The organism is Aliivibrio sp. S2TY2 (assembly GCF_028765525.1).
Classification (GTDB): Bacteria; Pseudomonadota; Gammaproteobacteria; order Enterobacterales; family Vibrionaceae; genus Aliivibrio; species Aliivibrio finisterrensis_A.
Genome location: NZ_JARACS010000005.1, coordinates 57672 through 115342 on the forward strand (window position 1 = coordinate 57672; position 57671 = coordinate 115342).

Consider the following 57671-nt stretch of genomic DNA (forward strand, 5'->3'; position numbering starts at 1 on the left):
GCATCAATTGCCATTCTTACACTAATTGGAATTTGCCCATGAAAGGGATGAAGCGCATAGACATTCGACGCTTTCATTTCAAAAGTGGGTAATACTTCTTTTAACTCATCTTGATGTTGCAAATAGATAAACTCAGGAAGAAGCCCAATTCCGAACCCATTTTTTATTAAAGCTAAACTATTTTGAACCGTGTTGACTTGATGGGCAGCGATAAAGTTTATAACTCGGGTATTTTTTGTGGTCGTATTTATTAGCTGATGCGAAATTTGTTTTGATTGCCAGTGATTTGCAACATAAGGCAAGGCCTCAATGCTATCAATAGCAAACTCTGGATAGCCTTTGGCAATACATAATACGTCTTGTATGGTTCCAATGCGTTTCTGCTTTAGGTTACTTAATTTTGATTCGCCAACGCGGATAGCTAGGTCGATTTCTTCTTGCATCAAATCAAGCTGTCCATCATGCGCAATTAAGTTTAGTTCCACTTCTTTGTGCGTGTTAAATACGGAGCTAAGAGCCGGTATAACAATGCTGTTCATTAAGGCGTGCGGAGCGGTGACAGACAATCTCCCTTGAGGCGATTCTTGCTGATGTAAGATATCACTCCATGCCTTTTCTGCTAATTTGTGCATCTCACAACATTGTAGATAGAAATGCTCTCCAGAGGCGGTGAGTGATTGTTTTCTTGTCGTACGTTTGAGCAATGGAATAGCAAGTTCATGCTCTAGTTGTTTTAAGTGTTGGCTAATAACAGACTTAGACAGTTCTAATTTCTCAGCCGCTTTAGTGATTGATCCTGTTTCAACAATCGTCATAAAAAGGGTCATCTGTTTAAGTTTATTCATGCTCTTTTAAATCCTATTGTTCTATTTTATTAAACAGTGATTTCTTATTGGTTTGTTTTTCGGTTTTAATAATGCACGTATAGTTCATTTTATACAAACATTAGGAGAAACAATCATGGCTCAAGAACAAATTTTAGCAGCATGCAAAGCTGGCATTTCAGCATGGCAACAGGCTTTTAACTCTCAAGATGCAGCAGGTTGTGCAATACAATACGCTGAAGGTACGGTGATGGAAGCTCGTCCATTTGGTACATTTACAGGCCGCGAAGAGATCCAAGCATTTTGGCAAAACATTATGGATCAAGGTTTTGCTGATGTTGATTATACCGAAGTTAAATGGGAGCCAATCGGTGAAGATGGTTACCTATTAACGGCGAATTGGACGATGAACAAAGCATTTGGTGTTGTACATCGTGAACATTGGACAATTCAAGACGATGGTAAAGCACGTTTGATTTCTGATGACTTTGAAGTACAAGGCGAGCGTTAGAAAGCATTTTTTAGATTTTATTTTTGAAAGGTTTTAAAACAAAACACTGAACCAAAGGGATGATTCAGTGTTTATTTATTGGGGTTATTGTTACGATCTCGCGTTTACATCATCACCAAACTTGCTGTTCCTAAGAAAGCAAAGAAGCCGACCACATCAGTTACAGTAGTTAAAATAACAGAACCAGCAAGCGCAGGATCTAACTTAAACTTATCTAACGTGATAGGAATAAGAACCCCAAACAGAGCCGCCGTAATAATGTTTACAATAATCGCGAGTGAAATTGTGGCGCCTAAAGCGAATGATTGGAACCAAGCTCCAGCAATACCACCGATAATTAATGACCATAACAAACCATTGATTGAACCAATCCCTAATTCATTTTTTAATAACGCAAAGCGGTTACCAGGGGTGATTTGATTGAGAGCCATCGCACGAACCATTAAGGTTAATGTTTGGCTACCAGCGATACCGCCCATAGAGGCCACGATTGGCATTAATACTGCCAGTGCAACGACTTGAGTGATTACATCTTCAAATAACCCGATCGTTACAGAGGCTAAGATAGCGGTAAGTAAATTAATACCAAGCCAAACGCCACGTTTTTTAGAACTCTTAATGATAGGAGAGAAAAGATCGTCGCCCTCATCCATACCGGTACCGGCCATTAAGCGAGTTTCGTAAATTTCACGTTGAGTATTAATCGCAAATTGCCAATCAAGTTGTCCAATTAAAACATTATCGTCGTCGATAATCGCCACACTGGGTACGGCTGAGTGCTCAACGGCTTCAATACTTTCATTGAGAGGTTGGTGCACATTAAGCACTAAGCAATCTTCTAATTTCAATGTGTTGATTTTAACTGAATCATCAGCAGTCAAAATATCTGTGTATTGCACAATACCGTGAAATTTATGCGCTCGGTTAATCAAGTGCATATATTGATGCGATTGAAATAAATTAGTTTTTAATAGTTTTTTAGCTCGCCCAACACTGACATTAAAAGGTAATGTTGCAATTTTTCGGTCAGCCCAGTGACCCACTTCGTCATCTTCATACTGTTTTGCATCATCATATAAATCGAGTTCATCACGGCTGATCAGTTGTAAAGCAAGGCTGAATATTTCATCAGGCAGAGACTCCGCCCACTCAATTAATGATAAGTTATCCAGTTTAGCTAAAGTGAAGTTTAACTCTGCCTCTGACAGTTCTTCTAGAATTGCCACACGAGCATCAGCACGCATTTCAGTTAATACTTCAATGTGCATTTCTAATGGCAAGTGTCGCCATAATTGCACACGGTCATCAACGGGGAAAGACTCTAAAATACGCGCAATAGAACCTGTATCTAACCCATTTTCTACAAATTCACCCAGTAAGCTTATTTGTTGCTGTTGGTCGTCGGCATTGAATAGCGTTTCGAGTTGGAATGATAAATCTTGATGTTCGTTCAATGTCGTACTCCATAGATGGAAGCCTGTTTTCAAAAGGATATATGATTATAGTAATTAGATTTATTTTATTAAACCCTTTAATACAATGATTTATCTGAATGGCTGATAAAATTAAGGACTCCTTAGAGTCCCTAATTGTGTTGTTGTATTTTATAGCGAGAAATTAGACGCTTTTCGTTACCATATTAGGGTTAATTGCCGTGATTTGTTCAATAAGATCGGCTTTGTCGCTTTTTTCTTGCCACACTAAATATAGGGCTTGCTCCATAATTGGTGCGTTTTCAACCACATAAAGCTCACCATTTTCAACACTTTGATTAATCACAGGTGCAGGTAAATAGCCAACGCTTGGGTGGGCTATTAAATAATCTAGTGCCATTCTTGATGAATGAGTGTGCAGAATAGGTGTTTTCTGCAATTCATTTATTTTACTGTGTTGAATAGAAAAACGTGCTCCCCAATCTAAATAAACTAAAGGAAGAGGCTGAATACTGCTAATAGTACAATCGATTTGATTGGAGACTAATTGCAATTGATAATCACGAATTTTACATACACGGATACCATCAATTTTTGGTGGTTCACTGGTAATAAAAAGATCGACACTTTTATCAAGTAATGATTTAGCAAGTTCTTGTCGAGGTATGGATTCTAATCGAAGAGCCAATCCTTGAACGGCATCGTAAATACCGTTTATCCAATCAGAAATGCCATCAAATTCCCAAATGAGCGCACTTGCTCCAATAGTGATCTGAGAGTTGTATTCTTCGGTTAATGCAACATCCTGCTTTGCTCGGCCCCATGTTTGTAAAATAGCTTCAGCATAAGGAAGAAGACGCTCACCCGCAGCCGTTAATTGAACATTATGGCGCTGGCGAGTAAATAAAGGATTCCCTAGCTGTGATTCTAATTGACGCACACGGAAGCTCACGGCAGATTGTGTAAGAAATAAATGCTCTGCAGCACGTCCAAAATGACGCGTTTTTGTGACTTCTAAGAAGGTTTTAAGCAGATCAGTATCCAATGTTTTCATCTCTTTGATGGTGGTATTGGCCACAATAAAATATTTTAATTGAAAGCGCTAATATTTTTTGTTTTACAAGAGCCTCACTCTGATTTACATATACGTTTTTTGTGGTCACGAAGAAGCATCAATGAGAATAACAGCGAAATTTTATGATGATAAAAACTTCAAGAGAGGTTTTAGCCGTAGTGGTTTTACAATCCGTGAAGCAACGATTCTAGAAACGTATGGTCGAACCATGCAATCTTTGCTAAACGGTGTGTTTACGCCTGAATCAGACGCTGAGCACCGCTTTGTTGAACAGGTAAAGGATCAACCTACGGAGATCTCTGAATTTGCTCAGTGTTGGTTAAAGTATCAAAACAAGATTAACTTTAAACCGAAATTCTATACATTATGTGGTACACAGCGTTCGTCAGGAGATAATTCTGATGATAGTTCTGATGATTCACCATCAGATGATCTTGATTAAGTAACGCTTCAAAGCCCAATAAAAAAACCGGATATGTTGTATCCGGTTTTTTTGTAACTGAATTTATCCTATTTCAAGTAAGGCAATAACTCTTTCGCCATAAACGTTGCAATCCATGGTTGTGCTTCAGGTTTTGGATGCAGCCCATCCTTCATCATCCATTCTGGTTTTATGATCACTTCTTCTAAGAAAAACGGCAGAAGAGGAATGTCATGTTTCTCACTTAATGCGGGATATAGTGATCCAAATGCTTGGCTATAGCGTTTTCCATAGTTAGGTGGCACTTGAATTTGCATGAGTAACGGTTTTGCATTGGCTGCGTTAATTTGAGTAAACATACTCTCTAAATTTGCAGTAATTCTTTGTGGTGGAAAACCTCTCAAGCCATCATTAGCGCCTAATTCGATTAGGACGTAGTTAGGCTGATGCTGCTTCAGAAGGGTAGGTAATCGATCTAACCCATTTCCTGTTGTATCACCTGAAATACTGCCATTAACAACCTTGGTGATTTTACCTAGTTCTTCTAGTTGTAGAGGCAGCAGTGAAGGCCAACTTTGCTCAATTGGCATGTTATAGCCAGCACTCAAGCTATCACCAAGGATAAGTAAGGTTTCGCTATAGGCTTGCTTAACAATAAATAATTGACTGCTCAGTAGAGCAATGAAAAGAGTGAGGATTTTACGCATGTTCAACCTTTAATTAATCGAGTCACAATAGAATAACAGAGTTCACGATTTTGACGTATAAGGATTAGTTAAAGAAGTGTAAAGGAAATTGATGATCGCGAGTCTATTGGGTATACAATACGCGTAATAGCATAAGAACTTAGATAGTAAGAACAACTTCAAAAGGAAAGGATAATGACCACAGCCATAAAAGTGAGTTCAGTAGGAAAATCAGTGATTTCAAATGATGCAGAACTCATCATTTTAAAAAATATCTCTTTTGACGTTCAGTCAGGTCAAAGTGTGGCGATTGTTGGTACATCTGGTGCCGGAAAATCAACCTTAATGACTTTGCTTGCAGGGCTAGATGTTCCGAGCTCTGGTGATATTGAGCTACTAGGACAAAGCTTATCTCAATTGGATGATGAGGCCCGCGCTCAAATTCGCAGTGAATCGATTGGTTTTGTTTTCCAAAGTTTCTTACTTATCCCTTCTTTAACTGCTCTTGAAAATGTCACCTTACCCGCAATTTTGCGTGGTGAAGGTGAGGACATTAACAAAGCAAAACAGTTACTTGCTTCTGTTGGACTTTCTGGACGAGAAACGCATTTGCCATCTCAACTTTCAGGCGGAGAGCAACAACGTGTGGCACTAGCGAGAGCGTTCATGACTCAGCCTCGTATTCTTTTTGCAGATGAACCAACAGGTAACTTAGATCAATCCACTGCGGAACATATTATTGAACTCTTATTTGAGATGAACCAAAAACATGGCACCACATTGGTTCTTATCACTCATGATCCCAAATTGGCAGAGCGATGTGAGCGAACGCTTACCATCAATGCAGGGCAGCTCCACGAAGAGGTGAAGTGAAATGAAGGAAAAATCATTAGCGCCAAGCTCTTCTCGAAATAGAAAGTCTTCGGGGAAAAATCGAGCGTCTGGCAACAAAATGATATTACGTTGGAGTTGGCGTGAGATCTGGCAAGGACAGCTGTGGCCTGTAATGGCAGCATTAACCTTGATCGTTGCTTGTGTTGTCGCCTTATCTGCATTGGCGATTCGAGTAGAAAAAGTCATGACAGACCAAGGTCGCTCCATGATGGCGGCTGATCTGGTGTTTAGTTCAGCTAATCCAACCCCTGAGCTGATCTTACAACAAGCGCAAGAGCAGGATGTGACGTTATCCTCTCAAGTGCGTTTTCAAACCATGGCATTCAGTGATTCAGGAATGCAGTTAGTGAGTGTGAAATCGGTAGAAAGTAATTACCCACTTCGCGGTGAACTCTTATTAAACGGGGCTGATAACCAAATCCATAGCCAAGTTAAACCGGGAGAAGTGTGGATAGCTGATCGCCTTTTATCATTACTTGAACTCAATATTGGTGATGTTATTGCCATTGGTGATGCTGAACTGCCAATAAGTGGCGTGATTGAATCAGAACCAGAGTTAGCGTTTAACCCATTTAGAACCATGCCAAGTGTGTTTATTCATCAGGCAGATTTAGATAAAACAGGCGCTATTCAACTGGGCAGTCGAGTTCAATATCGCACTTTATTTAAAGGTAATGATAGTGCGATATCGTTATTACAAAGTGATTATGAATTGCAAGCAGGAGAGCGTTGGATAAGTGAAGAGACTCAAGGTCGAACTGCTGATCTAATGCAAAAAGCCAAACAGTATTTATCACTGACTATCTTGATGGTGATATTAATGGCTGCCGTCACCTTGGTATTAACGTGTCAGCATTATGCGACCAGTCGTGCCAATACGGTAGCAATGTTAAAAAGCATGGGCGCAAGCAAGCAGTGGCTGAAACATTGGTTATTAAGCCAAGTGGGTTTGATGTTCTTCACAGGTGTAGTCGCTGGGTCATTAATTGGCCTTGGTTTAGAATTGCTATTACGCATCCCTCTTACGGGCATTTTACCAGAAGATCTACCAAGTTACGGTTGGCAGCCATTTGCGTTTGGTTCTGTCGTTGCGCTGCTTATCGGTTTACCTGCTTTAGGCATCCCACTACTGCGCTTATTAGACACTCCTGCGATAGCTGTACTTCAATCTCAAATAACCGCATCTTCTAAAAAAGGCTTATGGCTAATTGCGGTGCCAGTAGTCGCTTTCTTATTTATGTACGGAAATAACAGCCTAGTCTGGATGGTATCAGTTGGTTTAGTCGTACTGTTTGTCTTACTTGCTGGTATTAGCTATGGTTTAGTACACCTGTTTGGACGCTTTAAATGGGGTGCAGCGATGACCTTAGCGCTTAGTCGCATTAAACGTTCTCCAAAAAACAGCATGATGCAATTAGCCGCATTGTCGGGTTCATTGATGTTAGTTGCCGTGATCTGGCTAGTAAGAACCGATTTATTGGGCGATTGGCAACAAACGCTTCCGCCTGATGCACCGAATGTATTTGCGATGAACATTGCGCCTTATGAGCAACAAGAATACTTACAAGCATTAGATAATGAAAAGCTAGATAGGTCGGATGGTTATCCAATTATTCGTGGGCGTTTAACTGAAATTAACGGTGAAAGTACTAAAGAGAAAATGAAAGGCGAAGGCCAAGGCTCAGATGCATTACGTCGTGAAATAAACTTTACTTGGCGTAATGAATTACCGGTTCATAATCAAGTCACAGCAGGTACATGGACGAAAGAAAATGGAGTATCTGTTGAGCAAGACGTTGCTAATGATTTAGATATTAAAATTGGCGATACGTTGAGTTTTTCAGTAAACAGCCAACTCTTTTCTGCTGAGGTGAACTCTATTCGTGTTGTGGATTGGCAGAGCATGAAACCGAACTTCTATTTTATCTTTACGCCTGATGTGATTGCTGATTTACCTGCCACTTGGTTAGTGAGCTTTAAAGTCGATGACAACGAAAATACACTATTGAATCAATTAGCCCGTGATTATCCAACCGTGAGTTTGTTGGATTTTAGAACCATGGGTGGAAAAATCCAAGCGATGCTTGCTCAAATCACGTGGTCATTGAGCGTTTTAGCTGGTTTAGGTGTGGTTAGTGGCGTGTTGTTAATATTCACTTTACTGCGTTTGAGTTTGTATCAGCGTCAACGTGAAATTACCCTTTATCGAACCCTTGGAGCAAGCCGTCAGCGTATTAGCCAGACATTATGGAGTGAATATGGGGTCATGGCATTAGCCGCAGGCTTTGTTGCGGTAATGGGCGCAGAGGCAATCGTATTTAGCTTAGTGAAATGGGGCTTTAAACTTGAGCCTACATTGCACATAGGTATGTGGATTGTGTTGCCATTACTCGCCATGATGATTGTATTTATGAGTTTGGTCAGTGTGATAAAACAGTTACTAAAACCGTTAAAGTGAGTATTTATTTCAAGTTATCATATTCAGGTTTTAATTTATATTAAAGCCTGAATTTATTCTTTTATTATGTTTAATTTTTTAAGTGAATCTTTAAATTAATATATACGTAATACCCATCATGTTAATTAAGGAGTTAATGGTTGCGTATTTATTGGTTGCAGTAATGTTTTTTGTGATAAATTAAAAATAAATCTAGGGGTTGATATAACTAAAAACTAGGCGTAATCTCTAAATGGAAGTTTATTAAACCTACTATATATTTATAACTTTTTTTGAAGTTAGTAATAAAATAAAGTTACAAATATTAATGTAGTTTAAATTTCCATTGGTCTAATTACATTAAAGGTATTTAATTATGAAAAAGAGACATTTTCTATTTACACTAATATTAGCTTGTTCATCAACTCTTGCATTGGCTAACGATCAAACCGCGAATTATCAGGATCAATTCTCAAAGCCTGTTGATGGGATAAATACGGTAGAGTCAGTATTGAATGCCAGTACTGTTCTTGATGATACGCCAATCTTACTTACAGGGTATTTAGTGGAGCCTTTAGGAAAAGAAGTCTATGTATTTAAAGATGATACTGGAACATTAAATGTCAAAATTGATGGTGATAAAATGCCAACCTTACAAGTGAAACCAAACGACAAAGTGACGCTTAAAGGCGAGATAAATAAAGAACAGAATTACATTATTTATGTAGATAGCATTGCTGTTGATTAATAAAAATATGGGCTATTATGGTATTGAAACATATTAGTCCTGTGAGTATGAGAGGCAATACATTACACTGCCTCTCTTGCTTATTTAAAGGATTATTATGAAAACTTTATTTTTAACACTAGCCCTGACTTTTTCTGCGGGCGTTGCTGCCAATACAACGACTGAACCAACGAATATGATTGATGACCAATCAACGGTTGTAAGCACACCTGTAGATATGAAAGCCGTCATGAAAGAGATGAGATTAGAGTATAAGTTAGGTGAGCGAGCGACCTCTATTGAGGAGATGGCTAAAGCCGTTTCTAAATTAGAAGCGTTGATCAAACAGTTAAAGCAAGGCGAATATACCCCAGAAAAACAAGCGATGTACCAAGAAGGGTTTAATAAGTTATCGGCTTCTGTTGCGTTAGTTAAAACAGAGTTAGATGCGGGTGATTTAGAGAAAGCACAAGCGGCACTTGAGCAAGTTGATGAGCTGCGAGTTGAGTATCACAAAAAGCGTAACCCAAGTATTTGGAGTAAGATATTTGGGTAGAAAAGCACTCTTGTGAGTAAAAAAATGGAGCTAATCAGCTCCATTTTTGTTATTTACTATTCTGCGAGATAGAGCGACTAACTATTATACATCTTATCGAAATTCTTCTGATTCCAACCAACCATCACTTGATCACCAATCTTAAGAACAGGGATAGAACGAGCACCCATAGCTTGTAATTCCTTGCGTCCTCGTTGCATTTTTGCATTGGTCAATCTATATGCAATTTTTTTAGAATCAAGGTAACGCTGCGCATCTTTGCAATGCGGGCATTTGTCAGCGACATATAAAACAATGCGTTTCATTATAATCTCTCAGTTAAATCTAGTGATATAAATAGCGTAGCTTACACAAATAGGTATGGGAAGAGTTTACGTCGCTCTTCTGCTGTTAACGCTTCTACTCGTGCAATGTTTGTATCTGGAATAGCTTCAGGGTTAGGGTAGTGTTTTAATACCTTTTCCATGCTCTCTTCACGAATAAGGTGAAGAACTGGATATGGAGAGCGATTTGTTAAATTCTCATCATCTTCAGGTTCAGCACCGCCAAAGCAGTAATCAGGGTGGAAAGTGGCGATTTGGTAAATACCTTCCCATTCTTGTTGTTTGATAAGCGCATCAACCCAATCTAAGAAGAAGTTATAATCCATAAAATCTTGCAGCATATTAGGGATAGCAACTAGGGTTGTTTCTAATTCTTCAGCAGTTTTAGAATCTAAGTTCATCAGTTCTTGTAGAATATCTTCAAGCAAGACCTCTTCTGTTGTGGCCTCAGATACAAAAATTTTGATTTGTTTATTACGGTTTGGTTTTGCGGCAAAAGGACAAAGGTTAAGGCCGATAACCACATCTTCCAACCATTGTTGAACGTCTTGCTCGATTTTTTGAATACTCATATCTGACTTATTACTACTCTTGTTATTTTCAGCAAGAATAACAGATTATTCATTTATTTTCTGTAATTAGAAAGACTAAAATTTATCTACATAAATCGAAAATAAGGAGTTCCAATTGAGGTTTGATTGAATAAACCTTCCTCAAATTTATCTGCAGTGATTGGTTTTGAATATAGGTAACCTTGAATTGAGTCGACACCTTCAAGCGTCACAAATCGTTCTTGATTATGATTTTCAATACCTTCAACAACCACTTTTAGCTTCAGTTTTTTAGCAATATTAATCATCGCACACACAATATTTTGATCGTTAGGGCAATACTCAACATTTTCAATAAAACTCTTGTCAATCTTGAGTGTATCAAAAGGGTATTTTTTAAGGTATTGAAATGAGGCATAACCTGTCCCAAAATCATCAAGTGCGATAGATACACCCATATTATGAAGTTGAGTTAATGTCTCAATAGCCAAAGCTTCGTCGGCAATTAATCCGCTTTCCGTGACTTCTAATTCAAGATTTTTAGGTGGTAATTTATAAAGGTTTAATAATTGTTTAACGTGCTGTACAAAATGGGGATCTTTTAGTTGAACGGCAGAAATGTTCACTGCGGTTACTAAATTTGGAGAATGCAAAACCCATTCTGAAGTTTGTTGAATCGCGTTTCTTAATGCAAAGTTACCGAGCTCATAAATAAGGCCATTTCGTTCAGCAAGTTGAATTAATACTTCATTAGAAATGGCCCCTAATTGAGGATGATTCCAACGTAATAAGGCCTCACTACCTACCCAACGTTTTGTATAGGGACACACTTTTGGCTGGTAGCTTAAAAAGAGATCATTATTACGTACTGCTTCTAGCAGATAGGTTTCAATTTTATGCTCAGATAAACTTGATTTAATAGGCAAAGAACGGTCTGAAATAGTAAATGTTTTACCTAAACTTTGGCATTCAATAACCGTATTGTAGGCACATTTAAGCAAGTCGTTTCTAGACGCATTCTCTTTAGAGTGAACCGCACCGATATAGCTTTGTAAATGTATTTTAGCTTCATTATTTGAAAAGCAAGCTTTACCAATTTCGGACAGATGTTGACAAAGTTTCGGTAACTTTTTTTTATCTGCATGGATAATTAACAGAATGTCTGAAGAGTCCAAACGGCCAGTGACTGAGGTGTCTGTTATCTTGGTTAATTTAGAACGATATTCTGTCAATAAGTGATCAAATGTAGAGTGCCCATGCTCTTGTTGTATCGTTCTGCTGTTAGCAAAGTGGATATGTAATAAAACAAATTTTTGATTACTGTTAATGAGTTTATCTATATGGCGGTATAAAGCGAAAGCATTAAGAAAGCCAGTCCCAACATCATGATTTTTATGGTATTTAACTTTTTGCTCAGCCGCTCGTCGGCAATCAATTTCATTCGCAAGTTGGCTATTTATTTCATTGATGCGTTTATTGTTCTCTGTAATTTCTAGTTGCAGTTTCTTATGGTTATGCAGAAGCTCAGTATGTTGGAATAAAATATTGAGCTGAGCTTCAATGGATTTTTGATAGGTTTCTAATAAATGTTGATGCGTAGGTGCAAATGTATTTTCTTTGCTATCAAGGATGCAGATGGTGCCAAAAGGGGTATTGTCAGGCCAAAAAAGCGGCAAACCGCAATACGCAATCATATTTAATGCTAAATCAGGGTTATTATCCCAATTAGGGTCGTTAAGTGCATTAGGAACGATCAGTTTTTGTCTGTGTTCCAAAACATGTTTGCAGTATAAGTTTTGATGTAATGCTTCTTTATCACCGACTGAATATGGGTTCTCTAACGACGCATTGGCTGCGAATACTTCAATTTCCTGTTCATGAATACGCATAACAAGAGCAACAGGTACCTGAGCAAGTTCAGCAAGAACATTTAGCATGGTTTGCCAATCTTGCTGAATTTTTTCAGGAATAATAATCGAAGACGTTAAAGGCTTCTGCATTGTCTAAGGTACCTAGCAACCAGTAAATAATATAGTGTTCATATTATCAGCTAACGATAGGCTCTGTAGGTCTCATTTTTAATACTGTGATCTCTTACATTTATTGTCATTCTTAATTGATGTGATTATTCAGCCAACTTAACATCATTGACCACGAGCAAAAAACATCACTTTTACAGTCATTAGTAGGATATACATGTCTGATTTTATCCAACTGGAAATTGAGCTAAGAGAAAGTGCATAGCTATGATCAAATCCCACTTTAGATCGTACATCTTCTATGCATGTATCATAACCCTGGTTTACTTGGGCAAGCCCTGTAATTCCAGGTAAAACGCCATAGGTACGTTCACTAAAATAAGGGATTTCTTGCTCAAGTTTATTATAAAATGTCGGTCTTTCTGGCCTTGGCCCAACAAGAGACATATCACCATTTAATACATTAAAAAACTGTGGTAATTCATCTAACCGTGTTTTTCTTAAAAATTTACCAACGAGAGTTACTCTTGCGTCCCCTTTAGTTGCTAATGTTGCTCCTGTTACTACTTCGGCATCCTGGATCATGCTTCTGAATTTAATCATTTCAAACACATCCACTTGGTCTGGCATTGCTTTGCCAACTCGTAATTGGCGGTAAAATACGGGGCCTTTTGAATTTAGTTTGATAGCCAAGGCAATAAAAGGAAATAAAGGAAGAGTAAGTAATAATCCAATCAGCGATAAACTCACATCAAAAATGCGTTTAGCGCGAATAATCGGTTGGTTAACTGTGTAATAAGAATCCATCATGATCAGCTCCTTTTATTATTTGCGTACACGAGTCCAAGAAGATTTTGGTTTATTGAACAGATAGTTAAGACCGCCAAGCAAATTAGCAGTATGGCCAATGACAAAATAAGTTAAGGTTTGGCAATATTTATTGGAGAAAATACGAGGGAATATAAAGCCCATAAGAGCGATACCATACCCAAGAGTTTGCCCAATAAATGCGATAAAAAATAGTGGATTAGATAATAGCAAGACTGAACCAATATAGGCTGATGCCATAAAGTAGGGCATGGTAAATCGAAGCCCTTTGCCTGAGAAAAAGGTAAAGGCAGTTCCCTTATATTTTGGGCTAAGTAAAGGAAATAAACGCAATAGTTGTTGAAAATTGCCTGCTGATATTCTTAGTCGTCGCGCAAAGTCTTCTTCTTGCATTACATGTTCAAGCTCTAATGCTCGAATACTCGGTTCGTAAATCGCACGGTAACCTTGTTCTACGATTTTCATTGGTAAAATAAAGTCATCATTAATCGTATCGTCATCTAAAGTGACAAATAATTCAGATCTAAAGAGATAAAATGCGCCGTGTGATCCTAGACTTGAGCCTAGTGTCGCCTCTTGTTGTTTAATTCTGGTTTGGTATTCCCAATAATTCTTTTCGCCTTCAGAACTTGGAACCAGTAAATGATAGGTTGGGTTAACCACACCAACGTTTGGGTTTTCAAAGTGTGTTGCTGCAATTAATAGTGCGTCGTAAGAGAGCAGTGCAGAAACATCACTGAGCGCAATAATATCGCTACTGTATTGAGGAATTAATTGGTTAAGTAATGCCACTTTTCCTTGGTTATTTTCAAATGATAATATTTCGATATGCACATCCGAACAAATAGCCTCCTGTATCGTATTTTGAGCAATGGATACCGTATTATCTGTACAGCCATCACAAGCAATAATAATGGTGAGTTTGCTAGATGGGTAATCAATACATGCGACATTTCTAATTTTATTAGCTATCCATTCTTGTTCATTATAAGCAGGAATAATCATCGTCATTGTTGGCAATATGCGATCTTTATTCGATTGATGAAACCCTCTTGGTGTTATTTTTACACCGTCCTGTGGGTGCTTTTTTGAAAACCAATATAAGAATACTGGATACAAAGCATGATGATATATAACAGCAATAATACTGATAGAGGTTACGATGATAAGAAAGTTATTCATATAGTCGCTCCTGGAAAGTAAAGGGCTTCATACGCACTTGCCATAGATTTTGCATTGTTATGTTTGAGAATAAATTCTCGTGGGCTGCCCTGGAAAGCTCTTTTGGTTATATCATTGATAGCGCAAGTTAAAGTTATAGGTAAATTACTGTTTACTAATTGGCTGTGTTGGGGGCATAGAGTTTCAGATACTCCACCGACATTATTGGCCACACAAGGAATGCCACAGGATTGCGCTTCTAAGGTTGACAGTGGAAAGCCTTCGTTATTTGAAGGTAGGCAAAATAGGTCTAATGCTTGATAGAAGGTTGGCATATGGTCTATATGACCAAGAAAATGAACCCTGTCTTTTAGTTTGTACTGTATGACTAAATTGTGTAAATATTCTTTTTCCCCTCCTGAGCCAGCAAGAAGTAAATGATATTTTTTATCAAGAAAAGCCATAGCCTCTATGAGGTTTGATTGCCCTTTAATTAATTCTAGGCGAGCAGCATTACCCACAACAATAGCGTTACTTGGTAGGTATACACCTAGTGCTTTCCGTGCCTCTATTTTATTTCCAATATTGAATTTATAAGGGTCAATTCCGTTTTTTATTGTATAAATAGGATAGCTTTGGAAGACAGTGTTTAAGGTTTTTTTTACAAAATCAGCATCAGCGACCAATGTCGGTTTCGACAAAAAGAGAATTAGCTTTTGTATGTAACGATCTTTTTTTTCATTTAAATGCCAAGCATCATGTTCTGTATGAATATGTTGAACTTTAGTACTTAGTTTCGCTGCCAAGCCAGAATATAGCATAGGGCCAATATGGTGAGAATGGACTACATCGACATTATATCGAGTAAAAATACGGACGAGTTGTTTTATTACTTTTACTGATATACCAGGAGCTTTATCTAAACAGATTATCTGCTCTTGATATTGAACCAATCTTGGCCAGCGTTTAATTGTGCTAAGGAGTTCACCTTCTAAACTCACTACCATAATGCGGTAATTTGGATTAGTAAATGCCAACATATCTAACACCATAGTTTCTAGCCCTCCAGGGGAAAGATGCTGAACAACATGAATAATTGTTTTCATAGTAAGCTCCTTATTCTTATTTGTTTTAATAGAATTGCAGAGTTTGTGCCATAAGTTTTAGTGTTAATTTTCAATCTGTTATGTGTTTATTTTTATTGATTTGCAAATTGAGAATGAATATAGAAATCGTTTTGATGAAATTACAATTAATTTGAAAATGGACGTGACGTATAGTTGCTATTGAGTGTCGGCTGTTTATCTTTGAATAGGTGAAAGCATTTAACGGGTTGAGGTGGAATACGACTTAAGACAGGCGCATCACTTAACTTCTGTATTTCATCTCTTCTTCGTATTGTGGTATCACATAGTTCAGCAATAACGGCCATTCCTATGCCAAGGCCAATTCCTCCAATTAACCCAGCAATAGCAAAGAGAATATTGGGTAAATTTGACGGGCTATTTGGTGTGTAGGGCCTATCTATTATTTTTACTCGTTTTTCTTGCTCAAAGACACCAAGAGAGTGAGTTAATTTCGCCATTTCAAATCGCTCTACTAAGTCATTGTATAGCTCTCGCTTTAAGACTAAGTCTCGTTGCAGTTGGTATAACTCTTTTTCATTCTCACCAAATTGCGATGCTTGTGCTTCCATATCCTTGATCATGCTTTCAAGAATTCGCGTTTCTTCGCTTAAGGCGTCGACTTTACTAGTAGCCTTTTGTAGTTCCTCAAGTTGAGAGAGCAAAATAGGTGGCGCTTTGGCAAGAGCTTCAACACTATTGCTGCTGGCAATATCCCACAGTTGCTCACTACTTAATCCTGGTTGAGTTTGAGAGAGCAGACGAGTTCGTTCTTCTTCTAGTCGATTCAGGTTTCTTAATTTGCCCTGAACTTTGCTGTGCTGAGGGGTGTATTTGGCTTGAAGTAGGGTTAACTCTCCACGAATTCGAATGATTTGTTCTTCTATTTTACCTATAACAGGATTAGTTTTTGATAATTGTAAGTCAATAGACCCTAAGCGTTTTTCAGCACCAGCAAGCTCTGCCTGACGCTCATATAAACGCTGTTTGAGTTTGGTTAAGCGATCTAAACTGGTGATTTGCATTTCAGGAAGAATCGTATTTTCACGGCTTTTAAATTCCGCTAGTCTTCCTTCTGCAAGGTCCAATTCTGCACGGCGTTGATCTATATTGTCTGATAGGAATTGACTTGAATCTGTCATAGATGATCGCTCTGGCGCCAATAATTGTTCAGTAAAATGACGGCTTACGGCTTCTAAGGTCTCTTTCATACCTTCAGGTTGGTTAGATTGGTAATCAATACGAATTAAATCTTTCCCCGCCATATTGACAGATAAACTATCAGATAAGCGAGCAATCGCATTATCAATAGCTTGGGGTGACATTGATTCATGCACATAACCTCTTTCTTTAGCGACGAGTCCTAAAATATGCCGACTGTGCAATAAGGTTTGTAGTGAGCTTAAACGTTCTTTTAACATGGTTGATACCGCTAAATCCTCAAGAAAAGGGTTCATTTTTGCAGTTTCTTGAATAAGCATACTGGTATGAGAGTCGTAATATTTTGGTGCCAATTTACCAATCACTAATCCGATAAGTGGCATCAATAAAATAGGAATAGCGATCAGATAGCGACGACGCCATGCAGATTCAAACATAATAAGAAAACGTTGGCTTAATGTGATCATAATGCCTCCAACCAAGCCTCAAGTTGCTTAGCTTTTGCTTGCCATGTATGTGACTTGATGAGTTTAGTTTGTTGCTGCGTTCGTTTATGAAGTGCTTCTTTATTCTGTTTTAGCCATTCTTGCTGGATAGAGTTTAAGCTTGAGTTGAATTCGGCGACTGAATTTACAGTGTGAATCGCTGATTTATAAGGACGTAACGCCGGAAAATCAGTGCTGATAATGGGGGTTCCTGTTGCTAGATATTCCAAAAGTTTAAGTGGATTACAGGCCCTTATTTGTTCGTTATCAATAAATGGCAATAGACTTACTTGCCAATGCTGACTATAACGTGGCAATTGGCTATGAGGTTTTGGTCCCATAAGATGTACATTTTCACGCGGTGTTATTGGGTTATAAGCTAATTCATTTTGTCCAATAAAAACAAAGTGCCAATCTGGATTGATTTCAGTGATTTGATTAATTAGCGCATAGTCGATCCATTTGGATAAACTGCCATAAAATCCCGCAATGGGTCTGCTATCTTTAGGTAAATCTTTTGCTCTAAAAACGGGTTGGTTAAATAGAGTAAAATCGACACCATGAGGTAAGAATTGTACTTTTTCTTCAGGAAATTTATGGCATAGCGTTGGGCTCGCCGCGAGAATTAGGTCTGATTTTTGTATGAGTTTTTGTTCATGTTGAAGAACAATGTCATGATCAACACCAGCCAATGCACCAAAATCATCTCCGCAGTAATACACAATGCCTGACTCTCCTAAACTGCCACAAACATCCGCAACAGTAGGAAGAGAGGTCCATAAGATTGGACGGTGAAGCTGGGCTTTTTTTATGATTGGTTTTAATTGTTTAACGATTAATTTTTTGGCTACCCAACGCGTAAACCTTCCCTTTGGTGCTGGAATGGTTTTTAAATTCACGGTTTGAAAAGGGGCTGATTGATTTTCTTCTTCAGTATGTGTGCTCGCTTGTGTCAGTTTAGTCCAGACACGTTTAATATCATGCAAAGACCAATTAGGTTGGCGTAATCCAATCGAGTTTACCCAAATCACTTTACGAGTCAGTGACAGCTGTTTAATTAAATGTTGAGTACTTGAGGGTAAACCACCCCAATCTTCGCCAAAAACGATAAGATCACGCTTCATAATCAACTTCCTCTTTGTTAGTACTTGAGGTTGTTATTGAGGAGCTTATATCTAGAGGTTTAATGACTTTTGCAGGGTTTCCTCCAGCTAATACAAAGGGGGGCAGACTTTTGGTTACCACGCTGCCAGAGGCAACAATGGTGCCTTCACCCACCGTCACATTACCAATGATGCTAACTCGAGAACCAAGCCAGACGTCCTTTTCTAAAATAATGTCCCCGACTTGGCTGTCTAAATCGGCTTTACCACGTGCTCGTTCTGTAGGATCAATTGGGTGTCCTGGGTAGCCACAGAGGAAGCCTTGCCCTGCAATACGCACGTTATCGCCAATAACCACTTTATTGCCAACCGCAATGGTGGTTTGCCAGCAAATATCGACATTATCGCCTACGGTGAGAGTGGGGTTAGCAGAGTTTGTGCGACCGCTAAAGGTAGTTTGCCCAGAGATGCGACAATCATTACCTATGGTCATAGTCAGTGGACCGCTAAAAAAGGGTAAGCCGCCGTATAGCAGTGTGCGTTTACCATAGCTATTTAATCGCCCTTTAAATGCAGGAACATAAAATACAAGATGGGTAAAAGCTTGCCATTGAGTAATGATGGTTTTATGTAGCCCATAAAAGAGCTTATTAAGTATTTGAGGCGTTGGTAGCTCAAAGTGACGAATGGCTTTAGCAATGTGAAATAGCGTTGTTGCTAATGGGCTCTCACCATTTTTTAGCCATTGCTTCAGGCGATAGACAGATAATGTACTCATAATGGCATTCCTTTTTTGATAACTCTTATAAAGAGTACTTCATGGATTGTGCCAATTATTTTCTGATTGTTTTTCAGTGTGTTATAGGTTTGTATTTTTAATTTACTGGTTTTTCTCATTTTGAGAATCGTTTTGAATTTCGCTTTCTCTCGTTTCTATCTCTATTTTATTGAGCGCAATCTCACTGCCTTTAGTCACTGCAACCACTAAGGCGGCTAAAATATAAATCGGCCAATTAAAACCTTGGGTTAAAAAAGTGCCTGATACAATAGTTCCAATTAAGCCGGCAAAAACGGCTTGAGCGCTCGTATAAATGGCAGGATTGATTTTATCTTGTACTGCTTTTACTGATTGTAATGTTCGATTGGCACTTTTGATTAGAACGATGATTAAAGCAATAAAAACGCTGAGCCCAAGGAAACCTGTTTCAGCAAGTACGCCGAACCAAGTACTATGAACCGCATGATTTAACCCATCCCAATGAGGGCTGTAATAAAAGTAATTGGAATAGAAATTATCTAAACCTACGCCAGTTATAGGGTTGCTCACCGCCATTTTAAAAGCGGCTTCCCATGCGTATAAACGGCCCATTGCAGATGCATCTACCCCAGCTTCTGCTGCGCCTCCAGATGCTCTATCTGAGATCCCAGCAACCACAAATAAAATCCCACCAGCAATTACAGCTATCGTTATTAATAGCACTTTTGATTTGATTCTTTGTAATCCATAGATCCCAAAGACAGCGATCATGCCTAGTAATCCACCTCGACTTTGCGTTGCGATAACGGCCCAAAATAGAATGGGTATAGCGACAAAACCAATCATACGTTGATGCCAAGGTAGTTGATGAGTCACCAATAAACCAACGGCAAATGAGGTAGGAAACATCAGCACAAGAGCAAGATCATTAGGATCGCCTAACATCGAGCCCAGTTCTCGACCTATGGTAACTCGGGTTTCTTCGACTAACCCAATACCTCCTAATTTGTTTTGAATGGCGACAATACCAACTAATACACCTGCAATGGTGATGGCTTTGAGAGTAAAGGCAAGCTGCTGAGGGCTACGCACTAATACAGCGATAGCGAATGTCATTAAAATGATTTTCCAGTAAATGTTTTTGAAATACTCAATGGCAAGAGGGCGGTTACTAGAAAATATGACACCAACAATTACTATTAATAGAAAAAAAGCAAGAAAAGTGAACTCTTTACACCAAAATAGCTTAATTTGACGAGTGATCCCTACTTGCCAGATAAGAGCTGTGAGTGATCCGAGTGAGAGGAATAATGGAATTTTTAAAGAATAAAGCTGTGGAAAAACTTCATGTATGCGGAAAAAAGAAAAAATCACAAAAAATAGCACAATAATAAATGGACGATTAAGGGTATAAAGTGCAGCAAGTGCAAGGACACTTAAACTTATAATCCAAGAAGGATGAGGATAAAAGTGCCATATCCCCCCTATAAATAGTGAGCAGACAATCGCTGCAAACCATTGCAGAGGTTTTGATTGAAGTGGTGCGTCATTTATATTCATAAGTATTTTTCGCTTTCTTCACATTCAGCCAGTGTTATTAACTTCAATTGAGAAGCAAAAATGACAATAGATGCTGTGCATAAGACAGCCATCATTAACTGAATACCAATGGAAAACGAAGAGAGGCTAAGTGCAATGGACACGCTGGTAATCAGTAATAACGCGCTTAATTTTCCCATCGAGTAAGGTAATGGATGAGCGCTCTGAGAGAGTAGAAAGGTGAGTACTACTCGTATCGTTTGAGCTAAGATTAGGGAGGTAATGACACCATTTACACCATAAATAGGCGTTAATAATAGAATAGCAATCATACCAAGCCCTGTGGCAGAACAGTTAATCCATAATAATTTTTTAGTCTGTTTCTCTGCTAATGCACCAAGGTTGATTAGTTCGTTTAATTCCTTAATTGCTGAAACGATGATCAAGGCAACGGCGATAGTTTTGGCTTGTTGATAGCTTGCTGGCATTAACCACTCAATTAATACTGGAGCCAAGTAGCAAACTAAAACGGTTAACCCGCACAGTAAAACAAGGCTGCTTTGGGTCATTTTAGCGGTAATTGCTTTTCCGCGTGATTGCAAATAGTCAAAACGTTTAGGCATCCACCACATACAAAAGGGCTGCATTAATAAGGTTAATGCTAAGGCAAATTTTAGGGCAACAGCATACAGAGCAAGCTCAGAAAGGCTTGTGTTCTCAGCTAACACCCATCGTTCAAATCCATTTAATCCAAAAGCGACTAAGCCACTGGCCATCAGAGGTAAGCAGTAAGGAATACAAAGAGTCATCATTTCTTTGTTAAATAGATAACTAGTGCCATGTACTTTTTTGTTTTGTTTGGTTTGTAGATAGACAAGTACAACGACTTGCAGAGCAGCACTGATAAAACCAGCGAATAGAATAGCAGTAACGCCATAACCCTGATAAAGCACAATTACGGTTAATGCAGCTTGAAGCAAAGCTCGGCCAGTGGTTAAGTAAAAGAACAGTTTGGCTTTTTCTCGCATTCTAAATGAAGCAAGTACAACGGCAACCATGCCTTCAAAAGCCAATGGCATTAATAACAACTCTAACTCAATGGTATCGGCGTATTCTGGTTTCCATTCACTGATAAAGGGGCTAAATAACCAAATGATAGGTAAAGCAATTGCACCGACAATCATAGTAAGGGTAAATATTTCACCTGTGATCCGTCGTTTTTGATGTGGATCTTGCTCTGCACCAGCAAAGCGATACAGTGCTTCATGTAGTGATAATCCTAAAATTACGCTTAATATCATTGCAAAGGTTGATAATAACTCTAAGCGTCCTAGCTCATGTTGAGATATGTGATTAGCAATATAAGGCAGCATAAAAAGAGATACCCCTTTCATTAATACAATGCTGCTGCCATAAAGTGCCATGTTCTTTAATGCGGGTGATAAAGAAAGTAATTTCATTGTTTCACCTCATTTAAAGCCAGTGAGGTAATCGAGCGTTTTTCCATGGCTAATTTAATTGGTAAATAGCACTTTTCCGCTTGATAGCCTTGAGATAGATGTGCACCAGATTGACCTAATTGTGTAATGAGATGTAGATTACCATTTGCTATTGATAGCTGATGCTGTAAAGAGCTCATGTCATTAGGTTTGTATTTAAGGCAATTTTTATTGTGAGTTAATATTAGATCCCAAAACGCACCATCAGAAGGAATTACCACACACATCCCAGCCATAAGCGCCTCTAAAATTGAAAGTCCAAAAGGTTCTTGATGACTGGTAGAGACAAATATATTGGCCTCAGAGCGTAAGGTGTCTAAGTTTTCTGGTTGGTGATGCCAAGTTATTCCTTCTATGTGTCTTGGTGCTTGAGTTGTCGGTAGTGCGTTGTTTTCAGGAATTAAATAACAAATAGTGGTTGGAGCGCGCTGTTCAGCCTTTGTGGCTTCTATCGTGTCTAATAGCAAATCTAACCCTTTCCATTTTAAAAGGGATGCGGCCCAAAATAGCTGTGGTGATTGATACTGGCATGGTGTAGGACGGTTTTTCTCACTTATCCCATTCACAAAGGGCTCAAAGTGATGGGTCGCCAGTAATTGTTTTTGTTTTTCTATTTGGATTGCTGTGCTCTCTTTACGCCATACTTGTTTAAGTGCAGCAAGCAAAGAAGGGTAAGCACTTTGGAGATAAAAAACGTGTTCAGCATGACAAAGGCATAACCCAATGGAGCGGGATAAGCCAACAGGACCGTGAATAAGTTGCGTAATTTGATAGCCAAAAAACCACTTCATCATATAAATAGGCATATCAATACCAGGGCCAGAAGCACCAACAGCAACATCAATTTTTCCATAAAATAACCGGATGTAGAGTAACCACAAACAGAAATACAACTGTCGGAACCAGTAGCTTTTTCCATATTCAGAAATCGGTAACCAGTTAGGGTGAGACATCTTAATGATGTTTACGCTTCTTAATAACCAAGAGCTTGGATTTGCTGTTAGTACCGTGATCTTATTATTTTTACGATCAAGTAAATCTAGCATCTCACGGGTGGCGATTTTTGAACCACCGGTATAAGTAATTGGGTCAAGGACTAAAATATGATTCGATGTATTCATGATTTATCTCCTTGTTTAGGAAGAACTTTAGGACTTGAATTTGAATGAAAAACCTTATTAAACAGTACCTTATTAATTAACAGGTTAGAGATGTAAGCTAGATTTGAGAATACAGGGTGAAGCGCTTGTGTTAATGGGCGTGCATAGGGGGTAGTTGCTGTTGCGCTTAGTTGTTCTTCATACACAGCTTCAAATTGTTTGGTGTATTGTGAGAGAGAAAAATAGCGGTAAACGGTTTCTTTTCCTTTTCTGCCCATTTGTTCAGCAAGGTGAGGGTTATGAATAAACACCATAATCGCTTTAGCAAAAGAATCACTGTCTTCTGGTTGGGTTAGTAATCCTGTTTCATAGTGGCTGATTACCTCTGGAATTCCACCAACCATAGGTGCAATAACGGGTAATTGAGCTAATGAGGCCTCCACTAACGCTAAGCCAAAAGCTTCATCTCGTGCGCCACTTATGTAGGCGTTAATGTTGCTTTTTAATAGGCCGACTACATTGCATTGTTCCCCTAAGAAATGCACATTGTTGTTTAAATTCAGTTGTTTTACTTGATCTTCAAGTTGGGTTCTTTCTTCCCCTTCGCCAATAATAACGAGATGGATGTTAAGCATAACAGCATCAATTTTATTTAGGCTTTCAATAATTAAATCAACGCCTTTTCTATGAATTAGTGACCCTGAAGTTGCAAGCACAAAGGCACTCTTATCAATATTTAATTGGTCACGTAATAATGTGGGTTGTTGAGTATTTAGCTTGTTGGTATTTATGCCATTTGGGATTGTTGTTATTCCGTTTTTATCATAACCATCTTGTAATAAACTCTGACCAATCGCATCGCTGACGGTTACCAATTTTGGGCTAAGATGAATGCCTAAACTTAGACGGTCACGCAATGGATATTGAGTATGAAGGTGGGTAACTAATGGTGTTTTAGTATGACGAGCGACCATATTCATCCACTGACATGGAGCTGCGCTATTACAGTGAATTAAGTCGACCTGATGGTGCTTAATTATCTTTTTTCCTTGTTGGTAGAAATCGTGCCAATTTAAGAAAGAGAAACGAGGGGCCTGCCATCCAAGTAATAAAGTAAAGGGAGTTACATAACTCGCACTTAATTGCTTTTTAACCTGATCAACAAGGCGCTGTTGGTTGCACCATAAAATGCAGTTATATTTTTGGTGATTAATGCTTTTAATTAGATTGATTAAGCAGACTTCAGAACCACGGATCCAATCATCACCATAATGAACAAACAGTAAGGTTGTTTTTGTTGTATTTTCCATAGCACACCTTCCTCGCATTCTCTCTGATATAAGAGATAGAGCAAGGGCAGTGCCAGATTGTAATTGTTTTTATTTTATTGATTTTTAAAGGGAATTATTATGTGTATAGATCAGTTTTCTCAAATTGAGAATCTATTTATCAATTTGAGAAAGAGCTAGGAAAGGCGTTTGATAGCTATACCTCATATATTTTTAATATTTGCGGTATTACTGTGTTGCTAGAAAATCGATCTTGAATGGTTCTTTGGGCTGCGTGTTGAATTTCAACTTTATTAATCGGTGATAACTCAAGCCAGTGAGAGAGCGTTTTAGATAAGTCTTCTGGCTCGACGATCCATCCATTCATTTCTGGCTGTATGAGTTTACTGATATTACCCACAGGGGTTGATATTACTGGTATTCCTCTTCCCATCGCTTCTAATGCCGTCATGGGGAGCCCTTCGTAGCGAGAGCAGATAATCAGTAAGCCAATATCATTCCAAATGGTGTCCATTGAATCTTGATGTCCATGAAAAATTACGTTGTTTGGAAGGTGTTTAATCAGCTCTTGCTCCATCGGGCCTGAACCATAAATATGAAAAGAGTGATTAGGGTGTTTCTTTGCTAATTCGATGAATCTATCAGGGGCTTTTTCATGGCTTAAACGACCTACAAAAGCGATTAGCTCTCCAGTAGAAGGATTTAAATTTATGGTATCAATGAAGTTGTTTAATACGGTGGTTTGACTAGGTACTCGTTGGCTAATCAGCTCACTGACGGTAAAATTATGATGACTAAATCGGGCACTCCACCTATCAATGATGTCATACAAAGCCAGTTTTCCTTTGCCAACTTCACCAGCATGAAAGGTATTAATAAATCGTATTTTTTGATGAGATGTCAGTAAGGATAAGCGCAGTAATCGAGAATATATTGCGGCCTTGTAACCATGAGAATGAATAACACTAGGACAATGATGTCGAGTGTAATCTAATAGTTCACGTAAGGTACCATCTAAAAAACGATACGAAATATTCGCATTATTTAATGCTATGGTGAGTGGGTGAGTTTGTTCATATTTACAAAGAAAGATAACCCGTACAGATCGTTGAAATTGCTTTAATCCTTGTACAAGTTGCAAGATGTGGGTTTCAATCCCACCCACATCTCGGCTATCTAGAAGTAACCAGATTTCATCTTTTTGATTATGAGTCTGACTCTTCATAAGCTTCCCACGCTTGTTTTTTTCTATACAAAGTGGATGGACTTAGTTCAAGTAATACCGCCGCATTAAGGACGTTACCATCACAGTGATCAATGGCATTTTGTATGACTTCTCTTTCTATATCAGCCATTGGACGAATTGAATTGGTATTTGCTGTGCTATAAGCGTTTGGGCTAGTTGCTGCTGTCACCTGAGAATTATTTTCTTTTTCAACAGTCGATTGAGGTTGTTGCTCTACAGGCTGTTGAATAGGTGTCGATGTTAGCTGGGGTTTAATCACTGGTATTGTCTGTGATTGATTCAGTGGTGGTGGCAGATGCTCAACCGTTACGTGAGTTTCATTATGAAGCACCACGACATTACGGATAATATTTTGTAATTGGCGGACGTTTCCTGGCCATGAATAATTACAAAGAATTAATTCGACGTCTCGCTTTAATGCGGTGAATTTTTTCTTATCTTCTTTGGCGTATTTTTTTAAGAAGAAAACAGCAATGTCGATGATGTCTGTTCCGCGCTCACGCAGTGGTGGCATTTGAATAGGAACAACATGAACACGATAATAGAGATCTTCTCTAAATCGCCCTTCGTTAACCTCTGTTAATGGGTCACGGTTGGTTGCACAGATAATACGTAAATTGGTACTGAGTTCTTTGCTTCCGCCTAATGGGGTGAATCGACCTGTTTGTAAAAAACGCAGTAATTTTTTCTGCATTTCTAATTCCATTTCACAGAGCTCATCTAAAAAGAGTGTCCCTCCATTAGCAAGCATGGCAGCACCTTTTCGATCTGTGGTTGCGCCAGTGAATGCCCCTTTAACATGACCGAAGATTTCACTTTCCATCAGATCACGAGGAATGGCGCCACAGTTAATGGCCACAAAAGGCTTATCATGACGTTGGCTTTGATAATGAATTGCCTCAGCACACACTTCTTTACCTGTGCCACTTTCACCATAAATAAAAACGCTGGCAGTGGTTGGGGCTACGGCATCAATGATTTTATAGACGGCTTGCATTGGAAGACTTGAGCCAATAAACCCTTGGTATTTTTTACGATTAAAGGTGTTTTGTAAATCCTCCACCAAACCTTCTAATTTAGCGCGTTTAAGATGGTTTCTAATGGAGGTTTTTAGTCGGTCGGCTTGAATCGGTTTTTCAATAAAATCATCGGCGCCACTTTGTAATAAATTCACGGCAATATTAATGGTACCGTGAGCCGTTGCGACGATAACAGCGGTAGGTAATTGGTTTTCTTTTATCCATGCAAGTACATCTTGCCCTGACATATCAGGCAATTTTAGATCAAGAATCACCAGCTGCGGTGGATTCTTTTTCATAAATTCAATGGCTTCTCCGCCTGTAGTTACGTGAAAGAATTCATAAGGTTCATCTTTCACATATTGTTTATAGAGGATAGCCAGAGAAGTGGAGTCTTCGACTAATAATACTTTCTGTAGCATAAGTAACATCCTGTTTTACCTAGCGAATTTTGTTTATTCTTTTATTTTGAGAAACCTTGTTTATTTCTTTGTTCAAGTGCGTCTAGTGAAAGTGTAGCTAAATCAGGTAAGTGTGCTGCTTTTTCTAACGCATCATCAAATTGTTGATTAATACAATGAATTTCAATTTCTCTTGCAAGCGTAGATAAGGCCACGTTTCCAAGCGTTAATGCACTGCTTCCTAATGTATGAGCTTCAAACTCTAATGCATATAAATCTTTATTTTTTGCCGCACTTGAGATGGTTTCTACTCGCTCTTTTGATTCAATAATGTAAAAGCGTATTAATTCAGGCATAACACTCGCATCGGTGTCAGCTATTATTTGCTGAATTATCTGTTCATCTACTAATAATAGCTCATTATTCATACTTTTAGGCTCTTCTGTTGATTCATTAAACTCACATAGGTCACATTCTTGGCAAAATGAAGGGTCTTGTTTACCCTCTTTAAACAGGTACTTAGCAAGGCATTTTAGTAGATCACTTCGGTTGAAAGGTTTTGAAAGATAATCCGTCATTCCTGCTTCTATAAATCGCTCTTTATCACCAGAAAGGGCATGTGCCGTAAGTGCAATGATAGGCATGTTTTGGTGTGTATCAGATAGAGATCGAATTTTTTTCGTTGCCGTCATGCCATCCATTTCAGGCATGGATATATCCATGAAAATAAGATCGTATTGGGTGTTAATTGCTTTGGTTATCGCTTCTTTACCATTTTGAGCAATATCAATTGAGTAACCGGCATAATTTAGCGTGTTTTTAATGACAATTTGATTGGCATGATTATCCTCAACAACAAGAATATTAGCATCAGAGAATACACAGGCTTTTTGTTGTCCAATATCTCTTTGTTGTTCTATTTTTTCTTTTGATAATAGGAGGTTAATCTCTTTGGTTGTGGCTTTATCTAATTGAATGTTGAAGGAGAATTCACTTCCTAAACCATATTGGCTATTTACCGTAATGGTACCATCCATCATATGAACTAAGCGTTGACAGATAGCTAACCCTAAACCAGAACCTTCATGAGTTCGAGAAAAGGTGTTATCCGCCATAGTAAATTCATCAAATAAATATTCAAGTTGCTCCTGTTGTATACCAATACCTGAGTCTTGAACTGAGCAGTATAATTGGATGCGTCCTTCATGTTCTTTGGCATCAATCAATATTTGGACTTGTCCATCATCAGTGAATTTTAAGCTGTTACCAATTAAATTTAATAATATTTGACGTAATCGGTGAGCATCGCCCTGAACGTAGGTAGGAACATTATCAGTAATAACTAATGACAGCTCTAGTTGTTTGCTTTGGGCTTGTGGATGAAAAGTCTTGAGTACACTATTTAAACTTTTATGTATATTAAATGTATGATTTTCAAGGCAGAAAGTGTTGGCTTCCATACGTGAGAAGTCGAGGATATCATTGATGATTGAAAGCAATAATTCACTTGAATCCGTTGCGGTATTAACAAGCTCTTTTTGGTTTGGTTTTAGGCTTGTTTCTTTTAAAATTGCGAGTAAACCTAAAACTGAATTCATAGGTGTTCGTATTTCGTGACTCATCGAAGCTAAAAATCGGCTTTTACTTTTATTGGCTGCTTCAGCTTCATTTCTGGCTTGTTGTAGGTCTTGATAGTTTTGTTCTAGCTTTAAGGACATGGAATTAAACGCTTGTGCTACATCACCTAAATCCCCGGTAGATGATATCTTAACTTGTGCTCCCGGGCCTTTATTGGCAACTGTATTGACCGCTTTTTTCAGTTTATGGAGATTGCGAGTTAAGGCATTCCCAAGCAAAAATGAAAGTCCAATAACAAAGATAAGTTCAATAGAGGCAATGGCATATATCCATGATTTTGCTTGAGAAAGGAAAGTGTTTTCACCGTGAGTACCAAATCCTATTTCTACTTTCCCTAATGTTTTATCATCGGTGATTATTGGTAAAATGACGTCATAGGTCCCATCAGATGCATTATGAAGGATTGAAGAGTCGGGGTTAGCGACCTCATGCAGTTTTGGTCCACCTTCAACAATGAGTTCACCATCCTCACGAAAAACACGAATGTAGCAAATGGTATCTAAAGCAATAAAGTCATCCATAAGTGAAGCGACTTTTTCGTATTGATTGTTTAACATCGAATCTTTAATGGCATTGGAGAACATATGTACTGAGGCATTGGCTCTTGCTATTAATCTTTGTTCATTAGAGTCTGAGATGAATTTCACAGAGCTAAACACTAAGATCAGTAACATGATGCACTGAATAATAGAGATACCAATGATCGTTTTTAATCGAAATGTCATAGTTAGCTCCTTGCAATATTTGCTCTTTTATTGGTTCTCAATTAACAGCAATAATGCATCGTCATTGGGTGGTGTTCCTGCCAAAGCATCAAAGGTTTTTATTATTTGATCAATAGCTTGCTCTATTGGTAAGTGTAGTGTTTCTACGAGCTGTTTTTTTATTGTTTTTTCTAAGGTTTCACGCTCTGAAGTAGTGTCCCCTGATTCAAACAGCCCATCAGTAAATAAGGCCAGACGCTCTCCTTTTTTGATTGATATAGTAGCTTCCTGATAATGAGTCTTGGGTAATAACCCAGGAAGTGTTCCTTCTGTATCAATGATATCAATTCTTTCTGGGGTAATATGAAGAGGTTTAGGGTGCCCCGCGCTACTTATTTTTATCGTATCATCATCAATAAAACTTAAGCAACATGCAGTTAACATGGTTTGTGATAGAAGTTGATCTTTAAATGCATTATTTGAAAGCTGTGATAAAAGTTTCGATGGTTGTGTGAGGTCTGCATGTTGCATTAAGCCACGTACATACCCGGCGTAGGCATAAGCGAAAAACTTAGCGCTTTCATCGTGTCCCATTACATCAGCGAGAAGCAGCAGGGTGTTATTATCGTTTGTTCTGGATAAAGTAAAATCGCCTCCGCCTTGACCTGCGGTTCTTTGTTGTGTGGTTAACTTCCATTTATCAGAATGTGTCTCAACCTGTGGTAAGAGAGTATGGGTGATTTTTTGATTAAGTTGTTCTGATAGTGCGTGATATACCTGATGGAAACGACCTAATACGCGAGTAATGGAATGTATTAATTGTGTTTTTTGTACGGGTTTTTGCAGAAAATCATCAATACCTAATTCGGCAGCATAATTAACGGTATTTGTATCTTGTATACGAGAAAGGAAAATAAATGGAATTGAAAAATTATTCTCTTTTTCTAGTTGCGATCTTAGCTCTAACCCACTCATTTCAGGCATTTGAATGTCTGAAATGATTAAATCAACACTGTTATGTTGCAGGAATTTCAGCGCTTCTCTGCCATTGATTTTTGTTGTTATTGAAAAATCAGATTTAAGATACGCTTGAAGTAACGTTGATTGAATGACATCGTCTTCAACAATCAAAATGTGAGGTTGTTTATGGGAAGGAATACGATCCCATAATAGGCTTAATGTATTGTTTTTTGTTGTGGATTGATAGCTAATGTCATCAGTCTGATTTTGAATGATATCAATGCCTCGTCCGCCACACTTTAATGAAAACTCACTGAGATTGGTTTCTTGATGTTGCTCTGTTGGATCCCATGGTATGCCATCATCAATAATGTCTATTTGCCAGTGACTACTGCTTTTACGTAGTACTAAACTGATGGTTTTACTTGGGTGAATAGGGTGTAGAACTAAGTTGGTGCTCCATTCAGAGAAACATAATAGACATTGGTTCGACACGGTTGTGTTTATCTCAAGATTTTTAAGGATCTTAGATAAAGATTGTCGCAATACTTTCACCGATTCTAGTGATGTGGGTTTTGTATCTGAAAAAAGAAGGATAGAGTTCATGATTACACCACAGTTGATAAAAATCGGTTTTTTTGGACGATTGCTATAAGTTTAGTTGATATTTTTTTGGGTAAAAAAGATAAGCGCTCGATTTCTCTACAAATTTCATTTTTTAAACTTGGTTGGTATTTATCATTAAAAACATGACCAATAATATTTGCGTTGTGGTTCTCTAATTTTTCTAAGGCATCTTTAAATTCGGTTTGAAGTGTTTGACCAGACAAAATAACCATAAGGGTACTTTCGCAGCAGCCTGAAATAGTTTGAGCTGGAATATTGTTGGTATTGAGTTGTGAAACTGATGATGCATCAATAATGACTTTATCGAACTCTTTTAACCAAGTTTCAATTCGCTTTTTCAAGTTTTTGGGTTGACGTAATTCGATGATTTCCGCTTTATTTGTGGGCACAGCAATACCTGAAAGCACGACACTATTGTGTTGAGAGAAGGTCAGATAATGAGAATTCGTTTCAGCCACATCGGTATCACTTGGCATAAATGACAACGGTATTAAACTTGGGTTTTGAGGATTAAGATCAACCAATAGTGTTCGGTAGCCAGCAAGTAAGTGTCTTTCAGTTAAGGCTTGAGCAAGAGAGCTTACCCCCTCGCCAGGGTTAGTGGAGGTAATGCACAGTGAGTGGCATTCGTGTTTTTCTAATTGTAAAAACACCTGCTCTATTTCCATATGACACGAAGGAATTCTCATTATAGTGCTCCTATTAAGGCGATGGTTGCGACCACTTGGAAAACATCTTTCATTACAACACGTACTTGCTCCATAGTGCTTTCGTCTTTGTTTGGAATATAGACGGTATCACCCGCTCTGAGTACGGGAATGCTTCTAAAGTCGGCAGTACGGCTAAATTTAACAAGATCAAAGGTTCTTGCTTGCCCTTCATCTAGTGCGTGATTTACAACACTGATCTTTTCAAGGTAAGCCACATCACTTGGTCCACCAGCTTCGGCAAGTAGGTCGAGTAGCGTCATTGAATCATTAAAACGGTAACGGCCGGGTTTATTAATGGCACCTAATACTCGGATGGTGCTTTCTTTACTTTCATCTACCCAAATACGGTTTTTTTCTGGGATGTAAATGGTGTCGCCTGTTTTCACTTTTGGTAGTAGAGATTCATCACCAGTTTCAAAATATAAAGCCAGATTTAATTTGCTTACTCGTGCGTAACTTTTATCTCTATGGGTAATACGGATGTTATGAATATCGGCATCCATTGTTGGTCCATCCGCTGCTGATAGAATGTCTAAGAAGTGCATGTCGTTGGTAAAACGGTAACGACCTGCGGCATTGACCTGACCAAAGACATAAATTGAGCTATCAGAGCTTTGGCGTACCCATTGTGATTTATTATCTGATGGATCTTGTGGTAAATCATGAATTCGAATGGTCGCTCCTGCTCGAATGGTAGGCAGTGCTGAGTCGGGTTTTCCTTTTGAGATAAAGGAATCTAGGTTAAACGTATAAACCTGGTTTGTACCGCTTACATCTGGGGTGACAATTTCAATTCGCGTGGTATCTCCGCGTAATGTTGGGCCGCCGACATGCGCTAATAAATCAAGAAATGACATTTCATCTGACCATTCAATACGACCAGGATGTTGTACTTCACCTAGTACTCGTACGGCACGGCTTGGCGCAATTTTTAACCATGACTTTTCGTTCATGTCAGTCTTTTCAGGAACAAAGATAGCATCTCCAGCTGCAATTGCAGGGGGGCGCATATAATTCGTTCCTTCGGTATACCCAGATAAATCAAAATTAATCACAGCTCCGTTGGCTTTTATGACACGGATCTGGCGAGATTCTGCAAAACGTGTTGGGCCACCGGCATTGGCTAAAATATCCATAAAAGTTGCGCCTTTTTTTCCTTCAAAAGCACCGGGTTTTGCTACCTCACCCATGACATACACCATGTTTGAACCAGATTTAATTTCTTCTTCTTGTTTTGGGACAAAAATAGTGGAACCCACTTCGAGTGGCGGTAATAAGCTCGAGTCTCCGGTATCTAAATAGCGTTTAAGGTTAAATAAAGCGGGTTGATTTTTAGATATCACTCGGATCTGCTCTACACCAGCGTAACGAGTAACGCCACCCGCTCTCATAAGAACGTCAACCAGATTGGTCCCTGATTTATATGAGAATGTTCCCGGTGAATTCACCTCACCAAACACCTTGATGGCTTTTTTTCCATCCGCAGCATCACCGGCTTGAGACAGTTTTGCTGGGTCAAATTCTTGTTCAATATTACCTACCATAGGAGAAGCGGGGATAAATAGGGTATCCAATGATTGAAGCGTAGGGAGAAGAGATTGGTTACCTGAATCTAAAAAGGCTTTGTAGTTAAAGGTAGTAATTTTATCTGCTCGACGAAGTTGTAAACGGTTTAATTGAGCGCCAGATCGTAGGCCTCCGGCAGCATAAAGAGCGAGTTGAACAGAGTCACCATCCGCTAAAGTGTATTCTCCCGGCTGTTTTACATAACCTTGAATATTGATGATTAGCTGACGTTTACTAATAAAGACCTGAAGATTAGTGAGATCTTGTAATATGGTTTTAAGACTTAATGTGATACTAGATACCATTTGGGCTTCCGTTTTTCCTGCCACAAAAATAGGACCTACTTCAGGTAAAATAACGCGTCCTTGCTTATCGACTTGGAAATCTTTATTTAGAGTATCCTCACCCGGTAGCATTATTGAAATGACATCACCCACTCTGACATGATTGTTAGTTTCATTGGAAACAGCTAGGAGAGAAGTGTTTAATGTTAAAATGAACAAAACTATTTGAAAAATACGCATTTTAATTCCCTCCATTAGAGTGGTTGTTTTCTAGCATTAACGGTTGATCTAATTGCAGTAATTCAATGGTCACTCGGCGGTTGGTTAGTCGAACATGAGGTTCTGTGCCTGCTAGGTATGGATCATTTGAGCCAACAGAATCGACATGTATGCGATCAGAAGATAACCCAAAAATACTTAAGTAACGTTTTACCTGTTTGGCTCTATTAAGAGCGAGATCTTGGTTGAAATCTTCTTCACCCATGGCGTCAGCATGGCCTGTAACTAATAATTTGAAGTCTTGATGCTTATTAAGAAGCTGTGAGGCCTCTGATAAATTCACTATGTATTTAGGATTTAATTCCGCGGAGTTAAATGCAAACTGGTTGTCTCTGTTTAGTAAGTCATAAATAGTTTGTGCTAATGCAATATCTGAATTCCCATTGTTGGAATCTGAGGGTGGTGTGCACGTTTCTTGGCGTTTTACGTAATCTAACTGTCGTTCTAAACGCTTTAATAGGTTCCGTTGAATGACTAAATCATTCGCGGCATCCAGTTGTAAGCCTCCTTCTAATTCACGAGCTATTCGAGCTTCATTTTGTTTGGCTTGATGAACGGTAGCAGGAAAACACCATTCCGCTTTTTCTAATATGAGAATATCAAGATGACGAGCGGCTAGTTCCCAATCAAACCGTAAGCCGTGCTCTGGACCTAGAGGTTGATCTGGCATTACTGGAGAAAATGCCGCTTGTGGATAGTTTTCTGCTTCGCCACCTTTTCCAGGCTCTGCAAATGAAGTGCAACCAGACAGTGCAAGTAGTCCTAAGCTAAGGCCGAATAAGTGTCGTTTATTCATGATGATGCTCCCTGTCCAACGGTTCATTTTTAATATTAGTGGGTTGTACTATTTACTGGAATGGCATTTTCAATACGTAATAGTTTTAGCAATTCCAAAGGTTGTCCGTGCGCATTTTGAATTTGCATAGTGCGTTCTTTTTCAATCAGACGCTTGTAGAGATAGACAATCGCCCCTATGCCTGATGAATCAAGGAAGGCGACTTGTGCGAGATCGATTTCTACTTGGTGGTGCTCTTGTTGAAGCACTTCGTCAATCGTAGGTTGGATATCTCGGCAGCCAATCGCATCCATATCACCTTGAATAGCTAAAATAAGAGTTTCTGTATTTGATTCAAATTGATGTAGTTCCATAATAAGCTCCTAAGTAAATGCCCTTTTGTGTTTGTATTATGAATAGAGCAGTAACTGTGCCAGTTATTTTTATCAATATATTCAATTGGTTATGCTTTATTTTGTGTTTTTAAATCGCGATAGCAAAGTGGATTCTCAAATTGCAATGCAGTTTGCAGAATGAGAAGTTATACCATTCTGGATAAGTAGATGTTCAGATAATTGCGCAGATATAATCGATTTTAACAAGCAAGAATGATCAAATACTTATGTAGATTGGTATTAGTAATGAATAAAGAACAGTAAGGGAATAAACTAATATGGAATAAATAGAAGGGTAAATAAAAAGTTTAGAAGGAAGAGCTTTCCTTAAATAAAGGGGCTTAATATTTATTTTGATATTCAAAATGAATTTCATTTTCAGAATTTAATAAAGATGAAATATAAAGCAACTTAAAATCAATGACTTAAGGTTGGCATGTCTTTTGTATTAGCTAATAGATAGAGAAAAATAACAAAAGGAAGATGATATGTCTCAATTTATTAGAATACTATTTTTAGTCTCTTTATTATTCAGCTCTAAGTTGTTGGCTGATCCATTTGATACGTGTCCAAGTAAGGCTTATTTATTTCAAGGTAACCCAGTAGCAGTTTATGGTGTGAATTTAGTGACTGGTTCATACAGTGTTTTGCAAAGTGATACTGGATTGAATGCCAATATTAATGGTGTTGGCTTTGACGAAGAAGATCGTTATATATACGGATTTGATACCACTAACTATAATGTCGTTCGATTGGGGGAAAACTTTCAAGCAACCACATTGTCTGTCAGTGGCCTTCCTGCAAGCACCACATTTTATATTGGTGATGTTTATGAACATTATTATTATATCTATAGAAAAGGTACAGGGTTTTATAAAATAGACTTGTCACCATTAGATTCAAATGTATCAGCTGCATTAACGGCAGAGCTTATTACTTCAACCACCAGTGTTAGCTTAACTGACTTTGCTTTCCATCCTGATAATGATCACCTTTATGGGGTAGATAATGGGTCTGGCTGGTTATATGAGTTTGATATCAATACTGGGGTTTCTACTTATATTGGTGACACTGGAGAAACCGGTACTTTTGGGGCAATGTATTTTGATGTTGATGGTTATCTGTACTTATCTCGCAATCAAGATGGACAGGTTTATCGAGTTGATTTATCGACCCAAGCAATTATTGACTCTGGAGTGGTTCCTGCGGTCAAGTTTGCTGATGGTCCATTTTCAAGTCAAAACGATGGTGCTCGTTGTGCTAATGCTCCCTTAATTGATACTGATGAGCCAGCAACCATTGATTTTGGTGATGCACCGGATAGCTATGGAACGACTTTAAATTCTAATGGGGCTCGTCATGAAATGGATGAGATGACTTGGTTAGGCAGTAGTGTCGATGGTGATTATCTTGCCGCGCAGTCTCCTGATTCTGATGATTCAATAACCACTGATGATGAGGATGGGGTGGGTTTTGTTACGGCACTAGAGCCGGGGTTAGATTCTGTGATAGCGATTACTGCATCGACTTCGGGATATTTGTCAGCATGGTTCGATTGGAATGATGATGGTGATTTTTCTGATGAGGGCGAACAAGTTTTTACAGATAAATCATTAGTGGCTGGGATTAACTCGGTAATAATTACAGTGCCATTCGGTGCAACCGTAGGTGATACATGGTCTCGATTTCGTTTTAGTCAACAAACGGGGTTAGCTTATTATGGTGGTTCAACCTCGGGTGAGGTGGAAGATCATATTGCAACGGTTGTGGCTGCAAATACGACTCAACGCCATTTCCCATCAGCCAGTGGTTACGTAACCCTTGCGTATGAAGATAATTGGCCAGAAACCGCAGATTACGACATGAATGACTTGGTATTGATATATCGAATTACAGAAGTATTAAAAGATGGTTTAGTGGCTAAAGTGACTATTTCAGGTCAATTAGTCGCTGTAGGTGCAAGTTATCATAGTGGTTTTGCCGTTCGTTTATCTGGAATTAATGACGAGTTAATTGATTCTACGAAAACACAGCTTTACCACAATACAGTATTACAAGGGAGTGCTCCTCAAGAGGCAGATATGAGTGAGGCCAGTTTCATCCTTATTAATGATGCCATCGATGTTTCTAGTTATGAGTGTGCTTACTTTAGAACTCAGAATGATTGTCGTGAAAATGTAGGATTAGAGTTTGAGCTTAACTTTAGCTTTACTGCTCCTATAGCAACAGCAAGTATGCCTGCAATGCCTTATGACCCATTCTTGTTTGCTACTCCAGGCTATTATCATGGGCCAAGCTTTGCTCAAGCACCAGGACGAAGCTATGAGGTGCATTTAGCTGATCAAGCACCAACAGAATCTTTCGACACCAATTTCTTTACTTTAGCTCAAGATACAAGTGATCCAAGCAGCGATCGTTATTTTAAAACGATAAATAATATGCCGTGGGCGTTATTGATTTACGATGAATGGCAATGGCCAAGAGAGCGTGTTGATTTAACGACGGCTTACCCTGACTTTGCAGATTACACGACTTCTGGCGGTATCAGTAATACCGATTGGTACGATAATAGCAATGCTGTTGATAATAAATATTACTAAGAAGAGGACGTCACAATGAAAAATAAAATACTAGTAATAATAGCGTCACTGTTCTTAATGGCATGTAGTGACAGTGGTGGATCTGGTAGTACGGGAGGAGGAGGTGGAGCATCACCAGCGACGGTGCCGCAACCAGAACCAGTTAAAACACAGGACTTGGTTGCTCCTGATGGGTTTACATTCAACCCTGTTACCGCTCACACACTTGAGATTAACTTAAGTGGTTCTTTACCAGAAAGGACTCATTTATCTGTGTATTCTGCTTATACAGAAGGGACCGATGGAAAGTATATTGTTGATTATGATAGTAAGGTTATTGACGCGGCGTTGGTAAATGGGGCATTAACCATTGAGTTTTCGCTTGCAGAAAGTCAATCAACTATTGTTGCAGAAATATGGTCATACGATGGAAGTCTACCTATACAGAAAGAGTTTGCTATTGATAGTAATCCACTAGTATGGGATTGAGTATAAATAATACCCCCCGTTTTCTTATTCTGAAAACGGGTTTTTTGATAGAGGTTTCAATTGCCAAATGAATGCTAAAATAGCAACTTTGTAGCGTGTTTACGTGGAAAATTTAGTATTTCCTTATCTTTTTTTATATATGAATAAGGAAGTCTTGAAAGCAATTTTGAGCTTGCTTTTTCCTCGATATACGCTTCATTTGCATGTAAGGCTTTAAATATAGCTTCTCTTCGACTCATCAATTTATCTGATAATGGCATGTTTTGAATAGTGACAACCATCGAGCTGATTGTTGCGGGATTATCTATACTTAGTGAGATATAACACTCGAGTAAACTAATACATAATTCCGACGAGTATGGATATTGAGTTAAAGCATTTTGATACTGATATTGCGCTAGCTCTAGAGCGTCAATGGTTAAATTTGCAGTTTTTATTTTATTACTTTCGTTTAGCGTACTAGAGAGCATTTTTAATGATTCATTTAACTCTTGATCGTGCTTTAAAATATGTAAAGCATCGAGGCAATAATCATTAAATTGATGCTTTGTTTTTATCACGGCATTTACCCTTTCAAGTAGCCAAAGCTCCCCATAAAATGAAAGAAGGTATAATAATTCAACTAGAATTACTGAGTTTAGCTGATGTAAATCATCAAAAAAGGGTTTGCTCGCTTTTAACATTATTCGTTTAGCTGCAATGATATTTCCTTCTTTAATCATTCGCTTACATTCACTTAAACCAAAAAGAGTGGTCAATTGTTTTTTTTGTATTGTTGTTAAGCGGTATTCTGATCGCCTAACGAAGTTTTTCTGTTCAAGAATAAATTGCTTTTTATCACGTGCAGTTTGGCAGTTGTGAATGTATTCACCATAGTAATTAAATGCCTCTACAACATAAACACACCAATCTTGGTCTGCAATAGGTAAATGATTTGCAAGTAAGTGAGAGGCTTTAAAAAAATAATGTTTATTATTACAGATAAGAGCAAGTTTCAGTGTATGCAATGCTCTTAATGGAACGCTAGGAGTGAGACCTAATGCATTGTATGCTGATGTTAAAGCTTCTTCATAGTGTGATTGCTGTATATGAAGTTGACTTAAAAAATCAAAGGCGGGAGCGAATAAAGGATGTTGTTGGCATAGGATTTCAGTTTGTTTAATTAATAACTCTGGTGTACTAAGAGAGTGTGTATTTTCAAGCTGTAATCGAGTATGTATATAGTTTCTTCTATTTAAAAACTCAGGCTGATTACATAATGCGATAAGTTCCTCACCTTCATTTGGTGAAAAAAGTGAAAATAGAAACTGATCTAATTCATTGATATTTTTGCTTTTAGCAGCAGAAATAGCATACTCTTTGAGTTGTTCATTATCGCCTTTTTTTCTAATGGTATATAGTTTTTTAAATAAATGAAATTCTTGATAAGCATCTGTCATCTTGTGGCTAAGAATAGATTTGCTTATTGGTTTACAAAGGTAATCACCATTCCCCTTTGAAAGGGTGCTGAGGACAGTTTGTGTTGTGTTATCCCCTGAAACCGTAATAACGCGTGTATAAGGTTCAATAAAACCTTTCATTTTTAATAAGTCATAAAGTTCCGAACCATTTAATACTTGCTCTAAATGGTAATCAATAAATAATAAAGAGTAACGCTTTTTTGAGCAGGCTTTAATCGCTTGTTGGTATGTTTTTGCGTGGTCGACAGAATCAAAACCTAAAAGCATAAGTAATTTAGAAAGGCATAATGAAGATACTAAGCAATCATCCACTATTAAGATAGTAAATTTTTTTGTGTTTTTTTTATTTTGGTTATTGAATACATTCATAATGACGATACCTATTTCATCTTAATTATTTTTTCTAATAAAACTTCTTTTTTAAAAGGTTTTGCAACATAGTCATCCATTCCTGATTCATAGCACTTTGAAATATCTTGATCGAGAACACTTGCTGTTAGTGCAATAATGGGTATCTTTTTTCTGCGTTGTTTTTTTTCGACGGTTCTTATTTCTTTTGTGGCAGAAAAGCCATCTTTCACAGGCATCATACAATCCATTAGAATTAGTTCGTAATCTTCATTTTCTGTGAATTTATCAATAGCTTCTTGTCCATTATTTGCGATGTCAAACGTGTAACCAGAACGACTTAAAAACAAAGATGCTACTTTTTGATTAACGAGATTATCTTCTACTATTAGAATGTGTTGCTTTTCTTGTGTTGTTTTCTTGGACTGAAATGAATGGAATGTAGGTTCATCTGTAGCTTTGATTTTATGATTTGATTTATTTTCAAAATGGAAAGTCAAAGAGTTAGCTAAGGTTTTAGCAAAGCGATGTCCAAGTAATGGGTAGGTGATTAAACCATCAATAATAGATTCATAGTTAGTCGCGCTATTTTTATGTTTTTGTATTAAAACAATAGGGATGTTTGGGTGTTTTTCTCTAAGGTTGATAAGGTTGTTTCTACCATTTTTTTCCATGCAATTATTTATACAGTAAAGGATAATTGCTTTTTCATCATCCATTAGATTTATGCCATCAGGTGAGTTTGTTTTTATAACATTGAGTAAATTATGATACCGGCACTCATTTTCAATATCCTGTTCAAAATCTTCCCCATTATTTAATAAGATAATAGAGGTATTATCCAATTCTTTAAGTAATAGTCGTTTTTCAATAACAACTGATGTTTTTATAGAAAAAGAGAAAGTGCTGCCGTGTCCTTTTTTAGATTCTAGTATTAATTTTCCGCCCATGAGTCCGATAAGCTGTTGCGTAATGGCAAGGCCTAAACCTGTTCCTCCATACTGACGGGTTATAGAGCTATCTTCTTGTATGAAAGGTTTAAATATTTTTGCTTGGGCTTCTTTTTCTATTCCGATACCAGTATCTGAAACAGAAATATTGATATAACCATTCCTACCTTCTGTCGGAATAAAATCTGCAGAGATAGTAATACTGCCTTGATAAGTAAATTTAATAGCATTAGAGGTTAGGTTCATTAAAATTTGTCTAATTCTATGGTCATCAAGCAATAAATAATCAGGAAGATTGGGTGATAGTTTTATGATTAGTTCAAGATTTTTCTCTGTTGCTTTAGGAATACCAATTGAAACAATATCGAATATAATTTCTCTCAAGTTACAGTTATGTGTGTGGAGAGCTAAATTTCCGGCTTCTATTTTTGATATATCCAGAATATCACTAATTAGAATCAATAAAGTCTGTGAAGAGGTCTCTATTGTGTTTAAATAATCATGCTGTATTGGTGATAGCTTAGTTTCCGATAAAATACCTGATATACCAATAATACCATTGAGTGGGGTTCTTATTTCATGAGACATATTAGCGAGAAAAGAACTTTTAGCTAGGTTAGCTTGCTCTGCTTCATTTTTAGCTAATATGATTTTTTTCTCATTTTTAGCCCGCTCAAATACTAGGGAATTAAGACTTTGAGAGAATGAAGCTAATTCATCTTTACCATCCACTTGGATTTGAATGTTGTAGTCGTGGTTCTTTTCAATTAAAGCCATTGTTTTTGTAATATTTTTTAAATAAGTAATGATGCGTTTTGATAGCGAAGTACCGAGATAAGAGATAGCAGCCAGTGATAAAATAAGCAGGCTTATAAATAATAAAATCGTAATATATGTATTTTTAAATTGAGTTTTTAAGTTTTGTTTGAGATCGGTTACTATTTTTTGTGTTACTGATTTTATTAATACAAGTCGATGATTTAATGCTTGGGTAGCTGCATTATTATCAATATTTGAGTAATCTTTCGCCTTGTTTTTGAGTACATCATTACGAAATTTCATGCTTAATGCAAAACTGTCATTACTAAGTTTTTTTAGCAATAAATCGATATGAGATGCATTAGCATCCATCGATCCGAACTGTTTAATGTACAACTCTTGGCGATAAAATAGAGAGTTAAGTTCATCGTGATATTGAGTTTTAGGGCTATTTAGATCGAGATTAATGTACCAATTTTCTTCCGTAGCCCAATAATTAAGCCATTGAAGTTGAGTAATTACACGCAGTTTTTGATTTATGGCGCTTGAAAGTAATAGAAGTTCTTTTTGATTTTCGAGTTCATACATCTTGTTTAATATGCCTGAAACCCTATGAGACCACTCTTCGATATCTATAGCCGAAAAGTTGTTTATTTTTGCATTAGTTGCTATCAAATCATTAACTGCATTGTATAAACTTGGTTTTGTTGCTTCATCAACTTGAGAGCGTAAAAAAGTTAGAGTGATTTTTGATGAAGATTTATCAACATCATTATCATTAGAAAATAGAGCATTTAAACGCAGATTATGCATTGCAGTAATGTAATTTGAAATCGTTTCATTTAACAGTAGGCGGTCATTTAAAGAATGAAGAGTATTTAACTTCAGTAGCTGCGTTTGGATTTCTCTTCCTGAAAGCACACATAATATAACCATAGGAAAAACGACTAAAGTAAGTAATCTTGATTTAATAGAAAACTGGTTCATTAATGACATAGCACACTATCCTTGTTGGAAAAAATCATCCAAATTGACCTATCTTATGATCATAGGATATTAAATTTAAAAGGGTAGCGGGTTACGTTATTTTTTTACTCTAACACTAGAGTATTAGCTCTTATTTAAGATATGAGCTTACATCTAAAGAGTTAATAAATACTGAATGATAAGTGATGAAATTAAAGGTTATTCAGAAGATAATAGACTACACATTTGAGAGAGGATAAAACCACGTTTATAACCTTTACTGTTAATTTTATATTTTATTCCGTCAATATTTTGAAGTTGAACATGACAATATATTGGCGTCTCAGTAATGATATTTTTCACCTTCCAATTGTGATGTTCCCCACAGATTTATTATTCACATATGCTGCTTTACCATATAGAATTGCGTATTGCTTCTGTGTGGCTCATAGTTAATTTAACCTTCTGAATATACAGGAGGACAAGAAATAATTAGTTCGCTAGGTGCAAGGATGTATTATGGAACGCTCAAGAAAACAAATTAACCAGATGGATACTGATATATTAGACAGTTATGCCATATATTTAAAAGATATAAATAGGTATCAATTACTTACAGCTAAAGAGGAACTTGATTATAGCCGTTCATATAAATCTGGTTGTATAAAATCAAGAGATAAATTAATTGAATCGAATTTACGCCTTGTTGTTAAAATTGCCAATAAATATAGAAACCGGAATCAAAAAGAGTTAACGCCTTTAGATATCATTGAGGAAGGAAATTTAGGATTAATAAAGGCCATTGATAAATTCGACCCTGAGTTAGGCTATCGCTTTTCGACTTATGCAGTGTGGTGGATTAAGGAATCGATTGAAAGTGCACTGTTTAATCACTCAAGAACAGTGCGTTTACCTGTGCACATAACCAAAGAATTGAATACTTATCTTAGGGCTGCTCGTGAGCTAACAAAATCACTTAAAAAAGAGCCTTCTATTCGTGATATTTCAGAGTATTGTGATAAAAATGAAATTAAAGTAAATAAAATCATGGGATTAGTTCCTAGCTCTTCAACGAATAGGTCCGCATTAATTGAAGATAGCTCGCCTATCCATGTTGAATCATGTGAAAATAATACATCAAATAACCCTGATGAGTTTTTATCTAAGGTAAACCTTGAAGATAATTTGTCATTATGGATAGGCACACTTCATTGTAGAGAAAAAGAAATTATTATTAATCGATATGGACTTTTTGGTAGTGAGGTAAAAACCTTAGAAGAATTAGGGGGAGACTTAAATCTTTCGAAAGAGAGAGTTAGGCAAATACAATCAGAAACCTTAATAAAATTGAACACTATATTTAAAACAAACAAGTTAAATCTAGAAGTCGCTCTTGGATAGAGAGGAGGCTTAGGCTTTTCTGTAATGTGATTAGTATGATTTATAGGTGGTTTGTATGGATATAAATGTATTATTTAAGATGCTCACAGTTCTTAATTTTTTAGCTCTATTTGGTTCGATTTTTTTCATGTATAAAATGGGGAAACTAGGTTCTAAAACATTAAGAACATATTTATCAATAATTACTGTTGCTTACGTAGTTGGTTTTTTATATTCAGAATATTACTTTATAAACCATGGTTTTTTTAATGAGTCAGATTCCTTTGCTCTTATTGTAGTGACGGTGTCAATACAGATGTTAGTTATTGTTTTATATGTAATAACTCAATTTATACGCTACTTTTCACAGGAGGATGAAAAGAATAATATATTTGAGTCAAAATATAATAACGCTACCTATAAAAAAGCAATTTTAAGTAAGATAGAACTTGGTACCCCATTTAACATTATTAAAGTTAAGATCATTAACCATAGGAAGCTTATTGATGTCTCATCAGAGAGTCAGTTTAGTAAGATGTTGTCATTTTCTGTTTTAGAGCTAAAAAAAACATTGAAGGATTCGCATTTAGAGTTTTATCATGATTCTAGAGAAATTATTATTATTGGTTATTCAACAGATAGAGAAGAAATTAAGCGTTTGGCTTATATGGTATATGAAGCATTAATCCTACCAATAGAAATGAAAAAACAGAATATTTTACTTCAACCTGTGATTGGTTGTGCTATTTCATCATCTGATGTTGAAAGTAGTGAAGTACTTTTAAAGCAAGTAGACATTGCATGTTATAAAGCAAAAAAACTAGGGGTAATTCTTGATTTTTATAGAAGTACTTACTCTGAATCTATTTACGAAGAGGCTTACATTTTAAATAGATTAATAAATGCGATCCCAAATAATGAGTTTAAGCTTTTCTATCAACCTATCGTAAACAGTATCGATCAAACGGTGCATGGTTATGAAGCGCTTATTCGCTGGCCCCAGAGTGATGGGAGTATGATCCCTCCTGATAAATTTATTTCTATTGCTGAAACAAATAATTATATAAAGGGGATAACTCAATGGGTAGTGAAGCAAGTTTCCCATGATATTGCGGCGTTTAAAAGAGAAAATATACACCCATTAGTTCATGTGAATGTATCAACTCTCGACCTTCATGATGAGGATCTATATAAGGTCCTATTTACATTAGTCACGAATAAACAGTTAGAACCATCAGATGTGATCTTAGAGGTAACAGAAAGTGCCCTAATGTCAGATGTTGATACTGCTTACCTTATGCTCTCGAAACTATCGGAATTGGGCTTTTATATCAGTATTGATGATTTTGGTACGGGTTATTCATCACTATCTTTACTTAGAGTGCTGTCATTCAATCAGATTAAGATCGATCAATCATTTATTCGTAACATGGCTATTGGCAATAGTGATTATGCCATTGTGGCTTCAACTATTTACCTTGCGCATAGTTTAGGTTGCAATGTTGTCGCTGAAGGTGTTGAAAATTTTGATTTATTTGATGAGCTTAAAGATCTTGGATGTGATTATATTCAAGGTTACTGTATTAGCAAACCTAAAGAGTTTACTGATATTCTTCATTGGTCTTTAAGGCAAATTGAGATGAACAAGCAAACAGCGATAGCATAACGTATGGTTCATAAGTCCCCCAGAGATCATCAGATTAACGTGGGGGGATTATGTTTGTTACTTTATTTAAGTAGAAGAGGATTGATTTTTCTCTTCTAAGAAAGGTACTGATTCATTTGGTCTGAAATATTTTTTAGCTCAGAGATAACTGACTCTATGATTTCAGCGTCCGGCTTAGTATCGCTTTTTGATAGTCTTTCAATTTCTTTTATTTGAGAAATAATATCTATTTCAAAAAGGTTCCCTAAAGCTCCAGAAAGAGTATGTGCGGTATTGTAAAGTGCAGTTAGATTATCGCTATCATACTCTAGGCGTATTTTTTGAATGATGCATGCATTTTCATTAAGGTATAGCGAAAATAACTCTTTTATAATCGCCTCGTCTCCTTCAAACATATCTTCTAACGCTGAGATGTTAATCATAGATGGTTCTCGTATCAATAAACTATATTCTTAATATAGGATATAAGTTTTTTTAATCAAAAAGACACCGGGTAGCTCTTATTGAATGTTTTGCTAAAAGATTTAGTAGAGGGTTTTATAAAGTGGAGAATAAATAAATACTATAGTCATCAATGATTAGTTGTTTTTTTATTCAAATTCGATAAAAATCAATCAATTAGGTTTACTTTTAATCAAGTGGACATTTTTTTTCAAAAAAGACTTGCGCCTGATCTCATTTTCTCTATAATGCGCGACATCACTTGATGAGGCAGATGCTTCAGAAGAGTCCCGTGGAGGGATGGCTGAGTGGTCGAAAGCACCGGTCTTGAAAACCGGCAACCGTTAATAGCGGTTCTAGGGTTCAAATCCCTATCCCTCCACCACATTCTATTATTGAGCTAAGTTAGCTTGATGATGACAAAAGATATAGTGTGCCGACTTAGCTCAGTAGGTAGAGCAACTGACTTGTAATCAGTAGGTCACCAGTTCGACTCCGGTAGTCGGCACCATATTTTCTCTTTATGAGATGCAACATCTGTTCCCTTTTAGTTCAGTTGGTAGAACGGCGGACTGTTAATCCGTATGTCGCTGGTTCAAGTCCAGCAAAGGGAGCCACCTTTAAGAACGCCGCTTGATAGCAATATCAAGCGGCGTTTTTGTATTTGTAAACTATTGAGTTGTAGATGTTTTTTTGAGTTTATTTATACATATGTCTCATAAGTGATTGTTTTTAAAGTTATGAAATGTGTTTAAATCTATTTTGTCACTTTACAACGCTAGAAGCTCGGAAGATATTCAAGGATGAATAAAAAAGCCTCTCACTAGTTATCATTAGATTAGTTAAGAGGCTTTTTTTGAATTGGGATTTACTTTTAGCTTTTGCTCATTGCCATTAATTTATTATTTTCTAATTTTTCTTTTAGCCACAAACCAGATGTCTTCATTGCATATGCAAAGACAACCCCTAAGATTAGAGATGGAATAACAAGTTGCCAGTTACCATTTGACGCAAAAGTTGCACATGAGCCAATAAAGGTACCTGGAATAAAACTTAACCAACTCTTTTTTGCTTGTGCGCACATAAAGAAAGCAACAATAGCTGTAATAACATAACCAATGATCTCTAGGCTTGCCATTGATGAAAGTTTAATGATGACCATAGCCCAAAATACACCACTAAGATTAGTAGCAATACTTAACCCTATGCCTTTTAGTCCATCGGTAGGGGATGCAAAGTAGGTAGTGCAACCAAGAAAACCAGCCCAACTTAATAATCCTAAGCTTACTGCTACCCAGCCCCAAAGACCTGAAAGAATGCCTGTAGTAATCGCAATGGCAATTAATGTACTCATGGTTATACCTATAATATCGGTTATTTGCTAATCACCTATCATAATGTCTTTAACTGTGATTTTTAGTGATTTAAATCTCCTTAATTAACTATTGTTACATTGCTCTCTTTGAAAATTGAGAGTGCAATCGATTGCACCTTTATGAAGTCAAAATGTAAATAGAAAAATAAAGTTTTAAGTAAATACACACATACATGTAAAACTTTATTTCACTGTGAATTAAGTATCTTGGGGTTCTAATGTGTATTGTTGATCTTAAATTTTTATTTTGTACCTCAGTTAGTTGGGGGTTATTGTGGGTTACCTCACATAATGATAATTATATTTTTAGCGGGGCTACTAGTATTCCGTTCTGTTATAAGTTGATGTAACTCTCATTATTTTAATTTATACCGTGAAATATAGAATTAAGTGTGATTCAAAGCATAATTTGGATTTATCTTAATTTGTAAAACTAAAAAACTTTTGTATTGTAATTCCAGATTTGAATTTTAATTACTTTATTTTTAGGAATGGAATCATGTTGAAAAGAACCCTTCTTTCTACTGTTATTATGGCAAGCTTAGCGGCTTGTTCTTCTACTTCTTCTGAACAATCAACAGTTAACCAGCTGGCTGAAAACCTAGATATTAACTACACAGTGATTACTAACCAAGGCGCTGATGACGGCCTTGCTTGTAAAGAACTTCAGGCTGAATGGGCATCATGTAACAAAGTAAACATGACAATCACCAACACTGGTGAAGCGGTTGATTCTGCTGATTGGACAATCTATTTTCACAGCATTCGTTTAATTCTAGATGTTGAAAATGACCAATTTAAGATTACTCGTGTAACGGGTGATTTACACAAACTTGAACCAACAGATAAGTTTGATGGTTTTGCTGCTGGCGAAGAAGTAGTTCTTCCATTGGTAGCTGAGTACTGGCAGCTATTTGAAACTGACTTCATGCCAGGCGCATTTGTAACGGCTCCAGGTGCAGAAGCTCGTAATATCATTTCTTTGGATACTGAAGATACTAGTGAGTTTGTTGATGAAATTATCGGTGTTCAACTAAAACGTACTCTTGCTGATAACAACGTTGTAGCAACAGCAAACACTCGTTTTGAGAAAAACGCTGATGTAGCTGAAGTAGATGCGTCTTCTCATATTATTCCAACACCTTTAAAAACAACGCTAACGAACAAAACGGTTGATTTAGCAAAAGGTATCTCTATTACAGCAAACGGTATTGATGCAGACCAACTTGCTGCATTAAACCAACGTGCTGAACTTCTAGGTCTTGAAACTTCTGGTGAATATCCAGTGTCTGTTTCTGTAGATAAGAAGCAATTCAAAGATGGCGTATCTGGTGCATACAAATTAGATGTGGCTGAAGGTAAAACTACGGTTGTTGCATTTGACCAAGCGGGTGCATTCTACGGCGTACAATCTTTACTTGCTCTAGTAAGCTTAGATAGCTCAGAAATCCCAACGCTAAACGTAGAAGATGCTCCACGTTTTGAATACCGTGGCGTAATGGTTGATGTTGCTCGTAACTTCCACTCAAAAGAAGCGATTCTTGCGACGGTTGATCAAATGGCAGCATACAAACTTAACAAACTACATCTTCACCTAACAGATGATGAAGGTTGGCGTTTAGAGATCCCTGGTCTTCCTGAACTAACTGACATCGGTGGTAATCGTTGTTTTGATGAGACAGAAACCTCTTGTTTATTACCTCAACTAGGTTCAGGTGCTGATTCAGATAACTTTGGTTCTGGTTTCTTCACAACAGAAGATTACCTAGAAATCCTAACGTACGCGAAAAACCGTAACATTGAAGTGATTCCAGAAATCGATATGCCAGCTCACTCACGTGCAGCAGTTATGTCAATGGAAGCTCGTTACGCACGTCTTGCTGCTGAAGGTAAGATGGAAGAGGCGAACCAATACCGCCTGATGGATCCAAAAGACGAATCAAACGTAACAACGGTTCAGTTCTACAATAAACAAAGCTTCATTAACCCATGTTTAGATTCATCTTCAACATTTGTAGATAAAGTGATCACTGAAGTTGCAGCAATGCACAAAGCGGCAGGTGTTCCTCTATCAACATGGCACTTCGGTGGTGATGAAGCGAAAAACATCAAACTTCACGCTGGTTTCCAAGACATCAACGATGAAGAAAAAATCGCATGGAAAGGTGACTTAGACTTATCTAAGCAAGACTTCCCATTTGAAAAATCGCCACAGTGTCAGTCTCTGATTGCAAGCGGTGAAGTTGCAGATTTCGAACATCTACCAAGCCATTTTGCTGAGCAAGTATCTAAAATTGTTGCAGCTAAAGGCATCCCACACTTCCAAGCGTGGCAAGATGGTCTGAAATATTCTGAAGGTGCTAATGCATTCGCAACTGAATCAGTACGTGCAAACTTCTGGGATACTTTATACTGGGGCGGTGGTGCTTCAGCATACGAGTGGGCTGAAAAAGGTTACGACGTAGTTATCTCTAACCCAGATTACGTTTATATGGATTTCCCATATGAAGTTGACGCAAAAGAGCGTGGCTACTACTGGGCAACTCGTGCAACAGATACACGTAAGATGTTCGGTTTTGCACCAGAAAACCTACCTCAAAATGCGGAAACATCAGTTGACCGTGACGGTAACGGCTTTGAAAGTGCAGGTACAGTAACACCTAAGAAACCTTTCTACGGTCTGTCTGCACAACTTTGGTCTGAAACCGTACGTACTGATGAGCAATATGAATACATGGTATTCCCACGTGTTATCGCAGCAGCAGAGCGTGCATGGCATGAAGCGTCTTGGGAAAATGAATACAAAGCAGGTGTTAAATACTCTCTAGAAACAAACCTAGTGAACAAGAAAGCACAGCTTACTGATTGGACGAACTTTGCAAACACTATGGGTCAACGTGAATTAGCGAAGCTTGAAAGAGCGGGTATTGATTACCGTCTACCTATCCCAGGTGCAGAAATTGCAAACGGCGAACTAAGCATGAACATTTCATTCCCAGGTGTAACGCTACAATACTCTGTAGATGGCGGTAAAACATGGTCTGAATATGACAATGCAAACAAACCAAAAGTAACAGGTGATGTTCAAATTCGTTCTGCATCATTTACTGGCGAGCGTGTTAGCCGAGTAACTAGCGTTAAATAATTACGCTAGAAAAAATTAGAAACAGTCATTAAATAACCAAACGGCACTTCTTTTATAAGAGGTGCCGTTTTTTTATGTAATAAACTTCATACATCAAAAATGAAATCATTCTTTTATTTTTTGGTTAAGTGTTTTTTATGAACGTAACATCGTCTAACTTCGTTATAGCGGACTCTAAAATCACTTAAATCCCCATTCATCAGTACGTACGATGTTTATCTATTTATAAATGTGCATTTAAAATGAACCTTTGAAGGTTTACTATATTCCTTATGAATGACTTATCGAATCATCAGTATTGATAAGTAACTAAAACTACGGAATGTATTATGGCTATTTCTCGACGTACTTTTTTAAAAACATCCATTGCTACAGCAGTTGTTGCTGGTGGTGGTTTAATGGTTTATCCGGCTTCGAAATTCTTTGATGATGAAGATATTGAGGTGATCCCACACGCAAGTCACTGGGGGCCATTTAATGCGATAGTAAAAGCAGGTGTACTTGTTGGTATTCAACCGCGTAAAGATCTCGATGCAATGCCTACCGAAATGTTAACGGAAGGGCTGATTGGTCGGGTTTACGATAAAACTCGTGTTAAATACCCTATGGTTAGAGCCTCTTATTTAGCCGATCCAAAAGGCGATACCAAGACTCATTTACGTGGTAAAGAACCCTTCGTTCGTGTGAGTTGGGATGTCGCATTATCATTAGTAGCAGAAGCCATTCAAACGACAGCCACCGACCATGGAAATGAAGCTATTTTTAGTAGCTCTTATGGTGGTTGGTCACACGCCGGTTTAATGAGGCCACAAGTACTACAAGGCCGATTCTTTAATCTTATTGGTGGGCAAAGTACCACAACGGGTGACTATTCAGGTGGTGCCTCTCAGGTTATCCTTCCTCATGTTATTGGTGATATGGAAGTGTATTCACCACAAACAGCGTGGCCTGTAATTAAAGATAACACTGAAATATTTGTACTGATTGGTTGTGATCCTTGGAAAAATAACCGCATCGAATTTCGAGTCGCCGATCATCAAATGTACCTACATTGGAAGCAGTTTGCCGAAGATGGCATCAATTTCATCTCAATTAATCCACAACGTACCCGAACAGATGATGAGTTAGATGCGGAATGGGTCAAAATTGTGCCTAATACCGATACCGCTTTATTCTTAGCCATGGCGCAGCATGTATATGTTAATGATCTACATGATACCTCTTACTTAGATCGCTACACCGTAGGGGCAGATAAATACATTGATAATTTAATGGGTAAAACTGACGGGGTGGTTAAATCTCCAGAGTGGGCAGCGAAAATTACAGGTATATCGGCAAAAGATATTCAGGCAATGGCGATTAAATTTGCAACCAGTAAAACTCAGTTTGCCGCTGGATGGTCGCTGCAAAGAGCCGATCATGGTGAAATGATTCATTGGGCAATTATTAACTTTGCAGCCATGTTAGGGAAGATTGGTAAACCGGGGGAAGGGGTTGGCTTTAGTTGGCATTACGGTAATGGTGGTATGCCACAATCAGGGAAAACATTACCAATTGGCTTATCTCAAGGTAAAAACCCAGTCAGTACTATTTGCCCGGCATCTCGTATTTCTGAAATGTTAATGAATCCAGGAAAAACCTTTACAAGAGATGGTATCGAATACACCTATCCCGATGTCAAAATGGTGTATAACGCAGGCAATAACCTACTTTCACATCAACAAGATACCAATCAATTGATTGCAGCACTTAATGACAAAGTAGACACCTTTGTATGCCAAGACCCATGGTGGTGTGCATCGTCGCGTTATGCTGACATTGTTTTACCCGCAACCAGTACGTTAGAGCGAGATGATCTCTCCTCTGGTGGGACTTACAGTAACGATAAAATCTATGCGATGCGTCAGGTTATTCAGCCTTACGGGGAAAGTTTAGATGACTTCGAAATTTTCCGAAGATTAGCTGAAATATTTAACGTTGAAGATAAATTTACGGAAGGGTTACCGTTTGATGAGATATTAAAACGAGCCTATAAAGCGTCTTCTGCTACATTATCGTTTGATGAGTTTTGGAAAAATGGTGTCGCTTTATTACCAGTGCCACAAGAAGCAAACCAATGGGTAAGACATGGTGATTTTTATCAAGATCCAGAGAAGAACCCACTGCATACGACATCAGGAAAAATAGAACTATATTGCCAAGATATCGCCAATTTTGATGTGAAAAACTGCCCGCCAATGCCGACATTCTTAGAACCGTTTGAATATCTTGGTAACGCAAAGCCTAATGAAGTTCATGTTGTTAGCCCGCATCCTTATATGCGGTTACATTCACAACTGGCAAATACAGAAGTTCGTAAATACGAAAGTGTTCAAGGACGACAATACGTACTTATTAATGATAAAGATGCAGAGAAGCACGGGATTCGTTCTGGCCAGTTAGTTGAGATATTTAATGAACGTGGTCGAGTGATTGCTGGAGCGAAAGTCTCTGATCAGATTATGCCCGGCGTGATCAGTTTAGAAGAAGGGGCGTGGTTGCAATTTGATAGCCAAGGGCGCTGTAATAGTGGCTCAATTAACGTATTAACCTCTGGTAAAGCATCAAGTGATTTAAGCCAAGCGACGACGGCTAATACCTGTCTGGCTTATATTCAACGTTGTCGAGATCCGGAATCACCCAATTTAGCGTTTGAGCCACCAAGAATTGTCACGGTAGATACCGATCTTCAGATTGATAAAGTAAACGCAACCCTAGGTCATGATAATGGATTAGGCAGTGAGACAAAACAAAGCGTCGGTGAAGCCTTATTTTATCAGCGTTGTACCATGTGTCATTCAGCCAAAGATCCCAAGCAGTATACTAAGGCTCAATGGCGTGGTATCACTCAGAGCATGTTTCCTCGAGCAGGGTTAAATCCATTAGAGAGAGAAGAGGTGATGTCTTTTCTAGAAGCTAACGCCAAAGATTCAAACTAAGTTATCTATTGTTTTAAATGACACGGTTAAGCAATTTAAGATGTGATAATTGAGTTGAGTGTTACTTAATAAATAAAATAAACCCTCAGTAAGTAAGATTACTGAGGGTTTATTTTATCCTGATAGTCTTTTTGAACACTAACTTTCAGGCAACCAAGTTTGTTCAGAAACCACTTTTTGATTTTTGAAAGTGAGTTGCTCTACTTTATCACCATGATTATTCCAATGAGTTACTGAACCATCTTTGATTTTTCCGTCATCGTAATTAGCTTGTGTCGCTTTTTTCCCATTAGCGTAATAACTGGTGTATTGGCCGTCTTTCTGACCATCATCATAGTTAATGGTTAAGTTTTTCTCGCCATTGTCATACCAACGAGTTGCTTGTCCATCTAACTTATCATTCTTGTAAGTAAATTCTGTTTTCTTTTGACCATTTACATACCAAGTCTGCATCTGACCATTTAATTTACCATCTTTAAAGTTAAGTTTTGACGCCATTTGCCCATTTGGATACCAATTAGTTTCAGTACCTATTTCTAACCCTTTTTGGAATTGGGCTTTGGTCGAGATCTGCCCATTATCGTATTTCTGAACAAAAGATCCTGTATATGGGTTCTCTTGGTTTACTTGATAAGCTATGCCATTACGCATTTGTAAATAATCAACAGTGCTCTCTTTTGGTCCTGTTGCTGCGTAACTGGCACCTGACACTGTACTTAGAGCAAGTAAAACTGGGATATATTTCTTCATTGTGACACCTCATTTTTCGCGAACATTTCACATTGAATGGCTATGTTGTTTTTTACTTATATCGCTTTCATCATTTTTATTTTTTGATGTGAAGCTAAGCTGATATTCAATATTCCACTTATTTTTATTAATGTCAGTACCGAATTTTGTAGTCATACTTTTCATTTATGAGGTGTCAATTTAGGGAACTTTTCGTATTTCTTAAGGTAGCTTTAATGATTATTTTTCACAAACTCTAAGAAAGTCCGGTCAGCTTTTGATAGATAACCATTTTTTCGCCATGCAATTGAAATATCTAAAAAGATAGGTTCACTAAAGGGAATTGAGACAATGTCAGGTTCGTTTTCTGTGGCTAATTCGAGCAAAGCACTAATGGCGAAGTCACGTTTTACAATTTTCAAGATCACAGGTAATAAGTTGGTTTCAAAAGAGAAATTAGCGGTTAGTTTTTGTTGTTGGCAAATAGCATCTAACCTTTCGCGATGAAAGTACCCTTGTTTGAACATCACCAACTCTTGAGAGAAAAATTCAGTAAACGATAAGGTCTTTTTCTTTGAAAACTCATGTTCAGGGCTAACAACAGCCACCATTTGAGATCGAAGTAAGTGATCGGAGTCGAGCTCATTAGGTAAGTCTCTTACTTGAGTAATGCCAAGGTCAATTTCCCCATCAAGCAGCATTTTTTGTATTGACTGTGCGCCGGCCTCTACCATAGTGAGTTTTAATTTTGGGTATTTGCTTTTAAAAGCCATGAGAACCTCTGGGAAATAGTAGGTTCCCATAATGCTTGGTACGCCTAATCGTACTTCCCCTTTTTCTAACCCTCTTAATTCTTTCATTGCAAGAGAAGCATCATCCAATTGCTGTAAAATCAATTTAGCGTGGGTAAGCAGAACTTCACCCTCGTGAGTGAGGGCTATTTTTCGATCATTGCGGCGAAAGAGTTCAAGCTCTAATTCGGTTTCTAATTTTTTAATCGCCACGCTTAATGCTGGCTGAGCGATATGTAGACTGTTAGCTGCGTGGGTAATGTTTTTATGCTCTGCAACTGCGACAAAATACTTTAGTAATCGTGTATCCATATTTATTACATACCATAATCAAAAACTATCAAATCGATAATTATTATATATTTTCACTATTTCAATGAACTTGCTACTGTTTTGATATTGTTTTCCTAATGATGATCACTGAGATGATTGAATTTCGTAGTAAGGCGTATTACCAAGTGAGTGCCGCATTGGCTTTTGGATCATTTTTGGTCTTTTGTAATTTGTATTTGTTTCAACCTATGTTGCCAGTATTGGCTGATCATTTTATGGTGTCTGCGACTCAAATCAATTGGTTGTTGGCTGCAGGGACATTAATGCTGGCTCTGAGTTTATTGCCGTGGGCGATAGCGTCTGATTTCATTGGTCGACGCAAAGTGATTTTATTGAGCTTATTCATGCTTCCTGTCATAGGAGTGACCTCATTATTAACCGATAGCCTTATTGTTCTTATTCTAAGTCGTGCAGCAATGGGGATCGCACTTGCTGGATTTGCGGCTGTTGCAGTCGCTTATATGGCGGATGCGTTTACTGCTAAAGCGTTTAGTTATGCCATTGGTGCTTATATTAGTGCTAACTCGTTAGGAGGAATTTCTGGACGATTATTTGGCGGTGTTATAACCGATCATTTTAATTGGCAAATGGCAGTGATCTTGATGGCCCTAATAAGTGCAATTGGTGCCATTATCGTAGCTCTAATTTTGCCAAAAGACACAGCTCAACAAACTGAAAAACGGTCAGTCTCTGATTATCATCGTGTACTTGTTCAGCATTTAAGAAACAAGCCACTCTTTTTGGCTATGCTGATTGGAGGGGTTAATTTTGCTTTGTTTGTTAACTTATACTCCGTTACTGGTTTTCGTTTAATTGCTGAACCTTATTCGTTGCCTTTAAGCGTGACTTCTATGATCTTTCTTTGCTACTTATCAGGCACAGTGAGTTCCCGTTTAGTTGGATTATGGTGTCAGCGATTTAATGCGGTATCGGGTATGTTTGCAGGAACGTTACTTAGCTTAATTGGTATGCTTATCGCTAGCAACCAATCACTTATTACTATTATTATCGGTTTGAATGTACTAAGTTTTGGTGCTTTTTTTACTCATTCATTGGCGTATGGTTGGGTAAGCCAAAAAGCAGAGACGGCGAAATCGACGGCAACGGCATTATACTTGGTGCATTACTATGTTAGCGGCAGTTTAGGTGGGTTTTATTTAATGTATTGTTGGCAACATGGGGGATGGGAAAGCGTAGTTCTGGGCGCAGGAATACTTTATGTTGTTATCTTTTGGCTCTGTTGGCGTTTATATAATTACGCCCATACCAAGGTTGCATGGGCGTAATTAAAAAGGTCTCTTTATTTGTTAGATTTCAAATACTTTAAAACCATTCTTTCCAGAGCGTTTGATGTCATACATAGCAGCATCAGCATTGTGCATGACATCATTGATGCAACCGCCATGTTCTGGGAAGAAGGCAATACCAATACTCGTACTTAAATGGTAAGGCATATCTTCTAACATCAATGGCACATGACTGTTTTTAATAAATTGATCTACCTGTGCGATCGCTGTTTGCTGATCAATAAGATCATAAATCAGAACGGCAAATTCATCACCGCCAAGACGAGCCACATAAGCATTTTCAGAAAAAGCGCTGTATAGGTTTTTGCCTATTGCTTTTAAAGCTAAATCACCAGCACTGTGACCAAAGTTATCGTTAAGATCTTTAAAGCCATCTAAATCGATATAGATTAATGCTAATTTAGTATCGTCCTTGCGTGCCTGTTGCATTTTCCAATGGAATAGTTTTTTAAAATACCCACGATTTATTAAGCCAGTTAAGCAGTCATGATGTGCTAATTTTTTGATTTTATTATGATTCATTCGCTTTTTAAGTTGTAGCTGTGCAATTAATAAAGCCACGAGTAAAGAGAAAAGGAATAGGCTAATTACGATGAGTAATTCACTTTTTTCAATCTTTTCTAAGCTCCAAATTGGTGCACTTGGTACAAAGGTAATTAAACGCCAACACGAATCTTCTTTGTTAATGATGGAAACGTCTTTGCTTGTTTCTACATTTTTAGGATATGAAAATACAGAGTCAAAAGTCAGTATGCCAGATCCTATTAGGAATTGCCCTTTTGAACGGTTTTTAAAGCACTCATATGTTTTTGGATAAATAGCAGAATATTTTTTATCTGCATTTTCGCCAAACATAAATGCAAATTCTAATTCAGGTCTTTTATCATAAATCAGAAAATAATCATCGC

General features: G+C 37.7%; 45 protein-coding genes and 3 tRNA genes (2 of these 48 cut by a window edge). 16 read left to right on the forward strand and 32 right to left on the reverse strand.

What is annotated here, in order from left to right; translation table 11 throughout:
* Positions 1-845 carry the 5' portion of a LysR family transcriptional regulator gene (locus tag PVK63_RS09900; RefSeq protein ID WP_274440364.1) on the reverse strand. The gene continues 22 nt to the left of window position 1, outside the view, so the window shows 845 of its 867 coding nt (coding positions 1-845); the start codon lies at positions 843-845; its stop codon lies off the left edge, out of view.
* A 115-nt stretch (positions 846-960) separates the two neighbouring features.
* Here PVK63_RS09900 and PVK63_RS09905 point away from each other — a divergent pair, with 115 nt between their 5' ends.
* Positions 961-1335, forward strand: a complete 375-nt coding sequence (locus tag PVK63_RS09905; RefSeq protein ID WP_274440365.1) for a nuclear transport factor 2 family protein — start codon at positions 961-963, stop codon at positions 1333-1335.
* A 104-nt stretch (positions 1336-1439) separates the two neighbouring features.
* On the opposite strand, the gene PVK63_RS09910 is transcribed toward PVK63_RS09905, so the two are convergent.
* Both PVK63_RS09910 and hdfR read right to left on the reverse strand, forming a co-directional pair.
* Positions 1440-2789, reverse strand: coding sequence for a magnesium transporter (locus PVK63_RS09910; protein WP_274440366.1), 1350 nt, complete (start codon positions 2787-2789; stop codon positions 1440-1442).
* A 163-nt stretch (positions 2790-2952) separates the two neighbouring features.
* Entirely contained in the window at positions 2953-3813 is an 861-nt protein-coding gene (gene hdfR / locus PVK63_RS09915) for an HTH-type transcriptional regulator HdfR (protein ID WP_167512746.1), read from the reverse strand.
* Positions 3814-3943: 130 nt separating this feature from the next.
* Here hdfR and PVK63_RS09920 point away from each other — a divergent pair, with 130 nt between their 5' ends.
* Complete coding sequence (locus PVK63_RS09920) at positions 3944-4285, forward strand: DUF413 domain-containing protein (protein ID WP_130044846.1); 342 nt, start codon at positions 3944-3946, stop codon at positions 4283-4285.
* A gap of 68 nt (positions 4286-4353) precedes the next feature.
* On the opposite strand, the gene tesA is transcribed toward PVK63_RS09920, so the two are convergent.
* A complete protein-coding gene (gene tesA / locus PVK63_RS09925) occupies positions 4354-4971 on the reverse strand; it encodes a multifunctional acyl-CoA thioesterase I/protease I/lysophospholipase L1 (RefSeq protein WP_274440367.1) in 618 nt (205 codons plus the stop codon).
* 171 nt (positions 4972-5142) lie between these two features.
* On the opposite strand from tesA, the gene PVK63_RS09930 reads away from it, so the two are divergent.
* The 4 genes from PVK63_RS09930 to PVK63_RS09945 all read left to right on the forward strand — a co-directional run bounded on the left by PVK63_RS09930 (position 5143) and on the right by PVK63_RS09945 (position 9564).
* Positions 5143-5823, forward strand: coding sequence for an ABC transporter ATP-binding protein (locus tag PVK63_RS09930; protein WP_274440451.1), 681 nt, complete (start codon positions 5143-5145; stop codon positions 5821-5823).
* A 1-nt stretch (position 5824) separates the two neighbouring features.
* Positions 5825-8302 (forward strand): ABC transporter permease, encoded by a 2478-nt coding sequence (locus PVK63_RS09935; RefSeq protein WP_443111687.1) that lies wholly within the window; start codon positions 5825-5827, stop codon positions 8300-8302.
* A gap of 355 nt (positions 8303-8657) precedes the next feature.
* Positions 8658-9029 (forward strand): YgiW/YdeI family stress tolerance OB fold protein, encoded by a 372-nt coding sequence (locus PVK63_RS09940; protein ID WP_274440368.1) that lies wholly within the window; start codon positions 8658-8660, stop codon positions 9027-9029.
* A gap of 97 nt (positions 9030-9126) precedes the next feature.
* Positions 9127-9564, forward strand: coding sequence for a cytochrome b562 (locus PVK63_RS09945; RefSeq protein WP_130060000.1), 438 nt, complete (start codon positions 9127-9129; stop codon positions 9562-9564).
* 77 nt (positions 9565-9641) lie between these two features.
* Here the strand turns inward: PVK63_RS09945 and PVK63_RS09950 are convergent, their stop codons facing one another.
* The 21 genes from PVK63_RS09950 to PVK63_RS10050 form a co-directional block, all read right to left on the reverse strand.
* Positions 9642-9869: a glutaredoxin family protein gene (locus PVK63_RS09950; RefSeq protein WP_012551652.1), complete on the reverse strand. Its 228-nt coding sequence runs from the start codon at positions 9867-9869 to the stop codon at positions 9642-9644.
* A gap of 41 nt (positions 9870-9910) precedes the next feature.
* The gene (locus PVK63_RS09955) at positions 9911-10459 is read right to left on the reverse strand and encodes a DUF1415 domain-containing protein (RefSeq protein ID WP_130047015.1); all 549 of its coding nucleotides are present in this window, start codon (positions 10457-10459) and stop codon (positions 9911-9913) included.
* 86 nt (positions 10460-10545) lie between these two features.
* The gene (locus PVK63_RS09960) at positions 10546-12438 is read right to left on the reverse strand and encodes a sensor domain-containing phosphodiesterase (RefSeq protein ID WP_274440369.1); all 1893 of its coding nucleotides are present in this window, start codon (positions 12436-12438) and stop codon (positions 10546-10548) included.
* Between the two features lie 144 nt (positions 12439-12582).
* Positions 12583-13227, reverse strand: coding sequence for a sugar transferase (locus PVK63_RS09965; RefSeq protein WP_274417630.1), 645 nt, complete (start codon positions 13225-13227; stop codon positions 12583-12585).
* A gap of 15 nt (positions 13228-13242) precedes the next feature.
* Positions 13243-14427, reverse strand: coding sequence for a glycosyltransferase family 2 protein (locus tag PVK63_RS09970; RefSeq protein WP_274440370.1), 1185 nt, complete (start codon positions 14425-14427; stop codon positions 13243-13245).
* Complete coding sequence (locus tag PVK63_RS09975) at positions 14424-15512, reverse strand: glycosyltransferase (protein WP_274440371.1); 1089 nt, start codon at positions 15510-15512, stop codon at positions 14424-14426. The genes PVK63_RS09970 and PVK63_RS09975 overlap by 4 nt, the downstream gene beginning before the upstream one ends.
* Before the next feature lie 146 nt (positions 15513-15658).
* Positions 15659-17158, reverse strand: coding sequence for a GumC family protein (locus tag PVK63_RS09980; protein ID WP_274440372.1), 1500 nt, complete (start codon positions 17156-17158; stop codon positions 15659-15661).
* The gene (locus PVK63_RS09985) at positions 17155-18300 is read right to left on the reverse strand and encodes a glycosyltransferase (RefSeq protein ID WP_274440373.1); all 1146 of its coding nucleotides are present in this window, start codon (positions 18298-18300) and stop codon (positions 17155-17157) included. Before PVK63_RS09985 ends, PVK63_RS09980 begins: the two co-directional genes overlap by 4 nt.
* Entirely contained in the window at positions 18290-19057 is a 768-nt protein-coding gene (locus tag PVK63_RS09990; RefSeq protein WP_274440374.1) for an acyltransferase, read from the reverse strand. Before PVK63_RS09990 ends, PVK63_RS09985 begins: the two co-directional genes overlap by 11 nt.
* Before the next feature lie 102 nt (positions 19058-19159).
* Complete coding sequence (locus PVK63_RS09995) at positions 19160-20596, reverse strand: O-antigen ligase family protein (protein ID WP_274440375.1); 1437 nt, start codon at positions 20594-20596, stop codon at positions 19160-19162.
* Positions 20593-22035 carry a lipopolysaccharide biosynthesis protein gene (locus PVK63_RS10000; RefSeq protein ID WP_274440376.1) on the reverse strand — a complete coding sequence of 481 codons (1443 nt, stop codon included), beginning with the start codon at positions 22033-22035 and terminating at the stop codon, positions 20593-20595. The genes PVK63_RS09995 and PVK63_RS10000 overlap by 4 nt, the downstream gene beginning before the upstream one ends.
* On the reverse strand, positions 22032-23195 hold the full coding sequence (locus tag PVK63_RS10005) for a glycosyltransferase family 4 protein (protein ID WP_274440377.1): 1164 nt from the start codon (positions 23193-23195) through the stop codon (positions 22032-22034). Before PVK63_RS10005 ends, PVK63_RS10000 begins: the two co-directional genes overlap by 4 nt.
* Entirely contained in the window at positions 23192-24484 is a 1293-nt protein-coding gene (locus PVK63_RS10010; protein ID WP_274440378.1) for a glycosyltransferase family 4 protein, read from the reverse strand. Before PVK63_RS10010 ends, PVK63_RS10005 begins: the two co-directional genes overlap by 4 nt.
* A gap of 175 nt (positions 24485-24659) precedes the next feature.
* Positions 24660-25688, reverse strand: a complete 1029-nt coding sequence (locus PVK63_RS10015) for a glycosyltransferase family 4 protein (RefSeq protein WP_274440379.1) — start codon at positions 25686-25688, stop codon at positions 24660-24662.
* Entirely contained in the window at positions 25669-27150 is a 1482-nt protein-coding gene (locus PVK63_RS10020; RefSeq protein ID WP_274440381.1) for a sigma-54-dependent transcriptional regulator, read from the reverse strand. The genes PVK63_RS10015 and PVK63_RS10020 overlap by 20 nt, the downstream gene beginning before the upstream one ends.
* A gap of 41 nt (positions 27151-27191) precedes the next feature.
* The gene (locus tag PVK63_RS10025; RefSeq protein ID WP_274440382.1) at positions 27192-29492 is read right to left on the reverse strand and encodes a response regulator; all 2301 of its coding nucleotides are present in this window, start codon (positions 29490-29492) and stop codon (positions 27192-27194) included.
* Positions 29493-29519: 27 nt separating this feature from the next.
* Positions 29520-31037 carry a SpoIIE family protein phosphatase gene (locus tag PVK63_RS10030; RefSeq protein ID WP_274440383.1) on the reverse strand — a complete coding sequence of 506 codons (1518 nt, stop codon included), beginning with the start codon at positions 31035-31037 and terminating at the stop codon, positions 29520-29522.
* A 2-nt stretch (positions 31038-31039) separates the two neighbouring features.
* Positions 31040-31747 (reverse strand): CpsD/CapB family tyrosine-protein kinase, encoded by a 708-nt coding sequence (locus PVK63_RS10035; RefSeq protein ID WP_274440384.1) that lies wholly within the window; start codon positions 31745-31747, stop codon positions 31040-31042.
* Positions 31747-33858, reverse strand: a complete 2112-nt coding sequence (locus PVK63_RS10040) for an SLBB domain-containing protein (protein ID WP_274440385.1) — start codon at positions 33856-33858, stop codon at positions 31747-31749. The genes PVK63_RS10035 and PVK63_RS10040 overlap by 1 nt, the downstream gene beginning before the upstream one ends.
* A gap of 1 nt (position 33859) precedes the next feature.
* Entirely contained in the window at positions 33860-34693 is an 834-nt protein-coding gene (locus tag PVK63_RS10045) for an OmpA family protein (protein ID WP_122032214.1), read from the reverse strand.
* Between the two features lie 35 nt (positions 34694-34728).
* The gene (locus PVK63_RS10050) at positions 34729-35046 is read right to left on the reverse strand and encodes an STAS domain-containing protein (RefSeq protein WP_130044817.1); all 318 of its coding nucleotides are present in this window, start codon (positions 35044-35046) and stop codon (positions 34729-34731) included.
* Positions 35047-35555: 509 nt separating this feature from the next.
* On the opposite strand from PVK63_RS10050, the gene PVK63_RS10055 reads away from it, so the two are divergent.
* Together PVK63_RS10055 and PVK63_RS10060 are read left to right on the forward strand one after the other, a co-directional pair.
* Positions 35556-37667, forward strand: a complete 2112-nt coding sequence (locus PVK63_RS10055; protein WP_274440386.1) for an LruC domain-containing protein — start codon at positions 35556-35558, stop codon at positions 37665-37667.
* A 15-nt stretch (positions 37668-37682) separates the two neighbouring features.
* The gene (locus PVK63_RS10060; protein WP_274440387.1) at positions 37683-38135 is read left to right on the forward strand and encodes a hypothetical protein; all 453 of its coding nucleotides are present in this window, start codon (positions 37683-37685) and stop codon (positions 38133-38135) included.
* Positions 38136-38209: 74 nt separating this feature from the next.
* Here the strand turns inward: PVK63_RS10060 and PVK63_RS10065 are convergent, their stop codons facing one another.
* Positions 38210-39964, reverse strand: coding sequence for a response regulator (locus tag PVK63_RS10065; RefSeq protein ID WP_274440388.1), 1755 nt, complete (start codon positions 39962-39964; stop codon positions 38210-38212).
* A gap of 11 nt (positions 39965-39975) precedes the next feature.
* A complete protein-coding gene (locus PVK63_RS10070; RefSeq protein WP_274440389.1) occupies positions 39976-42648 on the reverse strand; it encodes an ATP-binding protein in 2673 nt (890 codons plus the stop codon).
* A gap of 489 nt (positions 42649-43137) precedes the next feature.
* On the opposite strand from PVK63_RS10070, the gene PVK63_RS10075 reads away from it, so the two are divergent.
* Together PVK63_RS10075 and PVK63_RS10080 are read left to right on the forward strand one after the other, a co-directional pair.
* A complete protein-coding gene (locus tag PVK63_RS10075) occupies positions 43138-44019 on the forward strand; it encodes a sigma-70 family RNA polymerase sigma factor (protein ID WP_274440390.1) in 882 nt (293 codons plus the stop codon).
* A 55-nt stretch (positions 44020-44074) separates the two neighbouring features.
* Positions 44075-45664, forward strand: a complete 1590-nt coding sequence (locus PVK63_RS10080; RefSeq protein ID WP_274440391.1) for a GGDEF domain-containing phosphodiesterase — start codon at positions 44075-44077, stop codon at positions 45662-45664.
* A 95-nt stretch (positions 45665-45759) separates the two neighbouring features.
* On the opposite strand, the gene PVK63_RS10085 is transcribed toward PVK63_RS10080, so the two are convergent.
* Positions 45760-46086, reverse strand: coding sequence for an Hpt domain-containing protein (locus PVK63_RS10085; protein ID WP_274440392.1), 327 nt, complete (start codon positions 46084-46086; stop codon positions 45760-45762).
* Positions 46087-46399: 313 nt separating this feature from the next.
* On the opposite strand from PVK63_RS10085, the gene PVK63_RS10090 reads away from it, so the two are divergent.
* The 3 genes from PVK63_RS10090 (at position 46400) to PVK63_RS10100 (ending at position 46722) form a co-directional block, all read left to right on the forward strand.
* A tRNA-Ser gene (locus PVK63_RS10090) sits at positions 46400-46490 on the forward strand.
* A 50-nt stretch (positions 46491-46540) separates the two neighbouring features.
* A tRNA-Thr gene (locus tag PVK63_RS10095) sits at positions 46541-46616 on the forward strand.
* Positions 46617-46646: 30 nt separating this feature from the next.
* Positions 46647-46722 (forward strand) — tRNA-Asn (locus PVK63_RS10100).
* 257 nt (positions 46723-46979) lie between these two features.
* Here the strand turns inward: PVK63_RS10100 and PVK63_RS10105 are convergent.
* Complete coding sequence (locus tag PVK63_RS10105; protein WP_274440393.1) at positions 46980-47459, reverse strand: DUF1097 domain-containing protein; 480 nt, start codon at positions 47457-47459, stop codon at positions 46980-46982.
* 520 nt (positions 47460-47979) lie between these two features.
* On the opposite strand from PVK63_RS10105, the gene PVK63_RS10110 reads away from it, so the two are divergent.
* Both PVK63_RS10110 and PVK63_RS10115 read left to right on the forward strand, forming a co-directional pair.
* Positions 47980-50625: a beta-N-acetylhexosaminidase gene (locus tag PVK63_RS10110; protein WP_130046982.1), complete on the forward strand. Its 2646-nt coding sequence runs from the start codon at positions 47980-47982 to the stop codon at positions 50623-50625.
* A gap of 329 nt (positions 50626-50954) precedes the next feature.
* The gene (locus tag PVK63_RS10115; RefSeq protein WP_274440394.1) at positions 50955-53603 is read left to right on the forward strand and encodes a molybdopterin-dependent oxidoreductase; all 2649 of its coding nucleotides are present in this window, start codon (positions 50955-50957) and stop codon (positions 53601-53603) included.
* 138 nt (positions 53604-53741) lie between these two features.
* Here the strand turns inward: PVK63_RS10115 and PVK63_RS10120 are convergent, their stop codons facing one another.
* Together PVK63_RS10120 and PVK63_RS10125 are read right to left on the reverse strand one after the other, a co-directional pair.
* Positions 53742-54353 carry a toxin-antitoxin system YwqK family antitoxin gene (locus tag PVK63_RS10120; RefSeq protein WP_274440395.1) on the reverse strand — a complete coding sequence of 204 codons (612 nt, stop codon included), beginning with the start codon at positions 54351-54353 and terminating at the stop codon, positions 53742-53744.
* Between the two features lie 212 nt (positions 54354-54565).
* The gene (locus tag PVK63_RS10125) at positions 54566-55435 is read right to left on the reverse strand and encodes a LysR family transcriptional regulator (protein ID WP_130046980.1); all 870 of its coding nucleotides are present in this window, start codon (positions 55433-55435) and stop codon (positions 54566-54568) included.
* 113 nt (positions 55436-55548) lie between these two features.
* Here PVK63_RS10125 and PVK63_RS10130 point away from each other — a divergent pair, with 113 nt between their 5' ends.
* On the forward strand, positions 55549-56742 hold the full coding sequence (locus PVK63_RS10130; RefSeq protein WP_274440396.1) for an MFS transporter: 1194 nt from the start codon (positions 55549-55551) through the stop codon (positions 56740-56742).
* A 21-nt stretch (positions 56743-56763) separates the two neighbouring features.
* On the opposite strand, the gene PVK63_RS10135 is transcribed toward PVK63_RS10130, so the two are convergent.
* A protein-coding gene (locus tag PVK63_RS10135) for a sensor domain-containing diguanylate cyclase (protein WP_274440397.1) crosses the window boundary here: on the reverse strand, positions 56764-57671 show its 3' portion. 685 nt of this gene lie beyond the right edge of the window; 908 of the gene's 1593 nt are visible here — the last part of the coding sequence; its start codon lies off the right edge, out of view; the stop codon is at positions 56764-56766.

Excerpts from the sequence above, each read along its gene's own strand:
- PVK63_RS10110 (WP_130046982.1), top strand. The coding sequence starts at position 47,980 with ATGTTGAAAAGAACCCTTCTTTCTACTGTTATTATGGCAAGCTTAGCG.
- PVK63_RS10060 (WP_274440387.1), top strand. The coding sequence starts at position 37,683 with ATGAAAAATAAAATACTAGTAATAATAGCGTCACTGTTCTTAATGGCA.
- PVK63_RS10040 (WP_274440385.1), bottom strand. The coding sequence starts at position 33,858 with ATGCGTATTTTTCAAATAGTTTTGTTCATTTTAACATTAAACACTTCT.
- PVK63_RS09990 (WP_274440374.1), bottom strand. The coding sequence starts at position 19,057 with ATGAGTACATTATCTGTCTATCGCCTGAAGCAATGGCTAAAAAATGGT.
- PVK63_RS10080 (WP_274440391.1), top strand. The coding sequence starts at position 44,075 with ATGGATATAAATGTATTATTTAAGATGCTCACAGTTCTTAATTTTTTA.
- PVK63_RS09920 (WP_130044846.1), top strand. The coding sequence starts at position 3,944 with ATGAGAATAACAGCGAAATTTTATGATGATAAAAACTTCAAGAGAGGT.
- PVK63_RS09985 (WP_274440373.1), bottom strand. The coding sequence starts at position 18,300 with ATGAAGCGTGATCTTATCGTTTTTGGCGAAGATTGGGGTGGTTTACCC.
- PVK63_RS09980 (WP_274440372.1), bottom strand. The coding sequence starts at position 17,158 with ATGATCACATTAAGCCAACGTTTTCTTATTATGTTTGAATCTGCATGG.
- PVK63_RS10005 (WP_274440377.1), bottom strand. The coding sequence starts at position 23,195 with ATGAATACATCGAATCATATTTTAGTCCTTGACCCAATTACTTATACC.
- PVK63_RS10075 (WP_274440390.1), top strand. The coding sequence starts at position 43,138 with ATGGAACGCTCAAGAAAACAAATTAACCAGATGGATACTGATATATTA.
- tesA (WP_274440367.1), bottom strand. The coding sequence starts at position 4,971 with ATGCGTAAAATCCTCACTCTTTTCATTGCTCTACTGAGCAGTCAATTA.
- PVK63_RS10030 (WP_274440383.1), bottom strand. The coding sequence starts at position 31,037 with ATGAACTCTATCCTTCTTTTTTCAGATACAAAACCCACATCACTAGAA.
- PVK63_RS10025 (WP_274440382.1), bottom strand. The coding sequence starts at position 29,492 with ATGACATTTCGATTAAAAACGATCATTGGTATCTCTATTATTCAGTGC.
- PVK63_RS10035 (WP_274440384.1), bottom strand. The coding sequence starts at position 31,747 with ATGAGAATTCCTTCGTGTCATATGGAAATAGAGCAGGTGTTTTTACAA.
- PVK63_RS10105 (WP_274440393.1), bottom strand. The coding sequence starts at position 47,459 with ATGAGTACATTAATTGCCATTGCGATTACTACAGGCATTCTTTCAGGT.
- PVK63_RS10120 (WP_274440395.1), bottom strand. The coding sequence starts at position 54,353 with ATGAAGAAATATATCCCAGTTTTACTTGCTCTAAGTACAGTGTCAGGT.
- PVK63_RS10015 (WP_274440379.1), bottom strand. The coding sequence starts at position 25,688 with ATGAAGAGTCAGACTCATAATCAAAAAGATGAAATCTGGTTACTTCTA.
- PVK63_RS10130 (WP_274440396.1), top strand. The coding sequence starts at position 55,549 with ATGATTGAATTTCGTAGTAAGGCGTATTACCAAGTGAGTGCCGCATTG.
- PVK63_RS10000 (WP_274440376.1), bottom strand. The coding sequence starts at position 22,035 with ATGAAATTACTTTCTTTATCACCCGCATTAAAGAACATGGCACTTTAT.
- PVK63_RS10020 (WP_274440381.1), bottom strand. The coding sequence starts at position 27,150 with ATGCTACAGAAAGTATTATTAGTCGAAGACTCCACTTCTCTGGCTATC.
- PVK63_RS10085 (WP_274440392.1), bottom strand. The coding sequence starts at position 46,086 with ATGATTAACATCTCAGCGTTAGAAGATATGTTTGAAGGAGACGAGGCG.
- PVK63_RS10125 (WP_130046980.1), bottom strand. The coding sequence starts at position 55,435 with ATGGATACACGATTACTAAAGTATTTTGTCGCAGTTGCAGAGCATAAA.
- PVK63_RS09905 (WP_274440365.1), top strand. The coding sequence starts at position 961 with ATGGCTCAAGAACAAATTTTAGCAGCATGCAAAGCTGGCATTTCAGCA.
- PVK63_RS09940 (WP_274440368.1), top strand. The coding sequence starts at position 8,658 with ATGAAAAAGAGACATTTTCTATTTACACTAATATTAGCTTGTTCATCA.
- PVK63_RS09945 (WP_130060000.1), top strand. The coding sequence starts at position 9,127 with ATGAAAACTTTATTTTTAACACTAGCCCTGACTTTTTCTGCGGGCGTT.
- PVK63_RS10115 (WP_274440394.1), top strand. The coding sequence starts at position 50,955 with ATGGCTATTTCTCGACGTACTTTTTTAAAAACATCCATTGCTACAGCA.
- PVK63_RS09935 (WP_443111687.1), top strand. The coding sequence starts at position 5,825 with ATGAAGGAAAAATCATTAGCGCCAAGCTCTTCTCGAAATAGAAAGTCT.
- PVK63_RS09965 (WP_274417630.1), bottom strand. The coding sequence starts at position 13,227 with ATGATGGATTCTTATTACACAGTTAACCAACCGATTATTCGCGCTAAA.
- PVK63_RS09955 (WP_130047015.1), bottom strand. The coding sequence starts at position 10,459 with ATGAGTATTCAAAAAATCGAGCAAGACGTTCAACAATGGTTGGAAGAT.
- PVK63_RS09970 (WP_274440370.1), bottom strand. The coding sequence starts at position 14,427 with ATGAATAACTTTCTTATCATCGTAACCTCTATCAGTATTATTGCTGTT.
- PVK63_RS09995 (WP_274440375.1), bottom strand. The coding sequence starts at position 20,596 with ATGAATATAAATGACGCACCACTTCAATCAAAACCTCTGCAATGGTTT.
- PVK63_RS09960 (WP_274440369.1), bottom strand. The coding sequence starts at position 12,438 with ATGCAGAAGCCTTTAACGTCTTCGATTATTATTCCTGAAAAAATTCAG.
- PVK63_RS10065 (WP_274440388.1), bottom strand. The coding sequence starts at position 39,964 with ATGAATGTATTCAATAACCAAAATAAAAAAAACACAAAAAAATTTACT.
- PVK63_RS10070 (WP_274440389.1), bottom strand. The coding sequence starts at position 42,648 with ATGTCATTAATGAACCAGTTTTCTATTAAATCAAGATTACTTACTTTA.
- PVK63_RS10050 (WP_130044817.1), bottom strand. The coding sequence starts at position 35,046 with ATGGAACTACATCAATTTGAATCAAATACAGAAACTCTTATTTTAGCT.
- PVK63_RS10010 (WP_274440378.1), bottom strand. The coding sequence starts at position 24,484 with ATGGAAAATACAACAAAAACAACCTTACTGTTTGTTCATTATGGTGAT.
- PVK63_RS09950 (WP_012551652.1), bottom strand. The coding sequence starts at position 9,869 with ATGAAACGCATTGTTTTATATGTCGCTGACAAATGCCCGCATTGCAAA.
- PVK63_RS09975 (WP_274440371.1), bottom strand. The coding sequence starts at position 15,512 with ATGAAAACAATTATTCATGTTGTTCAGCATCTTTCCCCTGGAGGGCTA.
- PVK63_RS10055 (WP_274440386.1), top strand. The coding sequence starts at position 35,556 with ATGTCTCAATTTATTAGAATACTATTTTTAGTCTCTTTATTATTCAGC.
- PVK63_RS10045 (WP_122032214.1), bottom strand. The coding sequence starts at position 34,693 with ATGAATAAACGACACTTATTCGGCCTTAGCTTAGGACTACTTGCACTG.